Genomic DNA, 57,671 nt, shown 5'->3' on the forward strand with positions numbered 1-57,671 from the left:
GATGACGCCGTCGACGATGTCGCCGTCGTTGAAGTACTTGATCGTCTCGTCGATCGCGGCGAGGAAGGCTTCCTCGTTACCGATGTCGTTGACCGACACCTGCGGGCTGAGCGCGGACGACGGCCGCAGCTGAACTGCCGCACCCGACGCGGTCAGGAGGTGGCGAGGTGCTGCCGCGGGCGGGGGCGCGAAGTCCGAGGGTCTCGCGCTATCCGCTGGTGTGGTGCGTTCGTACCGTGCGGCCGGGCGCGGGGAGGCGGTTTGCCGGTCCTTGCCGATCTTCTCCGCCAGCCGCTGACACACCTGGTACGACGCCTGCACCAGGTGGGCGACGGGGTGGTCTTTCCCGACCAGTGCCGTCACGTTCTGCCACTGCAGATGCAGGTCCTGGAGGACGTCCGCGGTACGTGTCCGGTCGTAGTCGACGCGTGCGCACTCCAGGCGGGCGACGGCGAGGTTGCCGACCGCGGCGAGCGCCTGCGGGTGGCGGGCGCCGACGTGCCGGTTCAGCCGCTTGCAGATGAACGCCAGGTGGGTCGTGGCCTTGACCAGACGCAGGGGCGACCGGGCGGCACGGGCGCATTCGACGTGGACGGCGGCAAGTTTGCCCTGCACCACGAGGGCCCGAGGGTGGTCGGCCCCGAGCATGGCGGAGAGCCGCTGGCTGGCTGCCTCCAAGACGTTAGCCGCCTGTTCGAGGCGGGCGTTGGCCCGTGCGTCGCGTGCGTTCTCGATGACGGCCAGTGCGAGCTGCGCCACGATCAGGTACCCCTGCGGGTCCCGAGGATCCAGTGCCTCGATCGCGGCCAGGGAAGCGCTGCCGAACTCGGCCATCGCTCCCTGGCCCACCGGGCCGGGTGCCTGCCTGCGGGCGAGCAACACCTTTACTCCGGCCAGCAGTTGACTGACCTCGACGGGGGGTGTGCCGACGGCTTCCGCCACTAGGAGGTCGGCCTGCGCCAGCCAGCGTGCCGCCTGTTGTGGCTGCTCGGTGCCGACGCTTATGGCGGCCAGGTTGGCCGCCGCACGCACGGCGGCCCAGTCCTGTCGATCGGAGACATTCCGATTCGTGCTGCCGGCGACCGGGGCGGAGCCGTCCGCCGTCCCGTCCGCGGCGGATGCGCCGCCGGGCTCCTCTTCCGTCATGGTCGCGTCGACTTGTGTCGCTTGACGACTGGTCAGCAGACGGTGCGCCTCATTGGGATGGCCGAGACACGTGAGCAGCACCGCACAGCGGTTGGGGTCCCCACCCGGAGGGTAGCCAGGAGGAGGATCGGTGACCAGACGCTGGACCAGGGAGTGCGAGGAGGTGTGCAGACCCATCTGGTAGAGGAGCCACGCGAGTCTCAGCACGGTCGCGAGGTTCGTACCGGATACGGGTACTTCTCCGGCGGCGCATCGGTCGGTGAACGCCTTGAGCGAGTCGGGCACGGCCGTACGGTGGGTCTCACGCAGGACTTCTTCCGCGCAGGCTACGGCGTCTTCGTATGAATTGATCACGCTTCACCTCCCTTGTCCTCAGCGGCCGATCGAAGTGTGCGCAGCGCGTCCGTGAGGTCGTCCACCGACCGTACGCCGAAGGCGGTCAGGTCGAGCGGGTCGACCAGTTTCGTTTCACCCAGGTAGGCGAGAAAGCGCAGGTAGTCCTCTGTTTGTGCGCAGAGCGCGTTCAGTACCGGATCCCTGATCTCTTGCGGTGACCATGCGGGGAGGTCTGCCGTGGGTGATATGTCCAGCATCGAGGTGCTGAAATCCCCTTGGCCGTGTTCCGGCGGGGATTGAAGGTGTGCACCGGCGTGCACGGACGCTTCGGGCGCCCTTCCTTCTTGCGCCAGCGCCGGCACTTCGGTGGCGTGCACCGGTACCGTCGCGGTGTCGTGTGCGCAGGACTGGCGTTCTCCCGCGAGCAGGCTGGTCGCCAGTCCCAAAGCCGAAAGGCCGGGGAAGGCTTCCATCGCGCTGTCTATGGATGTGGCGATCATGCTGTGGGGAGGGCTGGGGGAGAACCGCGGGAAGTCGGGCGACATCAATACGCCGACCAGCGGGCTTTCCTCTGCTTCCTCGGTGATGCGTTCCACCGGCCCGCCACCGAAAGTGGCGTGGTTCCTGACCGGGCTGTCGGTGGCGAGATGGATGGCGACGCGGCACGGACTGTGCGGTGAGTGATCGTGGACGACGTCGTCGACGGTGCCCTGCAACGGCCGTCTCACGCGTGGGGGCGTGTAGGGGGCGCGCCAATCGTCCCCTTTGGTCGCGTGATCCATACGGGGCGTGGGAAGAACCTGGCTGGGCCGGGCTATGACGGATATCAGCGCCAGACCGGCGTCCACCTGCACGTCGACAACTTCACCGTGGACGTCGTCGCTGCGTTCGTCGACCATCCTCAAGGTGACGCGGGCACCCGGCTCCAGGTCTGCGACGCAGTCGGTGAGAGTCATCGCGTAGTAGCGGGTGACGAAGAAGGCAGCCCCCAGCAGGTCGTCGTCCCCGTACAGGTCCACCCAGTACTCGTCGTCGCTCTCACTCATCCGTACCTCTGGTCGGTTCGGGTGCCGGTCACAGCCCGAGAAGCTCAACTGTGCGTCCACCAGCTTTCCGTAGGCGCCCCGTGTGCATGGAACTCACAACGCTGCCGTGTTCCGGCGTGATTTCGCTGCTCGGGAGAGAGAAAAAGTGAGGCGCACGGCAGCAGATGCGGCGCACAACGGAGCGTCTGACATCTCGCGCGCGCCCCTTGTCACCCACGCCCGAGTGCGCGGCTGGCTCCTGAGATGACCGCGGTGGCGAGCAGCCACCCCGACACGATCAGGAAGACGGCCACCGCCTTGTCCGCGCCGACGGGGTCGAACGCCGAACGGTAACCCAGGGAGATGACCGGTATCAGGAGGTCAATGCAGTACAGCACCGGGTCGAAGGCGCGCTGGCCCGACCCTTTCACGGGTGCGGGCGCATGCACGGAGAACCAGCTGGAACCGGCTGCCACCAGCGCCAGCAACCACAGCAACGCCCGCCGCGGGGCGTAGCCGTAGCCGAACAGCACGTCCTGCACCGCTCCCCAGACGCGACCGGTGAGCCTGTCCGCACGGCGCAGATGTCGCTCGCGTGCGTGCCGCACGGTCCGGACCGCCCGCTCGTCGCCCGCCGCCTGATAGGAAGCAGCCAACTGCTCGAACACGCTCACTCCGGCGTCCCGGTCCAAGGCGAGCCAGGCCAGCCGGTCCTTGACCGAAAGCGGGGTGAGGGAGCCCAGGCGTTTGTACACGAGCCCCTCGATGTCCAGACGGCCGGCCGCCGGCCATGTGGCGGAGTCGTCGACCAGTGCCCCGACCTGGGCGTCCCGCAGCACGATGCGACCTGGCGGAGAGGCACGCAGGTCGAGCCGCAGCCGCGGAGTCGTCAGCCTGCTCAGGATCAGCTCCCCGTGCTGCCCGGCCAGGGTGGCGTCGTGAAACGTGACCACCGATTCCACGACGGCTCCCCGCAGCAAGACCTGCCCGCGGGACCGAAAGCCCCAGTCGGCGTAGAACCCCCGACCGCACGAGAGTCCGGTGGCGTCGATGCCCCCGACCTGTGCTTGGTGGAAGTACACGGCGTGCGCGACCCTGGCGTCGCGCAAGTACACCGCGCCGTCGGCCTGGAGCGCCCTCCCCTGCACCGCGCCGTCGACCCTCAACCGCGGGGCGAACAGGGACCACAGGCCGCTGGAGTGGACACGCAGTCGCTCCGCGGCGAGACTGCCCGAGATCCGGGCGTCCGCGAGGCGCAGTGGCGCCTCCGTGGACGGCTCGGCCACCCTGCGGGGGCCCTGTACGCCGTCACGTACAGTAGCGGTCTCCGAGCCCAGGGACATGGACTGTCCGGGTGCCGTACCGATGACACAGCCCGACATCGTGACGTCGCCGTCCACGGACAGGCCGTCGGCGAGGACCGCGGGTGCACGCGAGTCGCTCAGATCGAGCGACGTCGCCTGCAGACCACGCAGATCGATCGGACCGAGGAAAACGCACCGGACGAACTCCAGCCCGAACTCCAGCTGCCGGTGTGAGAGCTCCACCGGTCCCAGCACCCGAGCGCCCTCGACTCGGCAGGGCCCGGACCCCGGGACATGCTCGGCCACGGCCTCCTGAAGGAAACGCCCGTTGACGGGCCTGCCTCGTGCGATCGCGCGCTGCACACGGCGCATCGCCCCCGTCCACGCCATCCCCGGCTCCCCCTGCTGCTCACCTTCCGCAGGCATATCACCACAACCGGCATCCGTATGGACGCGGTTCGGACAGACTGATGCCATGAGCGGGTTGACGTACTTCGGCGCTGAGGCGGACGCACAACTGCAGCGGTGGCAGAACAGCCGACGCAGTCTGGCGTTCGCCGAAGAGCTTCCCGACGGCGGCAGCGGAGCACGCCTCGCTTTCGTCTACCACGAAGGAGACGCCGACCACCGCCAGCAGAAGCTGCTGCTCAAACTCTGCGCCGACGAAGAAGGGGCCACCACCGAACCCAACGACCTGGAAGCGGCGTGGAGTTCGGGTCCCGCGTTCCACCAGGGTGGGCCCACCTTCGACTTTCCTCGTCGCCGCTTGATCCGCCAGGTCTATCCGCCCATCCCCGTCGGCAACACCTGGCTGATGTTCCTCCAAGTCGCCCTGGACGAGCGGGCGCGCCACCCCTTGCAGCCGTTGAGCGTGGTTGAACCCCGGGCGGCGAAGGCCAAGGTGGCTGCCGCCGTCATCCACGCCGTCCTCGCGGAGTGGAATCCCGACCCGCGCGCCGACCACGAGATGGCGGCCTCGACGTTCCTCCAGAAGGCGCTGGGCCACCGAGCCGATCCAGAAAGTCGACTTTCCCGCGCCGCCGAACAGCTTCTCGGCCCCGACCGGCACAGTCCCATGATCACATTGCCGGGGCGGCCGGACCCTGTGCCCAACCCGACGCCGTTCTGCTACCCGCATGCCCTCGACGGTCTGAAGCCACCCACCGTGGCGCTGGGCCGCGCGCACTACGACCTGCACCCCGGGAACATCATGGTGGCCACACAGCCGTCGCTGAGGCCCGACTCCTTTCGACTCGTCGACCTGTCCCGCTTCCAGGAGACGGGCCTGCTCCTGCGTGACCCCGTGCACCTGATGCTCTGCCTGGTGTGCGACTACCTTCCCGGGCTGGACGAGCAGGCGAGCAGGGAACTGGCGCACATCCTGCTGGTTCAGGACGAGGACAGCGTGGACCCGAACGAGAGCCTTCTGCCGGGCGGGCTGCTGGCCACCGTCCGGCTCCTGCGCACCGCCTCCGACCCATGGCGCCAGGAGCGCGATTACGCCCATTCCGACTGGCACCCCCAGTACCTGCTCGCTCTGCAGGCCTGCGCGCTGATGTTCGTGACGCGCCGCACCCTGGCACGGGAACAGCTGTGGTTCCTCGGCCTGGCGGCCGACGCCTGCGCGGCCTTCCATTCCGTCGCCCGCCCCCTCTCCCGGAGCGTCCCCGCACACGAACCAGCCCGGGACATGAGCGCGGCCGGGCCTGCCGTCCTCGGCGACCCGGCAGCAGGGCTTCCCCCGGAACTGCAAGCCGAACTGGTTCGCCACGAGCGGCAATTGCGGCACCTGCGGGCGCGCTGCGGCGACCCGCGGTTCGACAGCGTGTTGACCGACAACCTGCGCATCGTTGTCAACCGGTGTGCCAGGCTGGCGGATCTGGCGGACGACGGTCCTCCGACCGAAGCCGCGCTGACCCTCCAACGGCAGGCCTCGGACGTACTCGAAGCCGCCGACGCCTTGGCGGCGGAGCGAACGGGCCGAGTAGACCGAACGAACCGAGCAGGCCGAACGGACCGAGCAGATGGGCCAGACCGGACGGGGCGAGGGAGTCATGACGGCCCCGCCCACGCCGACGGCGCCGGGACGGCGCGTGACGCCTTCGTCGCCGCTTTGACAGATCTCCTCGAACATCCCGGCCGTATCGCTCAAAGCCCCCCGTACGGCGCCCCCGACATCGCGCGTCCACCCCGCCCGACTCCGGCCGAGCCGCCCACCGCCAAGGTGCTCCGGCTCCCCCTCGCACAGTGGCGGGGCACCGGTGCGGCTGCCGAACTGGCCGCGCTCCTCAAAGACATCGACCGTCTCCCCACCGATGCGAGCGGCCCCCGGACGGCTTACCTGGCCCGGCGGCTGTGCGACAGAGCCGCCCGGCTTGCGAACGTCGTGACCGGCCTGGACGCCACCTTGCTGCGCAACCAGCTCGTGGAGAGCGGGGAACTGATGCTCCGGTTCGACTCCACCACCGCGCCCGAGGAGACCCTTGAAATGCTGCGACGGGCCGGGCGGCGCTTGCGCGCCTACGGTCACGAGCTCTGGCCCCACGAGATCGACTGACCCGCTGCCCAGGCCGCGCAGTGAGCAGAGAGAGCGTCGCGTTCGCAGGGTTTCTCCAGGCGTGGCAGGCAGACGTGGACAAGAACCTGGACGCCTCGCAGAGCGCGATGAGGGCGAAGAGCTACGACGAGCAGCTCCAGAGGGTGCAGGCCGCCGCCCAGAACCTCCACGAGCTGTGCGCAAATCTGGAGCAGAGCCTACGGAAGGCCATCCGGTCCGGAACGATCGGCACCGACCTCCGTGACCTCCACCAGAGATGCAAGGGCGCCAGAGGCGAGCTGGATCACCTCCTGGCAGCCGTGGCCGAGGCGCAGGACGGTCGCATGGCGGTCACCGGAGAACAGCGGGCCAATGCCAACCTGCGCCAGATCCGCGCGGAGATCGTCACGCTCAAAGGGCAGATCGAGAACGGCACGGAAGAACTCCTCGACTTCGTCGAAGACGTCCGACGGGATCTGTGCGCGGAAGGCAACAGCCGTCCCTCGGCCTCGATCCGCCGGGCCGAGGTACACCTGCAACTACCCGAGAGCGACTCCTGGAACGACCGTGGGGCTTCCGCTTGATCCGGCGGAACCGCTGTCCGCCGTGATGCCGCTCGGCAGCGTCATGCAACAACAGCAGTGCACCGCGGAGCAAGCCTTCGACCTGCTGCGCCGACTGTCCCAGCCGACCAACCTCAAGCTCCGTGACGTCTGCACCCGCCTGCTCACCGACATCGCCGGCCGGCCCCCCGTTCCCAGCCCGCCCCTGCGGCCCCAGCCGTGACGTCCCGGGCCGGGTGACGGGTGTCTGTTGGACGCGGCTGTCGGGGCAGGGGCCGACGGTATGTGCCGGGCGGATAGCCGATGTTGCGGTCCGGCCGCGACCTGTCCCGGGACGTTGCCTGTGCGGCCGGCCCCGAGTTGGACCGCGTATGAAAGACGCCTTCGCAGCACTGGACGGCGCGTACCGAACGCACCCCGACCCGCTGCCCTGCCCGTACTGCGCCAGTCTCCTTGCCGCCCACCGCAGAGGTGATGCCCCGCCCGGCGCGGGGGAGGAGGACGACGGCAGCACCTTCGTGGCCTGGCTGAGCGTGTGCATGGCGCTCGTCGCAGGGGTGAGCGTGTTGCTGACGTTGGCCGGAGCGTTGGCCGGGTGACTCCCTCGCGCGGGACGGTCGCGAGGGGCTGCCTGGTCGCCGCGGCCAGCCCCCACAGGCTGTCGAACGCCAGCGCCATGAGGTTGAAGACCAGGCCCAGCAGCAGCATCTGCGCCCTGGTGCTCCCGCCCTCGCGTTCGGCGAACTGGGGTAGTACGGCAGCGAAGAAGACGATGGTCTTGGGGTTGGACACCCCGACGAGGAACCCCTCCCGGAGCGTGCGCAGCACGCCGCCCGAAGAGCTGTCCGCGACGAACGAAGCACGCAGGGACCGTCGTTCGCTCAGGGCCTTGACCCCCAGGGACACCAGGTAGGCGGCACCGGCCAGCCTCAGCGACAGGAAGACCACCGCCGACCGCTCCACGACCGAACCGATTCCGCACGCCACCGCCACCACCAGGACGTACGCGCCGACGGTATTGCCCACCACGGTGGTCAGCGCGGCACGGCGGCCCTGCTCAGGGCGCGCCCGATCACGAACAGCACGCTTGGCCCGGGCATCACGATCAGCAGGAACGACATGGCCGCGAAGGCGAGGAGACGGTCGGTGGGAACCATGCGCACACGGGAGCACACCTGCCCCGTTCTGCTCAATCCCCGGGGTGAGATCGAGTAGCGGTTACTCGGCCGCGCCTTCAGGTGGGCCGCCGGGGAGCGGGGAGCTGAACGGCGCGCCACGAGACCGGTGACATTGCCGGTCCGCACTCGGGGGCCGGTCCCCGACAGTGGCTGGGCCAGCCCAACGGCGGTGCCCCACCGCGCCACGCGGCCGACTCCCCATGTCCCGCATGCCCGCGGCCAACGGGCCACCCGCCACGACAGAGAGGACGACTCGTCGTGCGACTCCCTCCCCACAGCGACTCCCGCACCCATGCCTGCGCTGCTCCCCGGCGCCGGACCGGACGACTGGCCGGCGCCGCCGCGGCACTGGCCGCGGTCGTCGGCCTGGGCACCCTGGGCAGCCCGGGCGCCCGGGCGGCGGACAACCCCTACGAACGCGGCCCGGCCCCCACCACGGCCGGCATCGAGGCGCCGCGCGGCCCGTACGCCGTGTCGCAGACGTCCGTCTCCTCGCTGTCCGTCACCGGGTTCGGAGGCGGCACCATCCACTACCCGACGAGCACCAGCGACGGCACCTTCGGCGCCGTGGCCGTCTCGCCCGGCTACACCGCCTACGAGTCCTCGATCGCCTGGCTGGGACCGCGTCTGGCCTCGCACGGATTCGTGGTGTTCACCATCGACACGCTCACCACACTCGACCAACCCGACTCCCGCGGACGCCAGTTGCTGGCCGCCCTGGACCACCTCACCCAGCGCAGCTCCGTGCGCGGCCGCGTCGACGCCGGTCGCCTCGGCGTCATGGGCCACTCGATGGGCGGCGGCGGCAGCCTGGAGGCAGCCAAGTCGCGACCCGCCCTCCAGGCGGCGATCCCGATGACCCCGTGGAACCTCGACAAGTCCTGGCCCGACATCAGCACACCGACGCTCATCTTCGGAGCCGACGGCGACACCATCGCCCCGGTCTCCTCCCACGCCGAACCGTTCTACTCCAGCCTGCCCGCCGCATTGGACCGGGGCTACCTGGAACTGAACTCGGCGACCCACTTCACGCCCAACTCGTCGAACACGACGATCGCCAAGTACAGCATTTCCTGGCTCAAGCGGTTCATCGACAACGACACCCGCTACGAGCAGTTCCTGTGCCCGTTGCCCCGGCCGAGCCTGACCATCGAGGAGTACCGCGGCAACTGCCCGCACACGTCCTGACGCCACCCGCCGCACCTGCACCGGCAGCCGGGACAGCTGGGGCATCCGGGGCAGTCGGAAGAACCGAGGAACTCGTGGGAACGGTGGCGGACGCGTGCCGTGCGTCCGCCGCCGACGCCCGAGCGGCAGCCCCGACGCCGGCGTCAGGACACCCGGACGTCAGCCTTCCACTCGGCGATACGCGCAAGTAACGTCCCGGGAATGACCGGAGACACGAGCGGTGTTCCGGCGGTTCCCCCGTCAGGGAGCCGGCGGACAGGAGACAGTGCCGGCTCCGATCCCGTCAGCCGCGGTCTCGCCGAACTCGCTCGGGGCAGTCGGCAGTTGGCGGACGGGCCGGTGGGTGACGCCCGCGCGTCCCTGCTGCTGGCCGCGTCCCTGCTGGCCGCCGAGGCGCCGGATCGGGCCGAGGCCGCCTGCCTCCTCGCCGTGGACGCCGCCTGGGCGGCGGGAGACGTCACGGCCTGCCTGAGCATCCTCGACGGCACGGACCACGAGGGGCGTCACGGGGGTGACGCCGGACCGGACACCGGCGCGGGCAGCGACGCCACTGGAGACACGGCACGCACCCCCGCAGCCGTACCGAACGGCGACCGCACACCACCGCCCGAGTCCTGCGACCGTCCGCAACAGCCTCCGGTCCGCCCCGCGTACGTACGGGACTACCGTGACGGAATGCGGGCCTTGCTGGCCCGGCAGCCGGACCGTGCCGCCGGGCCGCTGCGGCGGATCCTGGAGCACGCCCGCGCCGACGACCGGCCGGATCACCTGCTCCGCGCGGCTGCGGCCGCCCTGCTGCTGGGAGACGTCCACGCGGCCCGTACCACGGGGGCCCGCGCGCTCGCGGCCGCCCGCACCGCCCACTGCGCCGCTTTCGAGGCCCGGGCCCTCGAGTACCTGGCCTACGGCGAACTGCGCGCCGGCCGGCACGCGCAGGCGCGCGCCCACGCCGAGCAGGGCGTCCGGGCCGCGCGGGTGGCCGGACACCGCAATACGGCGGCGAGCCACCATGCGATGCTCGCCCTCTCGGCCTCGATCGAAGGAGACACCACCGCGGTCGCCGGGTACGCCTCGGCGGCGCTGACAACCGCCCGCCGCCACGGCCTGACCCAAGCGGCGACGCTCGCCGAATGGGCCATCGCCCGCGCCGACCTGGCACGCGGCCGCCCTCTGGAAGCCGCCGACCGGCTCCGTCCACTCGTCGGGTCCGGCACCCGGCGCGGCCACTTCGCCGTCTGGATGCTCGCCGTGCCCTGCTTCGTGGAGGCCGTGGCACTCGCCGGGCGCCCGCAGGACGCACGGCCGGTCGTCACCGACCTCGCCGTGTGGGCCGCCTTCGGCGCCGACCCGCACGCGCCCGCCCAACTCGCCCGCTGCCAAGCCCTGCTCGCTCCCGGGGACCTGGCCGACGACCTCTATCTGCGGGCGCTGGCCCTGCACGACGAGTACGACGGCGGCGACTTCGAACGCGCCCGCACGGAGCTGCTGTACGGGCGGTGGCTGCGTCGGCGCCGCCGGCTGCGGGAGGCCCGCAGCCGGCTCGGCGCCGCTCTGGTCGGGTTCGAACGCTGCGGAGCCGGGGCCTGGGCCGACCAGACACGCGGCGAGCTGCGGGCCAACGGAGCCGCCGCGTCCGGGAAGGAGGCGAGCGCAGGACTGTCGGCGCTGACCCCGCAGCAGCTGCGCATCGCACGGTACGTGGCCGAGGGCGCCACCAACCGGGAGGTGGCGCAGCGGCTGGCCGTCAGCACCCGTACGGTCGACTACCACCTGCGCAACGTCTTCGCCGCCCTCGGCGTGCGCTCCCGCGTCGAACTGGCCCGCATGGTCGACCAAGAGGGCCGCTGATCCGCGCGGGCGAGCGCCGGGGCCGTGACGGTGTGTGACGGCTGGCGAGAGCCCGCCGTTACGGCCCGCGAAAGCCCACCGTGACGGCCGGCCGGAGCCCGCCGTGAGCAGGGCGATCACCCGGCAGGGGGATCCGAGCCCCCCGCAGGCATAGACCTCTGCGCTCGGGGCACTTGCAGATCCGCTCGACGCCGCCCGGTGCCGAGCAGCGGTGCGAGGGGGGGCAGGCCCAGGCCCCGTCCCTGCGCGCACCGACCCACTCGCGAGCCGTGCCCCGAGAGAGGAACCGCCATGCTCCTTCCGGCTGAGAAGCAACTGCGCGCCGGGTTGGCCCAGTACGCCCAGGCGTGCATCGAACACGATGTGCTGCCCAGCGGTCGCACCAGCCGCGCCCTGGAGGACGCCACCCGCACGCTCTGCGCCATGACCGGGGCCGCCGACGCCGCGCAGGCTCTGCTCGCCGCGGACGCGCTGCTGGACCGGTACCGCGCCGACCGTCGGAGCACTCCGAGAAGAGGAGGGGCACTGGCCGCATAGCAGCCCGGCGGCGGGAGCCGCGACCCGCCCCGTCCGGCTCGTGAAGCACGGGTGAAAACCCTGTGGAAGCGGTGTCGGTGGGGCCGTTTATGCTGCACCCGAAGATCACGCGGGACCAGGGGAGGGCGCGGCATGTTCGGCAAGCTGTTCGGCAGGGGTGCGGAGAGACCGGTGGCGGATCCGCACGCCCTTCCCGTCCCGCGCAGACAGAAGCACGGGATGTACACGCTGCGTGCGCTCGGGGACACCCGGGTGCTCGCGCTGGTGGAAGCGGCCGACGCGGGTGACTGGGAGGCGGTCAAGGCGGCGCTGGCCCCCTTCGATCCGGGCCGCGACCACCAGGTCCTGGGCGAACTCGCCGACCTGGACGGGGTGCAGGACTGGATCGGCAAGGCCGTCGACGAGGACAAGGAGCACCGGGCGACAGCGCTGCTGATATCCGGTGCGCGCCACATCAGCTGGGGCTGGGAGGCACGCACCGCCGAGCGTGCCGTGAACGTCACGCAGGAGCAGTGGCGGATCTTCCACGAGCGCCTCCACATCGCCGAGGAGCACCTGCTCGAAGCCGCCGAGCTGCGACCGGAGTGGGTCACGCCGTGGCGCCGTCTCCTCACGTCGGGCCGCGGCATGTCCCTGGGCTCCGCGATCAACGAGACCCGGCGCGACGCCGCCCTGCGCCGCGATCCGCTCGACCTGGAGACGCACCTCGAGTGGGTGTCGCAGCTGCAGCCCCGGTGGGGCGGAAAGCCGGGGCAGGCCCTGGCGTTCGCGCAGCAGTCGTTCGCCCGCGCCCCCGAGGGACACCGCCTCGGCTGCGTGATCGCCATGGCGTACATCGAGGAGTGGGTGGAGTCGGACCGCGGGGACTACCTCGCGACCGACGAGATCCGGGCGCAGTTGCGGGAGGCGGCGGACCACAGCATCCTCCACCCCGCCTACGTGTGGCGTCCTGGCTGGCAGCAGGACTTCAACGTGTTCGCCATGGCACTGTCCCTGGCGGATGAGCGCCACACGGTCCGGCGCGTCTTCCAGACGCTGGACGGCGCCTACACCACCTGGCCCTGGACCTACTTCGCGGAGCCGGAGAAGCAGTTCGCGCGCCACCATCGCCGCGCCTGAGCGGACGCGATCTCCGCCGCGCCCGAGCGGACGGGATCTCCGCAGCACCTGAGCGCGCGCCACCATCGCCGCGCCCAACCAACCTGCCACCACCACCGCCGTGCGCGAGCGCGCTCCACCGTCACCGCGCCCGAGCACGCGCCGAACCGCCGGGCCCGCCCCGCGCCCCGATCCTCACCCGCCGCCCTTCCCACCCCGGACTGCCCGATGACACTGCCCCACACCGCCGCCAACCCGCCCGGTACCGACCGCACCTTCCAGGTGGATCTGCGCGGCCTCGTCGATCTCCTCTCCCACCACCTCTACTCCAGCCCCCGCGTCTACCTGCGCGAACTGATGCAGAACGCGGTGGACGCGCTGACCGCCCGGCACGGCCTCGAACCGTCCGCCCCCGCCGACGCCTTCGGCGTCCGCCTGTACGCCGACGGTTCGGTGGTACGCGTCGAGGACGACGGCGTCGGTCTCACCGAGGCCGACGTGCACACCTTCCTCGCCACCATCGGCCGCAGCAGCAAGCGCGCCGACCGCATCGCCGAACAACGTGCCGACTTCATCGGCCAGTTCGGCATCGGCCTGCTCTCCTGCTTCCTGGTCGCCGACGAGATCCACGTGGTGAGCCGCTCCGCCCGCACCCCTGACGCGCCCGCCGTGGAATGGCGGGGCCGCGGCGACGGCAGTTACACCGTCCGGACCCTGCACGCCTCCGCCCGCCCCCGTCCCGGCACCACCGTCACGCTGACGCCGCGCGCCGACGCGGGGGAGTGGACCCGCCCGGCGCAGGTGCACGCGCTGTCCCGCCACTTCGGCTCCCTGCTGCGCCACCCCGTGACCTTCGACGACGGAACGGGCGGCAAGGACGGCCCCGGCGGGCCGGGCGTCCGCGTCAACCCCGAGCCCGCCCCCTGGGAGCGCACCTACCCCACGCCCGGCGCCCGTTCCCGCGCACTGGCCGCGTACGGCGAGGAGGTCTTCGGCTTCACGCCGCTGGACACCATCGAGCTGGACCTGCCGGCCGTCGGTCTGAAGGGCATCGCCTGCGTGCTGCCCGAGGCCGTGCCGGCCGGGCGCCGCCACGGCCACCGCGTGCACGTCAAGGGCATGCTGCTGTCCGAGCAGGCCGAGGAGATCCTGCCCGACTGGGCGTTCTTCGTCCGCTGCGTCGTCGACGCCGAGAGCCTGCGCCCGACCGCGTCCCGCGAATCCCTGTACGAGGACGACACCCTCGCCGCCGTCCGCGAAGCCCTCGCCGAGCGGCTGCGCGCCTGGATCGCCCGAGCCGCCGCCAGCGACCCGGACCTGCTCCACCGCTTCCTCCAGGCCCACCACCTGGCCGTGAAGTCGCTCGCGGTGCACGACGACGAGATCCTGCGGATGCTGCTGCCCTGGCTGCCGTTCGAGACCACCGACGGGCACACCACCCTCGACGAGTTCTCCCGCACCCACCGCACGGTGCTCGTGACGTCGAGCGTGGAGGAGTTCCGGCAGGTCGCGGCGATCGCCTCGGCCGCCGGTCTCGGCGTCGTCAACGGCGGCTACACCTACGACCGCGAACTGGTCCACCGGCTGCCCGAGATCCGGCCCGAGGCCACCGTCGCCGACCTCGACCCGGCCACCCTCACCGCCCACCTCGACCCCGTCGACCGGGAGACGGAACTCGCCGCCGCGGCCTACCTCGCCCAAGCCCGCGACGCCCTCGCCGTCTTCGACTGCGACGTCGCGCTGCGCACCTTCCACCCGGCCTCCGCCCCCGCCCTCCTCGTCGACAGCCGCGAGGCCCGGCACGAACGCACCCGCTCCCAGCTCGCCCGTGAGCAGGAAGGCGGCCTGTGGGGCGACATCCTCGGCGCCCTTCGTCAGGAGGCCCCGCGCGCCCAGCTGATCCTCAACCAGCTCAACCCGCTCGTCCGCACCGCCGTCACCATCGACGAGCCCGAGCTGGCCCGCACCAGCGCCGAAGCCCTCTACGGGCAGGCCGCGATGCTGTCCCGGCGCCCGCTCAGGCCCGCCGAGTCGAGCCTGATCAACCGCTCCTTCCTCGACCTTCTCGCCCACGCCCTCCGCAAGGACAGCTGACGATGCCCACCACACCCCATCCCCAGAACACGGACGAGCTGTACCAGGCGCTCCAGGAGAACGACCGGCGCCCCTACGGCCGCACCCGCACCGTCATCGCCGAGGAACTCGTCGAGGCCGCCGAGCAGTTCGCCGAACCCGTCCCGCTCGTCCGCGCCCTCCTGGAACTGCAGGAGGCGTACACCTACGGCTCGGAGCCGCGGAAGTCACCCGTCGTCTTCGCCCGGCTGCTCACCCTCTTCGACGAGCAGCCCGACGTCTTCGACGACGGCCTGCGCCACATGCTGTTCTGGCGGTTCAAGTGGGTGGCCAACGCCCTGCGCCACCTGCCCGAGATACCGCTGCCCAGCCTGCGCCAGTGGCTGACGGAGATGCGCGACCGGTACGAGAAGGCCGGCCTCGGGCTGCAGCCCTACTACGGGCAGGCCTACCAGCTCGCCGCCCACGTGGGCGAGGACACCACCCTCGCCTACGAGCTGTGGGCGGGCCGCACGCGCACCCGGCTCAGCGACTGCGAGGCCTGCGAGATCTGCGAGCGCGCCCTGTACCACCTCGCGGCGGGCGACGACGAGCGGGCGCTGCGCGCCTGGGACCCCGTCCTGAACGGCAAGGAGTCCTGCCAGGAGGAGCCCGCCCGCTCCGTCTCGTACGCCCTGCTGCCGCTGCTGCGCACCGGCCGCACCGACCAGGCCCGCGCACTGCACCTCACCGGCTACCGCGGCTGCCGCCGCAACCCCTCGATGGCCGGCGAGGTCGGCCGGCACCTGGAGTTCTGCGCGCTCACCGGGAACGAGGCACGCGGCCTGGAACTGCTCGCAGAGAACCGGAACCTGTTCGACGAGGTGGACTCACCGCTGGACCAGTCGGACTTCCTCACCGGTGTGGAGGTGCTGCTGCAGCGCGTCGAGCTGCTCGGCCACGGCGACCTGCCCGCCGCCGGATACGCGGGCCGCACCTGGACGGTGACCGCCCTGCGCGCCGAGGTGCGGGGCCGCGCCGACGACCTGGCCGCCCGCTTCGACGCCCGCAACGGAACCACGGCCCACACCGACCGCCGCAGGGCCCGCCTCGACCGTGCCCCGCTCCTGGACGCCCTGGAACTGACCCTGCGCACCCGCAGCCTCGACGAGGTGGCCCCGGCCGCCCCCCTCGCCGCGCCCGCTCCCCGCGCCTCGGCCGACACCGCCGAGGCGCTGCCCGAACTCATCCTCCGGGCAAGGGCGTTGGAGGAGCAGGGACATCCGGAGGCGCAGGCCTGCTGGGCCCGGCTGCGTACGCTCGCCGGCGCCGGCGACTACACCCACCCCGACGACCCGGCCGTGGGCCCGCTCGGCCGGCTGCGCGCGGACCTGCTGGCCGACGAGGCGAGCCGGGCCGGAGAGAAGGACGACCACGCCACCGCCGCCGACCTCCACGAGGAGGCCGCGGGCCTGTACGACGACGCCGGGCTGCCCGGGCACGCCGCGGTCGCCCGCGGCTGCGCCCTGCTCGCCACCGCCGAGATGCCCGCGGAGGACGCCGACGAAGCCGAGGCGAAGGTCGCCGCGCTGACCGCCGCCCACGCCCGTCTGGTCCGGCTGCACGAGGAGACCCCCGGCCTCGCCCCGTACCAGGAGGCTCGTCTGCTGCGCCTGCGGGCGACCGCGCTCGGCCTGCGCCTGCAGACCTCCGGCGACGAGGAGCACGTCGCGCCCGTCTTCGCCGAAGTGGAACTGCTGCACGCGTTCGCCACGCGCCACGACGTCGCCGGGCAGATCTCCGGGGCGCTGCTGCTGCGGGCCAGCACGCACGCCATCTCCGGCGATCTGCCCGCCGCGGTCGCCGAGATCGACGCGCTCCTCGACCGGCTGAAGGCGCACGGCCCCGCCTGGCACCTGCCCCGCACCCTCGGACTGCGCGGCCGGCTCCAGCTCGGGCTGCGGGACGCGCAGGCCGCGCACGCGGACCTGGCCGAGGGGCTGCGCCTGGCCGCCGACTGGCAGGGCGAGACGGTCGACACCGCCCGTCTGCACGGTGACCTGGCCGAGGCCTGCATGCACCTGGGCCGCACCGACGAGGCACTGCGGCATCTGACGCGCTCGGCGGAGCTGGAGCTGCGCCGCGGCAGCCGGACGGACGCGTTCTGCACCTACAGCAACGCCGCCCAGCTCACCCTCGACCTGGGCCGCGTGGAGGACTGCATCGCCCTGCTCGACTCGCTGCTGGCCGAGCCGGACGTCACCGCCGGTGAGCTGGACGACCGGCTCGTCGCCCAACTGCGCCTGACCCGCGCCCGCGCCCTGTACGCGGGCGAGGACCTCAAGGCCGCCACGGCGGAGTTCGTCACCCTCGCGGCCGAATCGGCCGGCTGGGACGACGACCCCGGCAGCCACGCCATGATCGCCGCCGAGACCGCCGTACTCCTCGGCGAGTCCGGCGAGTTCGACCGGGCCCGTGAGGCCGCGGACCAGGCGATCGCCGCCCACGCCCGGGCCCCGCGCTACGAGCAGCTCAGCAACTGCCTGCGCGAACTCGCCCGTCTGCAGACCCAGCGGCAGGGCCCCGACGGCCTGCCGGACGCCCTCGCCTACCTCGCCGACGCCGGCCGGATCGCCGACGAGGCCCGCGCCGCCGCGTACGAGGCTCACGGCCGCTCCCTGGACACCGCCCTGGCCTACGAGCACGGGCGGGTCAACGCCTACGCGGGCGAGTACGAGGACGCACTGGCCGCCCTGGAGAAGGCCCTGGCCCTGCTCGGCGAGCCGGGACCGGAGGACGGGCACGCCGGCGAGTGGGCCGAGTGCGTCCGCCTCGCGGGCGCAGTCGAGGGCCTCTACCTGGAACGCCCCGCCCCCGCCCTCACCCGCCTGGACGCGGCGGCCTCCCGCCTGTCCGCCCTCGGCCACACCGAGGCGACCGAAGCGCTCACCTCGTTGGCGGCCCGCCTGCGCGACGAGGAGTGACCCGGCGGACGACGGCGGTCCACCCCTTGCGGGTGTGACCGCCTCGCCGAACGGGGGACGGCCGTACGGGCCGGTGTCGGAAGTCCGAGGACGTAGGGGGAGGTTCACGGGGCATCCGGACCGGTAGCGGCCGCAGAGCAAGGAGCGTTGACGCCATGGGTACTGCCGTCCACGTCCCGCAGACCCGGGACATGATCGGGGACGAGCTCTCCGGAGACGAGGCGCTCGGCGCGTTGCGTCACTACGGGGGGTTGCGGCTGCTGGTCGATTCCTTCACCCGGTTCCGGTACGCGGACGGCTTCACCAACGCGCGGGCGCTCGCCTTCCAGGTGGTGCTCGGGCTGGTTCCGTGCACCGTGGCGTTGGTGGGGCTGGCGACCTCGGTGCACACGGAAGCCGTGGGCCGGATCATCGAGCTCACGCTGGGCCGGATCGTGCCCGGCGCCAGCGCCGATATCGTCCAGGACGCGTTCGAGGGGACGCGGCGCACCGCTCACGGCGACGTGTGGAGCACGCTCGCGCTGTGGCTCGGTCTGGGGTTCGCGCTGGTGAACCTCGCCTCGGCCATGGGGCAGATCGAGCGCGGCGCCAACCGCATCTACGGCATCGAGCGCGACCGGCCCTTCCCGCGCAAATACGCACGGGCGGGCGTCCTCGCGCTCGCCGCCGGTCTGCCCCTGGTGCTGGGGTTCGTGGTGCTCGTCGCCGGAGAGGCCGTGGGCGACGCGGTGGCGCGGACCGTCGGCCAGGAGAGCGGGGGCCCGCAGTGGTGGGCCGTGCTCGACCTCCCGGTGGGGCTCGCGCTGGCCTGGGTCGCCTCCGCCGTGATCTTCCGTTGGTCACCCCGCCGGGTGCAGCCCGGTTACACGTGGCTGGCCTTCGGCTCGGCCGTGCACCTGCTGCTGTGGGTGTCGGCCACCTGGCTGCTGGCGCTGTACGTCGAGCACAGCGGGGCCTTCGGCGCCGTGTACGGGCCGCTCACCGCCTTCATCGCCCTGCTGCTGTGGGCCAATCTCACCGCCGTCGCACTCTTCCTCGGCATCGCCTTCGCCGCCCAGCTGGAGGCGGCCCGCGCAGGCATCGAATCAGCCGTCCAGCCGGACCCCGGACCAGGCGCGTAGACGGTCGCGGCCGGCGCACTTCGTGCGATGCGATGCAATGCAATGCAATGCGGTGTGATGCGGTGCGCTGTGGTGCGGGCGACGGTTTCAGGGGGCGGGCCTGGGGTCGATCCACAGCGCTTCGGAAAGGGCGCACACGTCACCGTCCGCCGTGGCGAGCGCCACCCCCATCGTGTGCTTGCGGCCGGACTCCGACAGCAGCCACGCGTAGGAGACGTACGGCTCACCCGCGACGACCGGCCGCAGGATCGTGCCCGTCAGGGATGCCGTGACCGCCCCCGGTTGCTGGGCGCCGAGGAAGCGGCCCGCCCAGTGCCCCGGGCAGTCGAGAGCACCCCAGACCAGCGGGGTCGGGAGCAGGCCGTCCTGACCGGCGAAGACCCGGGACGGGACCCAGGCGGAGGCCACCAGAGCGCGATCCGGCACCGGGGTGCCGTGCACGCGAAGACCGCGGTCAGCCGCACGCAGACCGCAGCCGAAGCAGTCGGCCACACCCGATGGCGGCGCCGCCCGGAACCTCTCGGCCGCCGCGTAAGCCTCCTCCCAGGAGGGCGCGGCCGGCGGGTCGAGCCGCAGTTCGGCCGGGCGCGCCGCGGTGAGGCGCCGCTCGGCCTCACCCAACTCAGCACCGCCGTTCGCCGTTGCGGCGATCCGTACGGGGACGTCGAGCGGCACCGGCCCGCGGAAGTCCACCCGCACCGTCGGTGCCCCCACCCTCTGCGCCAGCAGGCCGGCGACATAGCCGCCGAAGGCCACCCGCGGGTAGCCGGCGTACAGCTCCGGCACCACGATCGTGTCGCTCGTCGTCATGATCACCAGTTCACCACACCCGGGAATCGCGCTCACCCCGATCGGGCGGTACGCCCGCCGTCCGCTCCGCGGGAGACGGAGGCGACGCCCACGGGGCCGAGGGCTTCGGCGCGGCGGCCTCAGCCGGCGGGCGGCATGTCCGTGGGTTCGGAGTCGAGTCCGGGGCGTCTGCCGGCCCAGGCGCCGCGGGTGAAGTCCGGGATCTCGACCGGGCGGCCCTGCCTCGCCAGCGACGCGGCGCTCAGCGGGACCGCCGCGCACCACGCCGCCGAGTCGTACACGTCGATGTCCGGTACCAGACCGGCGCGCATCAGCTGGACGGTGCGCCACTGCAGGACGTAGTCCATGCCGCCGTGGCCGCCGTTGTTCGCGGCGTCGTCGCCGACCTTCCGCCACAGCCAGTGGTCGAACTCCTTGCGGTAGTCGGCGAAGTCACGCCAGGTGTGGCCGCCGTGGTCGGGTTCGAGGTAGACGCGCGCGCCGGTCGGGGCGGGCCCCACGTAGTCCTCGACGATCCCGCGGCTGCCGGCGACGGTGTTGATCCTGCTGTACGGCCGCGGTGAACTGACGTCGTGCTCGGCCCGGATGACCCTGCCCCTCTCCGTCTCGATCAGGCAGGTCACCAGGTCGCCGTTGATGTACGTCTCCGTCCAGGACGGGTGGTCCCGGGGGACGAAGCGCTCGCGGTAGTCGGCCAGTCCCCTGGGCGCGGTCGCGGTGGCGCGCAGGGTGGTCATCCGGTCGCCGCGGTTGATGTCCATGGTTGCCGCGATCGGAGCGAGACCGTGCATCGGGTAGAGGGACGCGGTGCTGCGGGTGTGCCACAGCCGCCGCCAGGAGTCGGTGTAGTACGTGTCGGAGAAGAGGAGTTCACGCAGGTCGTGCAGATAGCCGCCGTGCCCGTGGGTGATGTCTCCGAACAGCCCGGCGTGCGCCATGCGCAGCATGGCCAGTTCGTTGCGGCCGTAGCTGCAGTTCTCCGCGAGGAGCAGGTGCCTGCGGGTGCGCTCGGAGGTGTCCACCAGGTCCCACAGCTGGCGCAGTTCGGTGGCGACGGGAAGTTCCACCACGGCGTGCCTGCCACTGTGCAGCGCGGCTCGGCCGTGTTCGTAGTGGAACTCCCAGGGAGTGGCGACGTACACGAGGTCGATGTCGTCGCGTCGGAGCATCCGGGCGTAGGAGTCCGCTGAACCGCCGTATTCGGCGGGGCGGGGCTCACCCTTGCTCACCAGCCGGTCGGCGGCGCGTCGCGCACGGTCGGCGCGGATGTCGCAGACGGCGGTCACGGTGCAGCCCGGTACGGCCGCCCAGCCCGTGATCATGCCTGCGCCGCGGTTGCCCAGCCCGATGACACCGACGCGGACCGTTTCGTGCGCCTCGAACGGCACGCCGATCATCGGCTTCTGTCCGGGACGCCTGCGCGGAGTCTGTCCGGTCGCGGCGGCCGCGGCCGGGGCCGAGGAGGCGGCCATCCCGGCCGCGAGCGCACCGCCGGCGACGGCTCCGCCCAGGAGCAGTCGGCGGGAGACAGCGGGTGTTTCGGACATGACGGCAACACTCCTCGTGGGGTGGTTCGCATCACTGCCGGGGCACTGTCGGGACGTTCGGGCATGACTCTGCGGGCTTCGACGGGGGCATGTCAATACGTGCTCGATGGAAAGCAGTTTCGAGCATGAACGAGCATCAGGAACAGCCGACGGCCGTGCGGAGCCGGCTTCTCCGGCGGAGGACGACCACGAGCTTTTCGACAACAGGTGCAGAACGCGGAACGGGGGTACCCGCGCACCCATGACTTCGCAAACCGATCACGCCGAATCCGTACGAGGCCTGCGCCAACTGCGCCGGATCCGTGTGTTCTACGCCGGGGGCGCCGTCCTGTGGGCGGTTTCTGCCGCATCGGCTTGGTGGGAGGAGCCCGGGAGCCGACCGATGTGGGTGTCGGTGCTGTTCCTGGTGGTCTTCCTAGGTCTGCTGTCCCTCACGTCCCTGTGGCTGTCCCAGCGGCAGGGCGCCCGCACGGGTACCCCCGTGCACCGTGCCGCGCCGCGCGGGATGGCCTGGCGCCACCACGCCGACGCCTGACTGCGGGGCCCAAGCGCCCGTTGCCCGCTGTCACCTGCAGCCCACGTCCCCGTCCGGGGCGTGGGCTGCAGGGGCGTGGGCTGCAGGTGGTCGGCAGCGGTCACCGGCCGAACCGGCGCGCCAGGCACCGCCGTCGGGTATCCGGCACAGCGGCCTCCACCATCCGATCCGGCCGTGCCTCCGGGGGCGACCCGAGCGCGCCCATGGGCACCGGGCCTCTTTCGCGCCCTGCTCGGGGCAACGATCGGGCCGGTTCGGCGGTCGTAGGCGGTGACGCACTTGTGTCACCCGCGCTCGCCACCAACCGCCGCCGCTCGCAGGGCGATCGGCGGCGGGCCTGTCATCCATGGGAGGAACCATGAGCAGGTTCGCTGCTCCGCTCGGCGACAGGCGAAGGGACGGGCGGCCCCTCGCCCCGTCCGTCACCGCCACACGTGCCCGTCGACCCGAGCCCCCGGGCGGCGCGACGAGCCGCGGTGTCGTGACGGGGGTGGCCGTCGTGCTGCTGGCGTGGGCCGGCACCTCGGCCGATGCCGCATCCGTCACCTCGCCCGGCACCCCTTTGGTCAGCGGTGCCACCGTCAACCTGGGACGGGACGTCATCGTGGGTGTCACGAACGACGTGGTGTTGCCGGTCACCGTCGCCGGATCGGATGACTCCGGCCTGTCCCACGTCGATGTGGACCTGAAGGGGCCGAGCGGCGGTTTCTCCACCACCGACGCGTTCTGCGAGAGCGCGACCACCTGCACGACGGTGTTCACCGTCAACGCCCACCCGGCCCCGGGCAGCGACGATCCGGTGGACCTGGCCAACGCGAACGCGGGCACATGGTCGGTCGACGCCTCGGTCGAAGCCGACGACGGCGATTCCGCCTTCGCCCCGGGCGTGGGCTCGTTCGGTCTCAAGCGTGCCGCGCGCCTCGCGGTCGACGCGTCACCCGAGCCGGTGGCCAAGGGCGCTTTCATCATCGTCACCGGCAGGCTCGTACGGGCCGACTGGGACACCTACCGGTATGCGGGATACGCGGGCCGGGCCGTGAGGCTGCAGTTCCGCCCGAAGGACAGCGGCACCTACACCACGGTCGCCACGGTGAGCACCAGCGCCACCGGCACCCTGCGCACCGCGGTCAGGGCGGTGCAGGACGGCTACTGGCGTTGGAACTTCACCGGCACCACCACCACCGGCCCGGCCAAGGCATCCGGCGACTACGTGGACGTGCGCCCCTGAGCCGCAGGACACCGTCACCGCGGCCGCGTTCACGCGTCCACGCCCGAGCCCCGCCGAGCCACGAGGTCGGCCGCCGCCGGGAGCGCGTGCTGTGTCAGTGCGGTGCGCTTCACTGTCCACCATGGACACGCAATCGAGCGTCGACGACCTGCTGACCCGACTCGGCCCCGGGAGCGGCTGCACGTACCTGTCCGCCGACCTGGACCCGCAGGACCTGACCGAACTGCTCGAAGGCAGATACGGCGCACCGCGCACCCTGGTCCTCGACGGCGTCACCGATCCGACGGTGGACGAGTCGAGCGGCGCGGCCCTTCTCGCCCCCTTCGACGACCGGGCCGTGACCATATGGGCGTGGGCCTACGGGAATCAGTGGGTCGGTACGGGTACGGCGCGTGACACCGCAGGAACCGAGCGGCCGGTGCTCGTGGTCGCGCGCAGAGAGGTGCCGCAACCCGCGGCGCTCGCTCAGGGCGAGGGCCTCGACTGGATGGAGCGGCTCAGGGGCATCACCGGCTGGACCGGTCCCGACCGGCGGCCGGACATCGACTGGACCGGGACGCAGGCACGGCTGGGCACCGCGCTGCCGAGCCAGTACAAACGCATGGTCGAGACGTTCGGCGAGGGCGCCTTCGACGGTTTCCTGAGCTTGCACCAGGAGCCGTGGACCCATCTCCGGGAGGAGGGCCTGCTCGTCTGGGCGGGCACCGAGCGCAAGAACCTGTACTGCTGGAGGGTCGACGACCACCCCGATCGCTGGCCCGTCGTCGTCCGGTCCTTCGACGGCGAGGACGTCTCCTTCGACTGCCGGACCGCGGAGTTCGTCTGCCGCGTCCTCACCGACCCGCACCACCCGTTCACGATGGCCCGCTACTTCGACACGCACTGGTTCATGAACTACCGGGGGACCGACTGACCGAACAGGGCGGGAACGCCTTGTGAGCGGATCGCCGGAGAAGCGCCGGCCGACGGCGCTACGCTGCTGTGCCGTGCAGCAGACGCGCCTCGACACTGCTCGGATCCGGGCGGCCCGCCGGGTGATCGACCCGATGTTCCTCGACACCCCGCTGTACCGCTGCGAGGCGCTGGAGCCCGTCCTCGGGTGCACGGTGAGCGTCAAACTCGAAACGGCCAACCCGGTCCGCAGCTTCAAGGCCCGCGGGACCGAGGTGGTCGCGAGCCTGCTCGCCGAGCAGGGGCCGTCGGCCGTGGTGTGCGCCAGCGCGGGCAACCTCGGTCAGGCCCTCGCCTGGTCCGGTCGCGGCCGGGGGCTCGACGTCACCGTCGTGGCATCCCGCTTCGCGACCGCGGCGAAGCTCGATCGCATCCGTGCGTTGGAGGCCAGGCTGGAACTGGTCGACGGCGACCACGAGTCGGCCCGGGAGCGGGCGGCGGCCATCGCGCGGCACCACGGCATCAGGCTGCTCGAAGACAGCCTGGACATCGAGACCTGCGAGGGCGCGGCGACCATCGGCCTGGAACTGGTGGAGACGGTGCCGTCGTTCGACGCCGTCCTCGTCGCTCTCGGCGGCGGGGCGCTGGCCACCGGTGTGGGTCATGTGGTGAAAGCCATGGCGCCCGCAGTGGAGGTGATCTGCGTCCAGCCGCTCGGCGCACCGGCGATGACACACTCGTGGCACAGGCGCCGCGTCGTCACCACCGACTCGGCCGACACCATCGCCGACGGCGTAGCCGGCCGGTACCCCATCCCGGCCGTCCTGGACGACCTCCTCCTGGTCGCCGACGATGCCGTCCTGGTCCGGGAGGCGTCGATCACCGCCGGTATGCGGATGCTCCTCGAACACGCCGGCCTCGTCGTCGAACCGTCGGCCGCGCTCGGCGTCGCGGCGGTCCTCGAAGACCGCGACCGCTTCGCCGGCCGCCACGTGGTCACCATCGTGTGTGGCAGCAACGTCGACGTGGACGCCTATCACCGCTGGGTCGGCGCGGCACCCCAGCACGGGGCGTGACGCAGCGGTCCTCGTGACCGAAGGGAGCCTCTGAGAGCCCCCTGCTCCACCTGCCCGGTTCCCCGGGCGAGGCCACGGGGTCGCGACGGCGGTCGAGCTGCGCGTCCCTCTGGCGTGTTCCCCGCGGACGCGGCGAGCGATCCGCGAGTCGCCGATCAGGAGACGGTGCCCGGAAGGAACGGCGCCCACGCCTGCCGGGTGCCACGGTTCGCCGCCTGAGCCGGCTGTGGCCGGCCCGCGCTCGTTCGACCGCCGTCCGCGCTCGTTCGACCGCCGTCCGCGCTCATTCGACCGCCGTCGGCGACGGGCACCGCGGTGCTTCCGAGTCCGGACCGCGCTTCCTGGCGGCCCCCGGTACCGCGACGCCGGTGCCGCGACGCCGGTGCCGGGGAGTGACGACCGCGTACCCGCAGCTCCGTCTCCGGGACACCGGGATCGCAACCCCGCACGGCTGCGTCCCGTTGTCGGTGCGAGACCCGAAGGGCTCAGGAAGACTCGGGAACAGACCGGCGGGCGCCGCACAGTCAGGAGACAGACGATGGACTACTACGACCTCGGCACCTACAGCCGCCCCGTGACCACGTCCTCCGACCGGGCCCAACTCTGGTTCGACCGCGGACTGAGGTGGACGTACGCCTTCAACCACGAGGAAGCCGTCGCCTGCTTCGAGGCCGCCGCCGCGGCCGACCCCGACTGCGCGATGGCCCACTGGGGCATCGCCTACGCCCTCGGCCCCAACTACAACAAACCGTGGGAGTTCTTCGACGAGCAGGACCTCGCCCGCACCGTCGACCGCACCCATGCCGCCGTGGAGCTGGCCCACGAGCAGGCCGCGACTGCCACCCCCGTCGAGCGGGCGCTGATCGGCGCACTGCGCGCCCGCTACCCGCACGCCGAGGCCGTCGAGGACTGCTCGATCTGGAACGTCTCCTACGCCGACAGCATGCGCGCGGTCTACGAGCTCGCTCCCGACGACCCGGACGTCGCCACCCTGTACGCCGACGCCCTGATGAACCTCACCCCCTGGCAGCTGTGGGATCTCACAAGCGGCGAACCGGCCGAAGGCGCCCGCACGGCCGAGGCCAGGGCGGTCCTCGAACGGGCCCTCGCCACCGACGCGGGGAGCCACCACGCGGGCATCGTGCACCTGTACATCCACCTGATGGAGATGTCCCCGACACCCGAGACGGCGCTGGCCGTCGCCGACCGGCTGCGCGGTCTGATGCCCGATGCCGGGCACCTGCTGCACATGCCCTCCCACCTGGAGGTGCTCTGCGGCGACTACCGGCGGGTGGTCTCGGACAACACGTCGGCGATCGCGGCCGACGAGAAGTACCACGCGCGGGCCGGGGCGATGAACTTCTACACCCTGTACCGCTCGCACAACTACCACTTCAAGATCTACGGTGCGATGTTCCTCGGCCAGTCCGAGGTCGCTCTGCGGACCGCCGCCGAGCTGGAGGCGTCGATCCCCGAAGAGCTGCTGCGGGTGCCGAGCCCGCCCATGGCCGACTGGCTGGAGGCCTTCGTGGCCATGCGGGTCCATGTACTGATCCGCTTCGGCCGCTGGGACGACATCCTGGCCCTGCCGCTGCCCGCCGACCCCGAGCTGTACTGCATGACGACCGCGATGATCCACTACGCCCGCGGCGTCGCGTTCTCCGCCACGCACCGCGTCCCGGAGGCCGAGGCGGAACGCGGGCTCTTCCAGGAGGCCCGCGCCCGTGTCCCCGAGACCCGCATGCTGTTCAACAACACGTGCGCCGACATCCTCGCGATCGCCTCGGCGATGCTCGACGGCGAGCTGGAATACCGCAAGGGCGACCATGACGCCGCCTTCGCCGCGCTGGAACGCTCCATCGAACTCGACGACAACCTGCCCTACGACGAACCGTGGGGCTGGATGCAGCCCGCCCGGCACGCCTATGGCGCGCTGCTCCTCGAACAAGGACGCGTCTCGGAGGCCGAGGCCGTCTACCGCGCCGACCTGGGCCTGGACGGCACGCTCCCGCGAGCCCTGCAGCACCCCGGCAACGTCTGGTCGCTGCACGGTCTCCACGAGTGCCTGACGCGGCTGGGCAGGATCGGCGAGGCTCAGATGGTGTCCCAGCAGCTGCGGCTGGCCGTCGCGCTGGCGGACGTACCGATCGACGCGTCCTGCTTCTGCCGGCTCGACACCCACCACGGTGCCGCCGCCGAGAGCGGCTGCTGCGCCGACTGACCCTCGGGGTGCGGCGCGCTTCGGGCCGGCCCGTGCCCGCCCGGAGCGCGGCCTCAGGCCCGCCCGTGCGCCTCCTGCGAACGGCGTGACAGCGCGTCGATCACGACGGCGGCGAAGAGCACACCGCCCGTGATCATGAACTGGACGGCGGTGGGCGTGTCCGTGATCACCATGCCCGAGGCGATCGACTGGATCACCAGCATGCCGAGCACCGCGGACCACGTCGTCCCGCGTCCCCCGAAGAGGCTGGTGCCTCCGATGACGGCCGCCGCGATGGCGTTGAGCAGCAGGATCCCCGAGCCCGCGCCCTGGCTCACCGAGGTGATGCGCGAGGCCAGGAACAGTCCGCCGAGCGCGGCCATGGTGCCGGAGACGGCGAGCACCGCCGTCTGCACCCGCGTCACGCTGAGGCTGGCACGGCGGGCCGCCTCGATGCTGCCGCCGAGCGCGTAGACCTGCCGCCCGTAGTGCGTGCGGCGCAGGACGACGTCCAGACCGGCCACCACCACGAGGAAGATCAGCAGGGCGAGCGGCAGCCCCTGGAACCGATTGAGCAGGTAGGCGGCGATGAACGAGACCGCCGCGAGCACGGCCGTGCGCACGATGATCCCGCGCAGCGAGCGGTGCCGCATGCCCATGGCGTGGCGGCGCCGCCGCTCCTGCCAGGACACGAGGAAGACCAGTCCGGTGCCGACGGCCGCCACGGTGTACGCGGCGGCGTCATGGGTGAAGTAGTGGCTCGTCAGCTTGGCGACCAAGCCGTTCTCGTCCAGGTTGATGGTGCCGCTGGTGCCCAGGATGTAGAGCATCAGGCCGTTGAAGGTCAGCAGCCCCGCCAGGGTGACGACGAAGGCAGGCACCCGCGTCTTGGCGACCGAGTACCCCTGGACGGTGCCCGCCACGGTGCCCGCGAGCACCGCCACCACGAGGGCGAGCCACTCCGGCACGCCGTTGTTCACGTTCAGTACGGCGAAGACGGCGGCGGCGAGACCGCTGATCGACCCGACCGACAGGTCCAGCTCGCCGAGGAGCAGCACGAAGACGATGCCGACCGCGATCAGTCCGGTGCCCACGATGTCCACGCTGAGGTTGGACAGGTTCCGCGGCGACAGGAAGCTGTCGTTGAGGGACTGGAAGGTGATCCAGACCGCGGCGAGGACGAGGACGACCGGGAGTGAGCCCAGTTCGCCGGCGCTCAGCTTGCGCCGCAGGACGGCGACGCCGCTCTCCGCCAGCCGGGCGACGGACGGTCTGCGGGCAGGCCTCCGGGGGACCTCGGGGGCGGGCTCCTCGAGGGCCGTCCGCGTGCTGTCGTCGCTGCCGTGCATCCCCTTCACCACCCTGCCTCCCGGTGGGCCATCCGGCGGGGCACGTTCTCCGTGGCGCCGGTGATGGACGCGATGATCTGCTCCTGCGACGCGGTGTTCACGTCGAAGAAGCCGTTGTTGCGGCCGAGCCGCAGCACCGCGGCCCGGTCCGCGAGGGCTTTGACATCGCCCATGTTGTGGCTGATGAGCATCACCCCGAGGCCCCGGTCGCGCAGCTGGTCGACGAGGTCCAGGACCTCGCTGGTCTGCTCGAAGCCCAGGGCCGCGGTCGGTTCGTCCAGCAGGAGGATCCTGGGGTCGCCGAGGAGGGAGCGGGCGATGGCGACCGTCTGGCGCTGGCCGCTGGACAGGGAGACGAGGGGCGCGCGCAGATCGGGGATCCCCCGCGTCAGCCGTTCCAGCAGCCGGCCGGTGCGGCGCTCCATCTCGACCTCGTCCAGGAAGCCGTACCTGCGCAGCTCCCGGCCGAGGAAGAGGTTGCCGACGACGTCGAGGTTCCCGCACAGTGCGAGGTCCTGGTAGACGGTGGCGATGCCGAGGTCCCGGGCGTCGTGGGGACGCCTGATCTGGACCGCCCGGCCCTCCCACTCGATCAGGCCCCGGTCCGCGGGGGCCACCCCGGAGATCACCTTGATCAGGGTGGACTTGCCGGCCCCGTTGTCGCCCAGCAACGCGACGACCTCGCCCGCGCGGATCTCCAGCTCGATGTCGGTGAGGACCTCGACCGCACCGAAGCGCTTGCACACGCCGCGCAGCCTCAGCAAGGGGGGACTCGGCACGAAGGACCACTCCTTCCCATGACCGGGACCGGCCCGCCGCGGAGCCGGCCCCTCAGGTGAGTCCGGCCTTGTCGCAGGCGGCGGCGAGTTGCGGGGCGCAGATCTCCTGGACGGTGTACACGCCGTCCTTCACCAGGGTGTCCCCGATGGTCTCGGCGGTCACGGAGAACGGGGTGAGCAGGACGGCGGGAACCGTCCGCCCGCTGTCGGTGCGCACGGTGTCCTTGGCGACCCGGTCCAGGTCCTCGCCGCGGGCCGCGGCCACGGCCAGTGCGGCACCGGCGGAGGTCTCCGGCCGGAAGGGCTTGTACACGGTCATGTACTGTTCACCGGCCACGATGCGCCGCAGCGCCGCCAGTTCGGCGTCCTGCCCGGTGATGGGAGGCAGCGGAACGACCTTGTTGGCCTTCAGCGCGGCGATGCTGCCGGCGGCGAGGCCGTCGTTGGCGGCGTAGACCCCGTCTATGCTGTCGGCGCCCAGCGCGGAGATGGCGCCGGACATGTTCATGTGGGCGACCTCCGGCCTCCACTGGCGGGTCTCGTACGTCTTGGCGATCTCGACCTTTCCCTCCAGCACCGACAGCGCGCCCTTCCGGAACGACACCGCGTTGGGATCGGTGGGGTCGCCGTTCATCATGACGATCCGGCCAGGGGGCTCCCGGTCTCCCATGGCCTCCAGCAGCGCCCTGCCCTGGAGCCGGCCCACCTCCTCGCCGTCGAAGGAGGCGTAACCCGAGATCGGGCCCTGGGCGAGGCGGTCGTAGGCGATCACGGGAATGCCCGCCTCGTCCGCCTTCTCGACCGAGGGGCGCATCGATCTGGAGTCGACGGCCACGAGCAGGATGGCATCGACCTCCTCGGCGATCATGGAGTCCATCTGGGCCTGCTGGATGGCGACGTCGTTCTTGGCGTTGGCGTGCTCCACCCGGCACTCGGCGCACATCTCCTCGATGTGCCGGTCGAGCAGCGGTCTGTCGCGGGTCTCCCAGCGGGCCGTGGTGGAGTCCGGCAGCAGCACGCCGATCCTCGGCTCGTTCACCCCGTCGGAGCCGGTCGACCCGTCCTCGCCGCAGGCCGCGAGTGCCGCGGCCGTGGCGGCCGCGGCCACAGCAGCGACCGCCCCCCGTACGCGGGCCTTCATGCGCGAGACCTCCCAACGGGCACGAGGTCTGGGTGTCGGCGCCGGGCGTCCCGCCTGGGATCAACTGGCTGAAAGGCGCCAAGACGGTTATGTCGTAAGTGTGACACCGGCCGAAGTGAACTGCGAACGCGGCCGGGGGAGGGCCCGGCGGCGGGCCAGAGTGGGTGATATGTACGGATCTGTCCACTTCGTTCTCATGTGAGACGCTGGTAGCTGAGCGCCCCGATCTCAAGCCGACGGCACCTGTGGCCCGGGCGGGAGGAAGGTGCGGACATGCCTCATGACGGCGGTGCCCGGGCCGGCGTCTCACAGCTGCGGGCATCTCAGCCCGGGGCCGCGAGCACCGGTGCAGCGCCTCCGGCGCGTGAGGCCGTACCGGGGGAGCGGGCCCTCACGTTCGCCGGAGCGGCGCTTGCGGCTGTCTACGCGCCCGGTGCGGGGCAGGACGAACTCCTGTTGCTGGAGACGGCCGGAGACGGCACCGACCGCTACCGCCTGCCGGAGCGCCTGCCCCTGGCCGGTGGCTCGGCCGCCGCGCGGGCCTTCAGCGGCGGACGCCCGCTGTGGCTCACCCCGGCGGCCCTCGCCTCCTACGAAGGCGGACCGACGCCGTCAGGAGCACAGACCTCGCTCTCCGCACTGCCCCTGACGGCCGAGGGCAGGACCCTGGGCTGCCTCGTCGTGGTAGGGGCCTCGGCCGACGGATTCGAGGCCGGGCAACGACGCTTCCTGACGCGGTACGCCGACGCGGTCGCCGACCTGCTCCGGGCCCGGGCCGACCGACCCGCGGCACCGTCGCTGCTGGGCCCCGCCCTGCGCGCGCTGAGTGTCGGCTCCTTCGTCCTGGTGCCGGACTCCGGAGTGATCGAGGCCGACGAGACACTGCTCGACCTGGTCGGCCTCACACCCGACGAGTTCGACGGCAAGGCGGACAGCCTGATCGCCAACGCCCTCCCGGAGGACATGCACGCGCTCATGTCGGTCCTGGAACCGGCCACTCCCGCCTTCGCCCGGCGGGAGCTGGAGTTCAGGGTCCGCTGCCCCACCGGTGAGATGCGCTGGCTGAGCCTGAGCTGCCGGGTGCCGGCCGGCTCCGGCGACCGGCCGCAGCAGGTCCTCGGGGTGGTGACGCCGACCTCGGTCCAGCGCCGCGGCGCCGACGACGTCTCCCGCATCCAGTGGCTCACCGCCGCACTCGACGACGCCACGACCGTCCACGACGTCGCCCGCGTGGCCGTCACCGCGCTGCGCGAGCCGCTCTGCGCCGACCGCGTGGCCCTCGCCGAGCTGCGGGAGGACCGGCTGATCGTCATCGTGCTCGATCCGCCGCAGCCCGCCGCCTGGCCGGAGACCTGGCGCTCCGAATGGCGCTCGGAGTGGCCCGACGCCCCGGTCCGCGCCCTGCCCACCCTCCAGCTGGCCCTGCGGGACGGGCGTATGGACCTGTGGCCCGCCGGCACGCCCCTGGAACCGCAGCTCGCCGGCATCGGCGCCGGCGGCCTGGCCGTCATGCCGCTGCCTGCCAAGGGCGGGGTGGTCGGTGTGTGCCTGGTCGGCTGGGACCAGCCGCACGAATTCGCCACCGAGGAACGGTCCGTGCTGACCGCGACCGCGGCACTGATCGGGCAGGCCCTGGAACGCGCGCACGCCTATGACGCCGAACAGGAACTGGCGACGCTGCTCCAGCGCAGCCTGCTGCCCCGGCGCCTGCCCGAACTGCCCGGCGGGACGGCCGTCGCCCGCTATCTGCCCGCCCGGCGCGGACTCCAGGTGGGCGGTGACTGGTACGACGTCATCGTCATCTCCGAGGACCGGGTGGCGCTCGTCATCGGGGACGTGCAGGGGCACAGCGCCGGAGCCGCGACGATCATGGGCCAGATGCGCACCGCGGTCCGTGCCTACGCGGTGGAGGGCCACCCGCCGGACGTCGTCGTCTCGCACGCCAACCGGCTGCTCGTCGGCATGGAGACCGACCTCTTCGCCACCTGCTGCTACGTCGAGCTGGATCTGGAGGAGGGCAACGCCCTCTTCGTGCGGGCCGGACACCTCGCCCCGCTGCTGCGCCAGCCCGACGGCACGACCGAGGAGGTGGAGGTCGAGGGAGGGCTTCCGCTGGGTGTGCTCGCCGAGGCGGAGTTCCCCATGACCGCCGCCGCGCTGACCCCGGGCACGGTGCTCGCCCTGGTCACCGACGGCCTGGTCGAGGCGGCCGACCTGCCCCTGGACGAGGGGATGGACCGCACCCGCGCGGCGCTCGCCGCGGCCGACCCCGCCGACGCCGGGCGGATGGCCGACGAACTGCTCGGCGACGCCGGCCGCCGGGAGGACGACGTGGCGCTGCTGCTGCTGCGCTACGACGGTATGACGGTCAGGCCGATCCGGTCCGGCTGGGTGGTGTGGCGGCTGCCCGACGCCGTCATGCACGCCCGCCGTTTCACCGCGCGCACCCTGCGCCGCTGGAAGGTCGCGGAAGTGGCCGACGGTGTCCTGCTGGTCGTGTCGGAACTGGTCACCAACGCGCTCGTGCACACCCAGGGGCCGGTCCGACTCGACCTGATCCTGCGCGGCGACCTGGTACGGGTGTGCGTCAGCGACGCCTCGCCGCGCGCACCGGCCAAACCGGTGATCGTCGACTGGGAGTCGACCGGCGGCCGTGGCCTGCTGCTGGTCGAGGCGATGTCGGAGTCCTTCGGTTCGGTGCCGGTCGCCGGCGGCAAGCAGGTCTGGAGCGAGATCCGGGTGCCGCGCCGCGAGCCGTCTCTCATGGGCTCGGCGCCCCGAGAGGAAGGCGGGGGTCCGCCATGAACACCCGGATCCGTGTCCGGCACCTCGTCGCCGCGTTCGTCGCGGCCCTCATGACCGTGTCACTGACGGCCTGTTCGGAAGACGACGGCGGGCCGGACGCCTTCGCGGTGGGCCTGCTGCTTCCGAGCCGGGCCGTGCCCCGCTGGGAGAACTCCGACAAGCCGCTGATCGAGCAGCGGATCGACGCGCTGTGCCCCCGCTGCACCGTGCAGTACGCCAACGCCGAGAACGACGTCTCCCGGCAGCGGGAACAGATCACCTCCATGATCACCAAAGGGGTCCGGGTCCTGATCCTGGACGCCGTGGACAACAAGGCTCTGCGCTCCTCGATCCAGGAGGCGCGCCGGGCGGACGTGCCCGTCGTCGCCTACGACCGGCTCGCCCAGGGCCCGATCTCGGGCTACGTCAGCTTCGACGGGGGGCAGGTCGGCCGACTCCAGGGCAAGGCGCTGCTGAAGGGGATGGGGGAGAAGGAGACCAAGGGCAGCGTCGTCATGATGAACGGCGATCCGTCCAGCCCCAACGCGGCCTGGTACCGCGAGGGCGCGCTGTCCGTCCTGCGCGGCAAGGTCAGGATCGGCAGGTCGTACGACACGCTCGGCTGGAGCACGGACAACGCCCACGCCAACATGGCCGCCGCCATCGCCGCCCTGGGTCCGGACCGGATCGGCGGCGTCCTGGCGGCCAACGATGCCATGGCCGCGGGCGTCATCGCGGCGCTGAAGAACGCCGGTGTCGGACGCATGCCTCCGATCACCGGCCAGGACGCGGACCTTGAGGCCGTACGGCGCATCGTCAAGGGCGAGCAGTACATGACGGTGTACAAGCCGTTCAAAACGCAGGCCTCCGCGGCCGCCGCCATGGCCATGGCCCTGGGACGCGGCGAGGACATCCGGGACGTCGCCAGGATGACGGTCGACAGCCCCACCACCGAGGACGTCCCCGCCGTCCTGCTCGCCCCGCGCACCGTGACGGTCGACAACATCCGGCAGACCGTCGTCAGGGACGGCGTGTACACCATCGCGCAGATCTGCACGCCGCCGCTGCGGCCCGCCTGTGTGCAGGCCGGGCTCCTGTCGTGACGGACGCCCACGCGTAAGGCCGACACCACGTCAAGCGCCGCGCTCCGTGCAACCCTTCGGCCTCGACAGCAGTCTCCTGTGCGGGGGACACGTGTTCTCCCGCAGTTCATGCGTACGTCACTGCCGTTCAATCAGAGGATCCCATGCCCCGACCCGCCACCGGCCGCCGCGTGTTCCGACAGACCGCGGGCGTGATCGGCGCCGCCGCCATGGTCTCGCTGGGCGCCACGCCCGCCTTCGCCGAGGACCCCGCGCCCACACTGGTACTGGGCGAGATCGGCCCGTACCAGTCAGTGAAGCCGGGCACCACCCTCAAGGTCCCCGCCGCGTTCACCAACACGGGCACCCAGGCCCTCGACAAGGTGTGGATCACCTACGTCGTCAGCCACGGACTGAGCCAGGGCGAACTGCCCTCCAACTGCACGGCCTGGAAGATCTGGGGATTCGACGAGATCCCGGTCAGCACCCAGGCGGTCTGCGCGTTCGACCAGACGGTGAAGCCCGGCGTCGTCTACGCCCCCGAGGGGGGCCTGCGGGTCGACGTACTGGACAGCGCGCTGCACGACGCCCTCACGGTGATGGTGACCGAGCACGACAACCCCCCGTCGGACGAGGCCTCTTCGGGGCCCGTCAAGGGCACCGGCCCGGCCCTGAAGCTGGCGGAGCAGCCCGACGCCACCACGGCCGACCTCGGCACCGCGGCCGAGGACCCGAACGTTCGCCGGGTGCCGGTTACCGCCGCGAACACCGCCGACTTCAAGGTCGCGGGAGACCGGCTGAAGGGCCGCGTCGGAGACACCGTGGACCTGACGGTCGAGTTCACCAACGCCGGGCCGGCCTGGTACCGGGGTACGGCTGGCACACCGGCCACCCGCGTCCTGATCAAGATGCCCGCCGGCACGAAGGTGACCAAGGAACACGCCTTCTGCAAGAAGGTGTCGTCCGGCACCTACGAATGCGGCACCAGCCAGGCTTGGATCAACGAGGGCGACAGCCAGACGTACACCTTCAAGCTGAGGATCGACAAGGCCGTGCCGGGCGCCAAGGGCTCGGTGGCGCTGGAGTCGGAGCCCCGGCCGTTCGACAAGAACAAGGGCAACGACAGGGCCGACATCACGCTCGACGTCGCCGGCACCGGCTCCACGGGCGGCAGCGGCTCGACGACCTCCGGCTCGGGCTCCGGTTCCTCGTCCACCGGGGGCTCCGGTTCCACCGGCGGTTCCGGGTCCACGGGTGGCGGTTCGGCCGCCGGCGGAGGTTCCGCCGACGGTGGCACGTCGACGACCGGCGCCACCGACTCGACCGCCGTCTCCGGCGACCTGGCGAGCACCGGTTCCGGCTCCGCGCTGCCGCTCGCGGGTGCCGCCGCCGCGGCCGTCGGCGTCGGCACGGGCGCGGTGCTGCTCGTACGCCGCCGCCGCGCGGCACGTCAGTAGCGACCGGCCGGGCAGGCGGGCGGCGGACCATGTCCGCCGCCCGCTCGGCCCGCCGGTCAGGGCAGTTCGACCCGCGCGGGGCCCTCGTCGAGGAAGCCGCCCGACTGGTGCTGCCACAGCTTGGCGTACGCGCCGTCCAGCGCGAGGAGCTCCTCATGGGTGCCCTGCTCGACGATCCGGCCGCTGTCCAGGACGACGAGCCGGTCCATGGTGGCGACGGTGCTCAGCCGGTGCGCCACCACCAGCGCCGTCCGGCCGTCCATGAGCCGCCACAGCGCCTCCTGCACCAGGAGCTCGCTCTCGGAGTCCAGGGCGCTCGTCGCCTCGTCGAGCAGCAGGATCGGCGCGTCCCGCAGGATCGCCCGGGCGAGGGCGACCCGCTGGCGCTGGCCACCGGAAAGCTTGACGCCACGCTCGCCCACCATGGTGTCGAAGCCGTTCGGCAGCGTGTCGGCGAACTCCGTGACATGCGCCGCCTCGGCCGCGCGGCGGATCTCGGCGTCGGTGGCGTCCGGCCGGGCGAAGGCGATGTTGTCCCGCAGGGTGCGGTGGAACATCGCCGGGTCCTGGGGTACGTACGCCATCAGTGCGCGCAGGTCGGCCTGGCGCAGTGTGCTGATGTCCTGACCGCCGATCAGGATCCGGCCGGCATCGATGTCCGTCATCCGCAGCAGCAGCCGGGTCAGCGTGGTCTTGCCGCCGCCGGACCGGCCGACGAGACCGATCTTCGCCCCGGCGGGCACGTTCAGGTCCAGTCCCTCGAACAGTGGCCGGCCGCCGGAGTGCGCGAAGCTCACCCGCTCGAAACGGACATCCGTGGCGCCGGGCGGCAGCGGCTGCGGCGACGGCGGATCGAGCACGGTCGGCGGAGTCAGCAGCAGCTCGGTGAACTGGGCGGCCTCCGTCATCGAGCTCTCCAGCCGACGGTAGATCTGGTTGAACTCGAACATGATCCGCGTCGCGTTGGTGTAGTACGTGAAGGCCACCACGACCGCCTCCACGCCGTGCTCGCCCCCGCTCAGAGTGACCGCGAGCAGCAGCCCCAGGGCGTTGGTCAGCACGGACATCGGCGCGACGAACGTGTCGATGCGCAGATTGCCGTAGTCCCAGGACCGCAGGGTCAGCCGCCGCGACGTCGCGACCCGGGAGCGGTGCTCGGCGGCCTCGCGCCCCTCGGCGGCGAACGCCCGCACCGTGTCCATGTTCATCAGGCTGTCGGCGACATGGCCCGACACCCGGGCGATCGCCTCCTCCCGCTCGTCGACGAGCGCCTGTCGGCGCCGGATCAGGGGCACCACGCACACCGCCGTCAGCGTGATCATCACCAGCAGTCCGACCACGAGCAGCGGTTCGTAGCGCCACAGCACCACCGCACCGAAGGCCAACGGCACGAAGCTGCCCACGATCTGGAACGTCAGCGTGTCGACGAACTGCTCGAAACGCGAGGCGAAGCTCAGCACGCGCTTGGTCAGCGATCCGGCGAAGTTGTCGTGGAAGAACGCGGCGTCCTTGGCGAACAACTCGTCCATCCCGATCACGTACAGATGCTCGATGCCCAAGGCGTCGAGACGGTTGAGGCAGTGCAGGGCGATGCGCCACAGTGCCTCCGAGAACAGCAGCACACCGGCGAACCCGAGGACGTACGGCAGTGTCGAGGCGACCGTGACGTCCTCGTCGCCGGCCAGGTCACCCACGAGCTTGGCGACGATGAGCGGCGCGATGTAGTTGATTCCGATGTTGCCCAGCGCCGAGAGCGACATCGCGGGTACCGTCAGCCGGCGGAGCCGGGCCAACTCCCGTCCGTAGTAGCGAAGTGCGAGCAGCACCGAGCGTTTGCCCGGCTGAACCCTGCGAGATTCGGACGTTCCCATCCCACCCCTGGTTTTGTCCGGCGGCGGAAGCCGGCCACGCGCTACCGCGGGCAGGGGCCATCGCCGCGACGGTCGTGTGGATTTCGGTTCGAGTCCGGCAGTGTCCCGCGCCGACGCGGGCCGCGTCCAAGCGTTTTCCGGCCGCTCCGGCACGGTGCGCAGGGATCCACCGGGCCACGCAACTCCCCCGTACCGAACAGGACTTCGCGCGACTCCTGCCCCACGCGCGCTGGTTGGATCACGGCCGTGTTTCGGGCCCCTGCGAGCCACCGGTGCCGCGCCGACGCGGAGGATCCGGAGACGTCGGCCTCGGCCACCGCGCGCCCGTCCGCGGCGACCGGCGGACCAGCGCCACGGCGGCCATGATCCGGCCGGGCCGGCACGGCCACACTGCGCCACGTCGTGGTCGAGGGCCGCAGAGCCACGCCCCTCGCATCGGGTGCGGCCCCGCGCCCACCGTTGCCGGCACCCGGTGACGCGCCCACCGTCCCCGGCCGCCCCGTGGCGCGCCGTCGTCCAAGCCGCTGCCGTGAGGCGCCCTCCGGCTACGGCCAGTTGCCCCGGGCAGGGCTCACGCTCCCGGTGCCGCCGCTGCGGGACGTCACGGCAGGACGGCCTCCCAGGTGTCGACGGCGAAATGCACCGCCATGCCATGGCGGGCGTAGAGAGCCGGAGCGCCGGTGGCGTTGGAGGTGTCCACCCCGAGTCCCACCGTGTCCCGCCCGCGAGCGGCGAAGGCCGCGAACGCGTTCCGCAGCAGCAGCCCACCCAGACCCAGCCCACGAGCCTCACGCACGACGCCGAGGCTCCTGATCCAGCCCATCGCCTCACGGTCGTTACGGGCGAGCAGGAAGCCGACGTCCCCGAGCTCCTCGGTAGCGGCGATCCACACCAGCGACCAGTCGAGCACATCGGCGTCGACGTCCTGCAGCCACTGCTCGTAGCCGCGGGGCTGGAAGTCGAAGTGCTCGGCGAAGCTCGACTGGTACAGGGCATGGACGCGCGACCGGTCCGCCTCCTCGACGCACGACCGCAGCCGAACACCGGACGGCACCTCCGGCACGAGGTCCACCGCGGGATCCACCGGCCGTCGCAGCACGTGATAGCGGCGTACGACGGACCAGCCGCGCTTCTCGATGAGGCCCGTGTCGAGGGTGGGCTCGGTGTTCAGGTGCAGATGCACCACCGCCCTGGCCGCCCCGTTGCTCCGGGCCCTGTCCAGGGCGCGGACCTCCATCGCGTCCAGCAGGAGCTGCCCGGCGTGCTGGTGCTCGGGCAGCACGTAGTGGTCGATGTCGACGCGTTCGCCCGCCGACTCGTCCCACAGCAGCCCGTAGGCCACCAGCCGGCCGTCGTGGAAGGCGAGCCAGGAGTCGCGCTCCAGATCGACGTCGGGCCGTTTCAGATCTGCCTCGACGGTGTGCAGATCGGTCTCGGGCCGGCCTATCTCGATCCGGTCGACCTCGTTGAGCAGGTCGGTGATGGCGGCCGCGTCGGTGAGGCCGGCCGGGCGAAGGGTGTAGTGCATGGGCACAGCGTCCGGGGCGAGAAAGGCGGTCGCAACGCATTTTCCGCGCGGGCCCGGCAACCGAGGGCGGCGCAGAACCGTCCTCGATCACATCATGGTCACCACAAGCGTCACGGGCCCCATGGCCTCATCGGTTCGTCAACTGCTCGACTTCGCGTGGACACAGACCCGGGCGTGCGCGTTCGCCATCGCCCTGCTGTCCGGCGTGGCGGCGTCCGCACTGCTGCCCGGCCTGCCCATAGCCCGGTACGACCTGCTCGTCGCCTACGGTGTGCTGCTCACCCTGCTGTTCTGGCTGCGCGGCTGGGAGAACGGCCGGGACGTGGCGGTGATCGCGATCTGCCATGTCATCGGCCTGGCGTTCGAGTTGGTGAAGGTGTCCCTCGGGTCCTGGAGCTACCCGGAGCCGGCCGTCCTGAAGTTCGCGGGCGTCCCGTTGTACGGAGGGTTCCTCTACGCGGCCGTCGGCAGCTACGTCTGCCGTGCCTGGCGCCTGTTCGACCTGGAGCTGGTGCGCTACCGCCCGCGCTCGACGGCCCTGGTCGCGGCGGCCGTCTACGTCAACTTCTTCAGCCACCACTGGCTGCCCGACGCACGGTGGCTCCTGGCCGGCCTGCTCCTCGCCGCCACCGCGGGCACCTCGGCGCGCTTCACGGTGCGCGGCGCGTCCCGGCGGATGCCGCTCGCCCTCGCCTTCTTCCTGATCGGCTTCTTCCTGTGGGTCGCGGAGAACCTCGCCACCTACCTGGGCGCCTGGCGCTACCCCTACCAACTCGACGGCTGGCAGCCCGTCGGCGTGGACAAGATCGTCGCCTGGTCACTGCTGATCAGCGTCACCGTCGTCCTGGTGGCGTGCAGCCGACCGCACCGCGGGGCCAAGGGCCGGGCCCTGTCGCCGAGTTCAGGGCGCTAGGAGCGTGTCTCGGCACCGGCTACCCACCTCGGAGTGCACCCGGACGCACCCAGTCACGTACAGCTGATTTCAGCTCCGCCGTCTGTACGTGCCGGGGGCCGTCCCGTACGTGCGCTTGAACGCGTTGGCGAAGGCGAACTCGGAGGCGTAGCCCACCTGGGCGGCGACGGATTTCAATGGTGCGTCCGATGTCCGCAGCAGGCGCGCGGCCGTGGTCATCCGCCACCAGGTCAGGTAGCCGAGGGGCGGTTGGCCGATCAGTGTGGCGAAGCGCCTCGCGAACGGTGCGCGGGAGAGCCCCGCTTCCGCGGCGAGTTTCGCCACCGTCCACGGCGCCGCCGGGGCCCGGTGGATGGCGTGGAGGGCGGCGGTGACCGGTGGGTCGTTGAGCGCGGCGGCCCAGCCGGTGGTGTCGCCCCGGGCGGGCTGTTCGTCGAACCAGATGCGCAGGATGTACAGCAGCAAGGTGTCCAGGAGCGCAGGGACGGCCGCGTCCGTGCCGAGGCGCGGGTGCTCCAGTTCGGCGGCCAGTAGCCCCACGGCCGAGCGCAGTTCCGGGTGGCGATCCGGGTGCGCGGGGAGGTGGATCCGGTCAGGCAGGTCACGCAGCAGCGGGTGGGTGCGGGACGGGTCGAGCCGGTAGGTCCCGCAGAGCACGACGGTGACCGGACCGCGGTCTCCGGTCCGGTCGACGCTGTCGGACGCGTAGGGCTCGGACCATCGGGGGTCGTCAGGGTCGCAGGCGGGGGCCGTCGCCGAGGTTTCGGGGCTGTCGGCCAGGGTGTGCCCACTGCCGTGGGGCAGGAACACCACGTCGCCCACGCCCAGCCGGACGGGCTCTGCGTCCGGAGGGAGTAGCCAGCAGGAGCCGTGCAGGATCACCTGAAAGCCCGCCGACCCCGGTACGGAGGCGAACTCCTGCCCCCACGGGGCATGCCACCGCACATGCGCCGACCGAGGCCGCCCGGTCCGCATCACCGCGATGACGTCACTGAGCACATCCATGCGGTGAGACTACGCGCGCGAGACGTACGCGTATGAACTGGGGACTTTGCCGCATGGATCGTCTCCGAGCGCGCCCGTAGATTCGCGGCATGAAGATGAAGAGCGCACGTATCCACGACTACGGTGACGCGTCCGTGATCCGCTACGACGACGTTCCGCGCCCTGAGCCTGCGTCAGGTGAAGTGCTCATCCGTGTCGCCGCAACCTCGTTCAACCCCACCGAGGCCGCGTTGCGGGGCGGACTGCTGCGGGCGTTCCTTCCCCTGGACCTGCCCTACACGCTCGGATGGGACCTCGCCGGCACGGTCGCCGAGATCGGCGCGGGTGCGGAGGGGTTCACCGTCGGCGACCGGGTCATCGGGCGGCTCGACAGCGCGGGTGCGGCCGCCGAGTACGTACGGGCGCCCGTGGCCACGCTGGTCACGGCTCCCGACTCCGTCCCTCTCGCGCACGCTGCGGCCCTTCCCGTGGCCGGACTCACGGCGTGGCAGGCGGTGTTCGAGCACGGGAAGGTGGCCGCCGGTCAGCGGGTACTGGTCAACGGTGCGGGCGGAGGCGTCGGTGGCTTCGTGACGCAGCTCGCCAAGTACGCGGGAGCCGAGGTGATCGCCACGGCCGGCGCCCGCAGCGCCGAGGCGGTCCGGCGGCAAGGGGCGGACCAGGTGATCGACTACACCGCCACGCCGGTGATGGCCGCGCTCGACGGCCCGGTGGACACGCTGCTCAACCTTGTCCCGCTGAGCCCGCCGGACACCGCGGCTCTGGCGCCGCTGGTGCGGCCCGGCGGGCGGATCGTCTCGATCGCCACGCCGATCGAGCCGCCTGCCGACGCCGGGGTGACCGCGATGCACATGGTCGCCCGCAATGATGTGGAGCATCTGGCGGCGCTGGTGGAGCTCATCGACGCGGGTGTGATCACCATCGACATCAGCGAGTCACGCCCACTCACCGACCTCGCCGTCATCCACCGCCTCAGCGAGGCCGGCCGGATCCGAGGCAAAGTCATCATCGTTCCTTGAGCCGCCGACGGCCGGGCCTTGCCTTCAGTCTCCACGCCCCCTGCCCTGTGGGCGGCTTTGTGGATCCCATCGATCACGGTCAGCCGGCCGCTTGCCCGTTTCCGGCCCACGCTCCCAGCCACGAAGGGTCGCCGATGCCCACCGAACACCCCACGAAGAAAAGGGCGTTGGCCGCTGTGGGAGGGGAGGGGAGGGGCGAAGCCGCGCTACCGGTCCGGTCGGCGAATACGCACCGTGCCTTTGTCCAGGTCCACCTGGAAAGGCGGGTCCTGCGCAGGCCTGACGTTCTTGCGCACGCGCTCCTGCTCCATCGCCCGCTTGACGGCCTGGGACCCTGGAGCGATCTCCTGCGCGATGTCGGCTCCGATGGAGGACAGGGTCTTGGTCCTGCGCCAGTAGACCCAGCCGCGAGCCTCCAGCGCGAGCAGCGCCCGGTCCGCCAGAAACGCGGCGACGCCCAGCGCGACGACGCCCGCGCCGACGAACAGCAAGGCCCGCATGGTCAGCGCCTCGCCCTCGGAGCGAAGGTGATCGGAAAGGGTAAGGGAGCGTCCATGGAGCCGACCCTACCGGTCGCCCGCGAAACCCGACGAGGCCGGCCCGGCCCGTCGACCGGTCGGCCCCACCGGGCCCGCAGCGAAAGCGTCAGCCGTTCTTCGGTGCCGCCTGCTGGACGACCTCGAAGGACCACAGGGTGGATCCGCTCGCCGCCGGCTTCGGCCGGTCCGCGCTGTCCGCCCCGCCGCCCTGGTGGGCGGCCTTCATGGGGCCCTCCATCCAGGCCTGGAAGGACTCCTCGTCACGCCAGCGCGTGTACACGAGGTAGGTGTCGGTGCCCTCGACGGGACGCAGGAGTTCGAACCACTCGAACCCGTCGGAGCTCTCCACGGCATGCGCACGGGAAGCGAACCGCTTCTCGAGCGTCTCGCGCTGCTCGGCCGGGACGGTGAGTACGTTGATCTTGACTACGCTCATGGATCTCATCCTGCCGTACGGCTGCCGTAGGCAGGGCAGCGGCTCGGGCTTGTGGCCGGCGGGCCGGACGAAGAAGCCGTTTCCTTCGTCCGGCCCCCGGGTCAGGCCGTGTGCAGCCGCAGCCCGTACCGCGCGAGGATCTCGTTGACGGGCTGGAACCACGTCTGGCCGCCGCCCGAGCAGTTGCCCCAGCCGCCCGACGTGACCCCCTGTGCCTGGTCGCCGCTGATGAACGAGCCCCCGGAGTCGCCGGGTTCCGCGCAGACGCTGGTCTTCGTCATCTGGTGCACCGCGCCCTGGCTGTAGTTGACCGTCTCGTTCTTGGCCAGCACGGTGCCGCAGTGCCAGCGCGTCGTGGAACCGGACCGGCACACGGAGGTCCCGACGGGGGCCTCGGCCGAGCCGCGCACGAGACGGTCGGGGACGGTGCCCCAGCCGAGGACCACCGGCACCGTCCACCAGCCGCTGCCGACGCTCACCCAGGCATAGTCGTTGTCCGGGAACGAGGAGCCCTGGAAGGTCCCGATGTGGGAACCGTCCCAGCCCCTGACGGACGCTCCCTGCCGACCGCAGTGCCCCGCGGTGACGAAACCGCCGTGCACCGAGAAGCCTATGGAGCAGCGGACGTTGCCGGTGTAGTACGGGTCGCCGCCCACCGTGCCCGCCGCGAAGGTGCGCGGCGCCGCGGCCACGGTGCCGACGGTGACGGGGCCGGCTTCGAGGGCGCGCGCCACGAACCGCCGGACATCGTTGTCCGCCCGCCGGTCCCGGACGACGTTCACGACGACCGTGTTGGCCACCGGATCCACGTGCCAGCCGCTCACGCCCGACGGGGCGGAGAGCCGGTCGATGCGGGCCCGGGTCGCGTCGAGTTCCCGCGCGCTGTGCGTGACGGTGCGCACGGTCGCTCCGGTGGCGCGTACCTGCCGTACGGTCGCGGGCGGCGCTTTCGAGGTGACGGCCACGGTGAGCCGCTCGCTCCGCGCGTCGAACCACGAGCCGCCATAGGCGGATCCGGCCGCCTCGCGTGCCTTCGCCGCGATGTCGAGGGCGACGCGTTCCGCGGCCAGTCGGGCCTCGGCCCGTTCCTTCGACAGGCCGAGGTCCCGCTGCATGGCCTGCAGCATCCCGGCGGAGACGGACGCGGATCCGGCGGTCGTCGCCGCGGAGTCGTTCGCGGAGGCCGGTCCGGCTCCGCCGGTGGTCCAGCCGCCGAACGCGAGCAGCGCGGCGAGGCCGGCGTACGTGAGTCTGGTGCGTCTCATGGGAGTTGCCCTTCGTCGTTCCAACGAGGTGGGGTGGAACAACCGCAGTCTGAGAGCGCTCTCACTCAGTTCGGGGCAGAGCTTATCGCCGTGCACCTGTCAGGTCCATACCAACAGCACGGTTGAACGGCGGACCGCTGAGGCTGCGTCGGCCGGTCGCCGACACGTTCCACGGCGGTGGCGATCCGTCCCTCAGCGGATCCGGTGCTGCTTCCAGAACCCGCTCAGATCCTGGTCCGTCACCGACTGCGCGGCCTTCTTGAAGTCGGCCGTCGTCGACACGCCGTACCAGTGGTCACGGGCGTACTGACGCAGGAGCCCGGCCATCGTGTCGGCACCGAGCGTGCGCTCCAGGTCCGCGAGGGCGCAGGGGCCGGCCGAGTAGATCAGGTGGTAGTCGCCCGGGTTCTCGGCCCAATACGCCATCGAACTGGTCAGCGCGGTACGGCTGCTGGGCCACTGGACGTCCGACCAGCAGTCACCGGTCTCCCAGCCGTAGAACCGCGCGGTGGCGTACTGCGCGAAACTCTCGTCCAGCCAGGGCGCCCGGTACTCGTCGTTGCCGACGATCCCGTACCACCACTGGTGGGCGACCTCGTGGACGACCGCGCTGCCCTCGTCGGTCGTGCCGAGGAGGACCAGGCCGGGATACTCCATGCCGCCGCCGAACCGGCTCGTCATCACGAGGTCGATCTCACCGTACGGGTAGCGGCCGAACTCCTCGCCGAAGCGGTCGACGGCCGTGGCGCCCTCCTCGCGGCTGAGGCGCACCCCCTCGGCGGAAGTGCCGGGAGCCCAGAACGACCGCACCCGCACACCGCCGGGTGTGGTCTCCTCGGCGGTGCGGAACGGGCCGGCGGCCCAGGCGAAGTCCCGTACCCGGTGGGCGATGCTCAGCGTGAGGCTGCGCCCGTGCTCGCCGGTACGGGTCCAGGTGCGGCCGGTCGCCGGAATCTTCAGGGCGGAGGGGTGGTCGAGCGCCACCCGGAAGTCGCCGGCCAGGGCGTAGAAGCTCTCCCCGGTGGACACGTACGGGTCCAGGTGCCATCCCGTGGCGTCGCGCACGGCGAGTACGGGCAGCGCGTTGCCCAGGAAACGGAAGGCGCCCTCGCGGCCGAAGCGGTCGTTGCGCTCAGGCACGGTGACGGACACGTCGAAGGAGACGGCGGTGCGCTCGCCGCGCGTGAGCGGCTTCGGCAGCGCGATACGCAGTGCCGTGCAGCCCACACTGAGCCGGCCTGCGACGCCCCCGCGGACCCCGGTCACCCGGACCGGAGAGGGCCCGCCGGGCCTGCCGCACCCGTCCACGCCGTTGCCCCACAGCCGTACGTACACCTCACGCAGCGGCCGGTCGGAGGCGTTGCGGAACGACACCCGCTGCCGTCCCGTCCAGCGCGAGCCGTCCGCGTCGGCGCGCAGCGCCACGTCGTAGCGCGGCCGGTCGGGGGTGGCGGCGCCGGTGCTCCGCGCCCCGGCCGCGGAGGCCGGGGCGGCCCCGGCCCGGGTGCCGCCCTGCGCCACGAGCAGCACCAGCAGGACACTCGCCAGCAGCGCAACTCGCCAGCGGACGACGGGACTTGACGAGTACGCGGATAACGAGGACATGACAGCGGATGATGTCACACGGCCGTCGTACCGCGACCGGGATTTTGGCACCCGCCCGTTCAGTTCCGCGGCGGCGTCAGGGTGGCGGGCACGGGTCCGTCGGGGCGGACGGTGAGGCCGAACCGGGCCTTCGTGGGCGTGGCGGCGAGGACCGGGGTGTGGACCGGCAGCAGGTGCTCCAGCAGGACGGTCGACTCCTGGAGCGCGAACTGCAGGCCGAGGCAGGCGCGTGGACCGATACCGAAGGGGAAGTAGGCGCCCGGGTGGCCGGGCCGCCCGCCCGGTGCGGTGAAGCGCCGGGGGTCGAAGTGCTCCGGATCGGGCCACAGTTCGGGGTCGCGGTGGGTCAGGTACGGGCAGACCAGGACGTCGGTGCCCGCCTCGACGGTGTATCCGGCGAGGAGGTCGTCCTCGGCGGCGTGGCGGGGAAGCAGCCACGCCGAGGGGTAGAGCCGGAGTGCCTCGTGGACCAGGGCCCGTACGGCCTCGCGGCGTTCCGCCGAGCCTTCCTCGCCCGCGTCGAGGGCTTGTTCGCGGGCGGCCGGGTGCCTGTCGAGGAGAAGGTGGAGCCAGGTCAGGGTGGTGGCGGTGGTCTCGTGCCCGGCCGCGAGCAGCGTGACCAGTTCGTCGCGGATCAGCCGGTCGGTGTACTCGGGGCGTTCACCGGCGGCGTCGACCAGGACGTGCAGCAGGCCCGGACCGTCCGGTCCGGCCGTCCCGCGGCGGGCGGCCTCGATGGCGCGCCGCGCGACCGCGTCGATCCGCGCGAGGTCGGCGGCGACGGCGGCCTCGGCGTCCGTGACGTCCGCGGGCAGCGTGGGGAGCGCGGCGCCCACCGCCGAGACGGCTTCCAGCTCGCGCTCGGTCCCGTCATCCAGCGCGTGACCGGTCAGGGAGCGCCAGATTGCGTCCAGGGCGAAGCGGCGCATCTCCTCCCCGACGTCGAAGGTCTGTCCGGTACGGGCGTACGACTCCCAGCGCTCGGCGGCGGTCCGGGCCGCCTCCGTGATCCGCCGCTCGTAGCGGCGCATCCCGGTACCCGTGAACTGGGACTGCAGCAAACGCCGTTGCCGCTTCCACGCCTCACCGGTCGCGGACAGGACACCGTCGCCGACCAGGAGGCGGGCGCGGTGCGAGCGCTTGACGTAGCGGTCCGGGTGCCGGGCGAGCACGTGCTGGACGGCGTCGGGATCGGTGACGAGCACGGTGGGGTTCGGCCCGAGGCGGAAGGCGGCGACGCCGCCGACCTCCTGGCGCACCTGCGCCAGCAACTCGACCAGTTGACCTCCCCCGGCCTGCCACGACCGTACGAGCCCGGCCTCGGCTTCGGGGACCGGACGCTCCGTCGCGGGAGAGTGCGGGAGGGAGCCGAGGCCGGCTTCGGTGTCCATAAGTCGTCTCCTGGTGGGGGCGGGCTCACCGCCGGGTCTGCCGCGCGGAACACTGCTGCCACGGACTGGCGGAACACTGCTGCCACGGACTGTACGGGAGCGGACACGTCCGGTGTCACGCCGTGCGGCCCGCCGTGACGCGCCGCCCGACGGTCCCTCAACGCCCGCCGCCCACACAGCGGTTCAGCCACCGGGACCGGGTGGCCCGTGCGGCCTCAGTGGCTTCACCTGAAGGCATGACGGGCGCGGCCGTACCGGACGTGCGCGACCCGGTGCGACCGACGCCGCCGCGACGGCTGTGAGGACCCGGGGAGTAGACAGCGGTTGCTGCGCGGCCCTCCGCGTCACGCGGAGAGTTCGCCGGTCAGAGCGGGTACGGGGGGTGCGAGAGGTGTCGGTGCCGGCGGCTAAGCTCCCGCCCATGAGTGAGGGTGACAGAGGTCCCGGCAGACGCGTCGTCGACGGGCGCTTCGAGTTGGAGGGCCGCCTCGGGGGCGGCGGGATGGGGACGGTCTGGCGGGCCAGGGATCTGGCGTTGCACAGGCTGGTGGCGGTCAAGGAGGTCCGCCCGCCCGACGTGGACCTCGCCGAGTACGATCCCGACGGCGCGCGGATGCTGCGCGAGCGGGTGCTGCGCGAGGCGAGGGCCCTGGCCCGGATCGACCACCCGAACGTCGTCACCGTCCACCACATCGTCGACGGCGGCGAAGGCACCTACCCGTGGATCGTGATGGAGCTGGTCAGCGGCGGCTCGCTGGCCGACCGGCTGGCTCAGGGGCCGATGCCCCCGGCCGAGGCGGCACGGATCGGCAGGGGAGTGCTGGCCGCCCTGACCGCCGCGCACGACGCCGGCATCCAGCACCGGGACGTCAAGCCCGCCAACGTCCTGCTGCGGCCCGACGGGCGCCCCGTCCTCACGGACTTCGGCATCGCCGCGATCCGTGAGTCGACCAGCCTCACCGCCACCGGCTCCATCATCGGCACGGCCGACTTCATGGCACCCGAGCGCATCTCGGGGCAGGAGGGCGGATCCGCCTCCGACCTGTGGTCGCTGGCGATGATGCTGTACACCGCCGTGGAGGGCAGCCACCCGCTGCGCCGGGGCACCACCCTGGCCACGCTCGCCGCGGTGCTCCACGAGGACGTACCGCCGCCGACGCGTGCCGGCGTCCTCGGCGACGTCCTGATGAGCGTGCTCGTACGGGACGCGTCGGCGCGGCCGTCCGCCGCCGAACTGGACCGGAGACTGGCCGAGATCGAGTCGGCGCCGTCCGGTGGCCAGGTCCGCGAGGAGCCGACCTCCTTCCCGCTGATGCCGCCGTCCGGCACGGCCCCTTCGGCCACGTCGTCGCCGCCGGCAGCCGCCTCGCCGACCACGTTCGGGCCGTACGGCGGTGTCACGTCCCCCGGGTTCGGCGCAGCCGCCGCCCCCGGGGTCCCCGACCCACGGCAAACGGCCGCCCCCGTCGGCTTCGGGCCGCCGCCGGTCTACCCAGGACCCGGACAGGTACCGCCCCAGCCGATGACCACGCCGGTGCGACCGGCAGGCCGGGGCGGCCGCCGCCCGGCCGTCGTGCTGGGCGTCTCGGGGACCGCGCTCGCCGGCGCCGCGGCCCTGCTGTGGTGGTGGCTGCCCCTCGGGGGCGACGCGGGTGGCTCGAACAAGGGCGCCACATCGCCCTCGAAGACCTCCTCCGCCCGCAAGCCGACCGATTCGCCGACCACCCCCGTGCCGACCACCCCCGTGCCGACCACCCCTGTGCCGGCCGCCCAGCAGCCGGAGAAGGCGGACACCGCCAGCATGCTCACGCCGGACCGCATCCGCGCCGCCATCGAGGCGCTGAAGAAGGAGACCGGCCGGGACAGGTTCGGGGACTTCACCGTCTACGACGACTACGTGTCCGCCGAGGTGATGGTGAAGGGCAGCGACACCAAGCACGACTCCTACACGTACCGTCCCGGATCGGGCGTGGAGAAGGGCATCATCAGCGGCACCCTGTTCCCTGGCGATAAGCCGGTCACCCTCGACGAGTTCGACTGGGACAGGGTTCCGGCGCTCCTCGAAGAGGCGAAGAAGAAGCTCAACGTCGACAAGCCGAACCTGCGCTACGTGACGGTGAGACTGCCCGACGACCTCTCCGGCCCGGCGGGAATGGCCGTCTACCTGACCGACGAGTACTCGACCGGCTTCCTGGAGACCGACACCAAGGGCAAGGTGACCCGCGTCGTGCCCGCCGAGGACTGAGCCGGCCCGGCCCTGTCAGCACCTGCGGCCGGCGCTCAGTTCCAGTCGCTCGCCCTCGAACCGCCGCCGGAACCCGCGGTCGTGCGAGACCGCGACGACCGCCCCGGGGTAGCCGGCGAGTGCCGCTTCCAGGTCCTCGACCAGGTCGAGCGCGATGTGGTTCGTCGGCTCGTCGAGGACGAGGAGATCAGCGGGCCGGGCCACCAGGCGCGCGATCTGCAGGCGCCGCTGCTGTCCGGCGGACAGCGCCGCGACCGGGACGTGCAGATCCTCCTCGCGGAACAGGCCCATCGCCAGGAGCGCTTCGGCATGCTCCTCCGGCGCTCCGGGCCGCCCGGCCGCGAACGCGTCGAGCAGCGGCAGCGGGGTGGAGCGCGCGGGCAGCTCCTGCGCCAGGTACCCGATCCGGGCGGGGCGGGACACCGTGCCCGCATCGGGTTCCAGGTCGCCCGCCAGGACCCGGAGCAGGGTCGTCTTGCCCGCCCCGTTCCCGCCCGTCACCAGCAGCCGCTGCCCGAACGCGATCCTCAACGGCCCGTCCAGACGCAGCCGTTCGCCCACCACGACGTCGTCCAGCTCGGCGAGCGGGCGCTCGGCGGGATGTTCGCCGCCCGCAGCGGTCGGTGCCGCCGTGAACCGCAGTGGTCGCGGCGGCGCCGCCACCGGGTTGCGCCGCAGCTGGGCCAGCCGCTCGCGAACCGCCCGCACCTGTCCGCCGAGCTTCGCCTCGTGCGAGCGGCGGTGCTTGCCGAAGCCCTGCTGCGGATCCTTGCCGGTGCCGGCCAGCCGGCTTCCGGCGGCCTCCAGCAACTCCTCGGTACGGGCCAGGTCCTCGACCCAGTCCGTGTACTCCCGTTCCGCGCGGCGTCGGGCGGCGGCCTTCGCGGTGCGGTAACCGGTCCAGCCGTCTCCGTAGCGGTGCACCGTGCGCGCGTCCCGGTCCACCTCCAGGATCGTGGTGGCGATGTGCTCCAGGAAGCCGCGATCGTGGGTGACCGCGACGACGGTGCCGCGGTGCGCGCGCAGATGCTCCTCCAGCCAGCGCACGGCCGCCCCGTCGAGGTGGTTCGTCGGCTCGTCGAGAAGCAGCAGCTCGGGGGCGGCGGCCAGGACGCAGGCCAGGGCCAGTCGCGACTGCTCGCCGCCGGAGAGCGAGCCCAGAACGCGGTCGCGGGTGATCCCGGCCAGCCCGAGTCCGTGCAGGGCGGCGTCGACGCGGGCGTCCGCCTCGTACCCACCGCGCTCCTCGTAGGCCAGCAACAGCTCGCCGTAGGCCGCGAGTTCGTCCTCGGACGCCGCACCGAGCGACTGTTCCGCCGCCCGCAGACGGCGCTCCATGTCACGCAGGTCCGCGAGAGCGAGGTCGACCGCATCCTGCACGGTGCGGTCCGGGTCGAGGTCGAGGGTCTGGGTGAGATGGCCGACACCGCCGGGGAAGCCGACGGTGATCTCCCCGGCATCCGGCGCATCGAGGGCGGCGAGCAGCCGGAGCAGGGTGGACTTTCCGGATCCGTTCTCGCCGATCACGGCGGCCCTGTCGCCCGGGCGGACGGTGAAGGAGACCTGGTCGAGAACCGTCCGGGTGCCGTAGGACTTGCTGACGTCCTTGACCGACAGCTGCGCCACGGCGGCGGGCGTGGCGAAATGAGCGCGTTCGCGCATGTGACTTTCCCTGGGGATGAGAGGTGTCGACGGGCAGCGGAACGGCGGCGTCCGCCGTGCCCGGACTCAGAGAAAGCAGAAGAAGACCATGCGCCCACTCTAACAAGACGAACCGTATCGTTTCAAGCGGGTCGGCTGACATCCCGAGGGCATCCAGGCCGTCTCCTGACCTGGAGCACCCTACGGGGGCCCTGTCGCCGCGTTCCAGGGCCGCCGACCGAGCACCTCGTACGGCCTCCGCATGGACCCCGTCGGCGTGCGACCCGGTGCGAGGTGTGTGACAACGGGCCTAAGCCCCGGCAGATCAGGAGTCCTCCGTGCCCTTCGTACCTTGCATCAGTGTGTCCGACACGGCCGCCAGCCTGGCCTTCTACGGCAAGCTGGGCTTCGACGCCGACTCCAGCACCGCGCGCCCGGGGGACGACATCCACATGCTCCTCCACAAAGGGGAGTTCGCGGCGATGATCTACCGCAACGCCGACCTCAAGCAGTGGCTCCCCGTTCTGCGGGACCAGCCTCTCGGGTTCGCCGGCATGTTCTACTTCGCCGTCGACGACCTCGACGCCTTCCACGCCCAGGCTTCCAAGCACGCCGAGGTGGTCAAGGAGATGACCACCGACGAGACCGGTCAGCGCATGTTCTACATCCGTGACCCGGACGGTTATGTCATCGGCTTCAACGACAAGGCCGCACTGCGGTCCAGCGAGGTCGGGGCCAAGTACGCCGAGTAGACCGGCGGCACGCCTGCGGGCAGGTGGCCGTCCCAGGGAGACCGGACCGAGGGCAGAACAAGGGCCGCCCGCGTGCGGCCGGCGCCCGCTCAAGCGGCGGCGACGGCCGGCCGATGGCAGGGGCATGGAAAAACGTTCTTCCCTCGCCGCGCCCCGTCTCGTACCCCGCCGGCCGTTCCTGGCCGCCGCGGGGATCCTCTGCGCCCGGTGGGCACTGCCACCGTGCGTGCCGGGCCTGACGGACGTCCCGGACCAGGCTGACTCCCGGGATCAGGCTGACCTCCGGGATCGGGCTGATTTCCGGGATCGGGCTGGCGCCCTGGACCGGGCTGACGTCCCGGACCGAGCTGACGTCCCGGACCGAGCTGACGTCCCGGACCGAGCTGACTCACCGCGCCGGGCGGTGGCCGCGGGTGAGGAGGGCCTGCGGGCGCTGTTCGGATCGGAGAACCGCCGGGTTCGCACCCAGGACCGGATCGCCGCCGTGACCTTCAACGCCGCCTGGAACGACGCCGGCCTGGACCACACCCTCGGTGAACTCACCCGCCGACGCACCCCGGCCACGTTCTTCCCGACCGGCGACTTCGCCGACCGGCACCCCGCGGCGATCAGGAGGATCGCGGCGGCGGGGCACGGCCTGGGCAACCACTCCTACAGCCACCCCCGTTTCCGGGACCTGACCGCGGCCGCGCGGCAGCGCGAGGTACGGTCAGCCGACCAGGCCCTGCGCGCGGCCGGGGCCGGACGGGCCCTGACCCCGTTCTTCCGGTTCCCCTACGGCGAGACCGGTCCCGACGAGATCAGGGAGGTCAACGCCCTGGGGTTCGCGGACATCGAGTTCACCACTGACACCAACGGGTGGATGGGCACCGAGGGCGGCATGACCGTGGACCGGGCGGTGCGCAGGGCGCTGGACGCTTTGCGCCCAGGAGCGATCCTGCAGATGCACGTCGGCGCGTCCGAGGGTCGCGCCGACGTGATCGACGCTCAGGCACTGCCCCGGATCCTCGACGGCGTCGCGTCCCGCGGCTACCGCGTCATCGACCTCCGCAGCCTCCTCGCCTCCCCGGCCCACCCCGCTCGCTCGCCGAGGTGACCCCGCCGCCACGATCCGGTCGGCGGCTCACGGCGCGGCGCCCCCGGCCGGGCGCACCGTGAACAAGCGGTCCCGACCGACCAGGGACAGGGCGCGCAGCAGATTCGGCGGTACGCGCTCCAGGACGACGTCGGCCTCGGCTGCCAGGGCGTGCCGGCGGGCGGCGAGCAGGGCGGTGATGCCGCAGGAGCCGAACCCCGGCCACCGGCCGCGCAACTCGTCGCTGGGCAGGACCCATTGACGCGCCGTCGACTTCAGTGGTTCAGTGGCTCATCCACTGAGCCACTGAACCACTGAGTCGCTGAACCACTGGGCCACTGAAGGAACGGGGAGAGCCGAGATGCCCGCACTGCCACGCGAAAGCATCGTCGATGTCCTGGAACAACGCCTGCGCGAGCAGATCCTCGCCGGGCAGCACCCGGCCGGCGCCTACCTGCCTCCGGAACGCGAACTCGCCGACGAGTTCGGGGTCAACCGCACCACCCTCAAGCATGCCTTCGGCCGGCTGGTGCACGCGGGACTTCTGGAGACACGGCACGGAGTGGGGACCCGCGTACGGGACTTCCTGCGCCTCGGCGGAGCGGATCTGCTGCCCATGCTGGTCCGCCACAGCCCCGACTGGATCGGCGAGATCTTCGAAGTGCGCCGCAGCATCGGAGCGTTGATCGCGGAGCGCGCCGCCGCCCGCGCCACCGCCGCCCAGGTCACCGAACTGCGGCTGCTGACGGCGGCCGTGCGGGACGCGGCCGGTGGCGAGGACGTGCAACTGGCGGACGCCGAGGTGCACCGGGCCCTGGCCCGTGCCACCGGCAACCGGGTGTACGTCCTGCTGACCAACACCCTGTTCAACGCCTACCTGCCGGTGCGCGCGGCGCTGGTCACGCCCTTCATGGACGCGCGGGCCGCATACGACCGTCTGGCACCGGTCGTCGAGGCCGTGGCCGCCGGTGACCAGGAAGCGGCGCGCGTCGCCGCGGGCGCCTACCTCTCGGCGACCGAGCGCATCATGCTCGAAGGGCTGGCAGGCCCCCGCGGACACCGGGACGGTGCCTCGTGACCGCACGCACGACGGTCTTCCGGGAGACACTGCTGGGCCGGGTGCGCATGGCCGACGAGGAGCACGAGCGCCCGGTACGACTGGACCTCGTGGCCCGGGCCGACGCCGTGCCGCTGCCCCATCGCACGACGCGGGCGCGACTGACGGGGCGGATACGGGTGGCGGGGCGGGCGGACGACGCCGAAGCCCAGGGGGAGGTGGAGATCTCGCCGCTGGCCCGCCGCAGGATCCGCTACCGGATCACCTTCACCCTGGAGGGCAGGCGCCTGGAACTGGACGGCTGGAAGTCCGTCAGGCCCGCGCGTCCGGTCGCGTCGATGACCGTCCTGCCGTACACCCTGTACGAGGACGGCGACCGGGTGGGCGAGGGCACGCTGCGCTTCCCGCTCGCCACCGGCCTGCTGCCCTTCCTCGCGAGCTTCCGCTTCCCGCGCCCGACCGCACCGGACGCCGATCGGCACCTCATGGCGCGCTGGGACGGGAAACCCGGGCGGACGGAGGTCTGGTACACGACCCTGACCGATCCGGCGACCGGGAGCGGAGTCTGGCTGCACCACGAAGTGGTCGCGCCCTCGGACGGTTCCGGGGCCGAGGCGCACGGCTGGATCGCCGTCTTCCCCAAGGACGGCCCCGTCGAACACGCCCGCTTCGGGCCCGTGCCGTTCACAGCGGGACCCCAGGGCTTCGACATCGACGGCGTCGAGGTCGGTCCCGGTCGACTCACCGGATCAGCCGGGAAGTTCAGCTGGTCGCTCACCGAACATCCCGAGGGCGCCCCGCTGCACACCTTCCCCCGCTGGTCCTGGCGCCGCCCCTGGTTGCCGGCCAGCCACATGCTGCCGTACGCCCGTTGCCGCTACGACGGACTCGTCCGGTACGGCGACGAAGAGCTGCGGCTCGACGGGGCCGTCGGCGCCGGCGCCCGTATCTACGGGCACGGCAACGCGCGGCGCTGGGCCTGGCTGCACGCGGACCTGGGCGGCGGTGACGTCCTGGAGATCGTCGCCGCCGTGTCCATGCGGCCCGGCCTGGACAGACTGCCCCCGCTGGTGTTCCTACGGCTGCTGCGTGACGGACGCGTCTGGCCCGCGCGCGCGGAGCGCACCGCCGTGGGCTGGGCGGGCGCCGGCCGGTTCCGGGCGGACATCGCACTACCCGAGTGGCGTGTGGCGGGCCGCGTGGGCAGGCGTCGCATCCGGGTGCGGGTGACCCAGCCGCCGGAGCGGACGCTGGCGCTCGACTACACCGACCCCGACGGTTCCCGCGCGGTGTGCCGCAACAGCGAGACCGCGGACGCGGTGGTCAGCCTGGAGCGCTGGTGGGGCAGGTGGCGGCAGGAGGCCGAATGGCGGCTCCCGGGCACCGCGCACGCGGAGGTCGGCGACCGATGACCCCCGCGCCTGCCTCCCCCCTCGCCGCACTCGCAGCGGCCCTGCTCGCCGACGACGGCTCGGCCGAGTGGATGCGAGCCGTGCCGCGCCGCCTCGAAACCCTCCTGGCGGCCATGCCCGCCCCGGTACGTACAGCCGTACGCGGCGCGACGACGGCGATCGACGGCTACGCCGTGGCCCGCACGGGCCGTCGGCTGAGCTCGCTCGGCGCCGCCGAACGGGACCGCCTCCTGGCCCGACTCGCCTCCCACCGCGCCCTGCTGCCCCTCCTGGACGCGGTCAAGGTGCCGGTGCTGCTGGCGGCCGGCACCGAACGGACGCTGCGGCACGGCCCCCCGCCCTCGTCCGCCGCCCCCGACGACCCGCCGCTCGACTGCACCCCCTCGCAGGCCTGGCCGACACGTTCCACCGCCGACGCCGTCGTCGTCGGATCGGGGGCCGGCGGCGCCATGGCCGCCCGCACCCTGGCGCGCGCCGGGATGCGCGTCGTCATCGTCGAGGAGGGAGAGCACCACACCACCGCGTCGTTCGGGCGCAGAACCCCGCTCGACCGCTTCACCGACCTCTACCGGGACGGCGGAGCCACCCTCGCCCTCGGCAGCCCTCCGCTGGTCCTGCCCGTCGGCCGCGCGGTCGGCGGCACCACCGTCGTCAACTCCGGAACCTGCTACCGCACCCCGGACCACGTCCTGTCCCGCTGGACGGGCCGCCACGGATTCGCCGCCGCCGAAGACCTCGACGCACACCTCGACGAGGTGGAACGCACCTTGCGGGTGGCGACGCAGCCACTGGACGTCCTCGGCGACAACGGGCTGCTGGCACTCGCCGGCGCGAGAAAGCTCGGCTGGGCCGCGGCCCCACTGCGCCGCAACGCCCCGGGCTGCCGAGGCTCCTGCCAGTGCGTCGTCGGCTGCCCCACCGGCGCGAAACAGAGCGTCCAGCTGTCCGTGCTGCCGCAGGCGTGCGCGTCCGGCGCCCGTATCGTGACCGGCGCCCGGGTACGCAGGATCCTCACCGATCCCGACCGGCCCGGCGGGCCACGCGCCGCCGGAGTGGCCGTGAGCCGCCCCGACGGCAGCGAACTGGAGATCCTCAGCCCCCTCGTCGTGGTCGCCGCCGGCGCTCTGCAGACCCCGCCGCTGCTGCGCCGCTCCGGCCTCGGCAGCCACCCCCTGACCGGCCGGAACCTCAGCGTGCACCCGGCCATCAGCGTGGCGGGCCGATTCAGCCGCCCGGTCACCGGCTGGGAAGGCGTGCTGCAGAGCGTGGGCGTGGAGCAACTGAGGGCCGACGGCATCCTGATCGAGGCCACCGCGGCGCCCCCGGGCATGAGTTCGTTCGTGCTGCCGGGCGTCGGACGCGAACTGCGCCGCGAACTGGAGGACACCGAGCGGCTGGCGACGCTGGGCGCCATGGTCGCCGACCGGCCCTCGGGCCGAGTCCTCGGCCGGGACCGTACGCTGCTGCGCTACGACCTGGCACCGCGCGACGCCGGCCGTCTCCTTCGCGCCCAACGAGCCATGGGCCGCCTGCTGTTCGCCGCCGGAGCCGAAGAGGTCCTCACCGGCGTCCCCCACGCTCCACGCACCCGCACCCAGGCCCAACTGGACGCCGTACTGTCAGCTGTGACGGCACGTCAGCTGCATGTCTCCGCGTTTCACCCCACGGGTACGGCCGCCGCCGGCGCCGACCCCGAGCGGTTCCCGGCCGACCCGGAAGGGCGTTTGCGCGGTGTGCGCGGCGTCCTGATCGCCGACGGATCCGTGCTGCCCAGCTGCCCGCAGGTGAATCCGCAGCTGAGCATCATGGCGGCGGCCCTGGCCGTCGCGGACCGCTGGGTGACGAGCCCGTGAGGCCCGGTGCCGACACGCCCTGCGGGCCGGCGGCCGGCTCGGCCGTCACGCGTCGTCCCGGTCGCGGGTGACGGGCAGGTCAGGTCGTGGGAACTGCGGCCCCGGAGGCCACTCACCAATCCCGCCCTGCGGGGGGCGTCGCGCGGCCACCCCGGGACGGCCGGATTCGCCGCGCGGCCGGCCTACGGGATGTCGTACTTCTGCATCGCCATCGTGTCGGGTTGCTGCGAGTGCAGAACCCGCTGCAGGGGAGGCGGTCAGGTTGCGCA

The 57,671-nt window shown here is 72.2% G+C and carries 44 protein-coding genes and 2 pseudogenes; 27 read left to right on the plus strand and 19 right to left on the minus strand.

Annotation, left to right across the window (positions count from 1 at the left end; translation table 11 throughout):
* From ACFYNL_RS34900 to ACFYNL_RS34910, 3 genes are all read right to left on the minus strand, one after another.
* A partial coding sequence (locus ACFYNL_RS34900) for a hypothetical protein (RefSeq protein ID WP_388810894.1) occupies positions 1-1,500 on the minus strand: 1,500 nt, incomplete at its 3' end.
* On the minus strand, positions 1,497-2,528 hold the full coding sequence (locus tag ACFYNL_RS34905) for a hypothetical protein (protein ID WP_388810897.1): 1,032 nt from the start codon (positions 2,526-2,528) through the stop codon (positions 1,497-1,499). The genes ACFYNL_RS34905 and ACFYNL_RS34900, both read right to left, overlap by 4 nt.
* 209 nt (positions 2,529-2,737) lie before the next feature.
* Positions 2,738-4,054: a hypothetical protein gene (locus ACFYNL_RS34910; RefSeq protein WP_388810900.1), complete on the minus strand. Its 1,317-nt coding sequence runs from the start codon at positions 4,052-4,054 to the stop codon at positions 2,738-2,740.
* 232 nt (positions 4,055-4,286) lie between these two features.
* Here ACFYNL_RS34910 and ACFYNL_RS34915 point away from each other — a divergent pair, with 232 nt between their 5' ends.
* The 4 genes from ACFYNL_RS34915 to ACFYNL_RS34930 all read left to right on the plus strand — a co-directional run bounded on the left by ACFYNL_RS34915 (position 4,287) and on the right by ACFYNL_RS34930 (position 7,509).
* On the plus strand, positions 4,287-6,368 hold the full coding sequence (locus tag ACFYNL_RS34915) for a hypothetical protein (RefSeq protein ID WP_388810903.1): 2,082 nt from the start codon (positions 4,287-4,289) through the stop codon (positions 6,366-6,368).
* Positions 6,369-6,442: 74 nt separating this feature from the next.
* The gene (locus tag ACFYNL_RS34920) at positions 6,443-6,931 is read left to right on the plus strand and encodes a hypothetical protein (RefSeq protein WP_388810906.1); all 489 of its coding nucleotides are present in this window, start codon (positions 6,443-6,445) and stop codon (positions 6,929-6,931) included.
* Positions 6,915-7,133: an ANTAR domain-containing protein gene (locus tag ACFYNL_RS34925; protein WP_388810907.1), complete on the plus strand. Its 219-nt coding sequence runs from the start codon at positions 6,915-6,917 to the stop codon at positions 7,131-7,133. The genes ACFYNL_RS34920 and ACFYNL_RS34925 overlap by 17 nt, the downstream gene beginning before the upstream one ends.
* 148 nt (positions 7,134-7,281) lie before the next feature.
* Positions 7,282-7,509: a hypothetical protein gene (locus ACFYNL_RS34930; protein ID WP_388810909.1), complete on the plus strand. Its 228-nt coding sequence runs from the start codon at positions 7,282-7,284 to the stop codon at positions 7,507-7,509.
* A gap of 7 nt (positions 7,510-7,516) precedes the next feature.
* Here the strand turns inward: ACFYNL_RS34930 and ACFYNL_RS34935 are convergent.
* A pseudogene (locus ACFYNL_RS34935) lies at positions 7,517-8,067 on the minus strand (LysE family translocator); the annotation flags it as partial.
* A 279-nt stretch (positions 8,068-8,346) separates the two neighbouring features.
* On the opposite strand from ACFYNL_RS34935, the gene ACFYNL_RS34940 reads away from it, so the two are divergent.
* The 7 genes and pseudogenes from ACFYNL_RS34940 (at position 8,347) to ACFYNL_RS34970 (ending at position 18,916) form a co-directional block, all read left to right on the plus strand.
* Entirely contained in the window at positions 8,347-9,276 is a 930-nt protein-coding gene (locus tag ACFYNL_RS34940; RefSeq protein ID WP_388810911.1) for an alpha/beta hydrolase, read from the plus strand.
* Positions 9,277-9,564: 288 nt separating this feature from the next.
* A pseudogene (locus ACFYNL_RS34945) lies at positions 9,565-11,124 on the plus strand (LuxR C-terminal-related transcriptional regulator); the annotation flags it as partial.
* A 291-nt stretch (positions 11,125-11,415) separates the two neighbouring features.
* Positions 11,416-11,661, plus strand: a complete 246-nt coding sequence (locus ACFYNL_RS34950) for a DUF5133 domain-containing protein (protein ID WP_388810914.1) — start codon at positions 11,416-11,418, stop codon at positions 11,659-11,661.
* A gap of 132 nt (positions 11,662-11,793) precedes the next feature.
* A complete protein-coding gene (locus ACFYNL_RS34955) occupies positions 11,794-12,780 on the plus strand; it encodes a hypothetical protein (protein WP_388810916.1) in 987 nt (328 codons plus the stop codon).
* Between the two features lie 207 nt (positions 12,781-12,987).
* On the plus strand, positions 12,988-14,853 hold the full coding sequence (locus ACFYNL_RS34960; RefSeq protein ID WP_388810919.1) for an HSP90 family protein: 1,866 nt from the start codon (positions 12,988-12,990) through the stop codon (positions 14,851-14,853).
* 2 nt (positions 14,854-14,855) lie between these two features.
* Positions 14,856-17,795 carry a hypothetical protein gene (locus tag ACFYNL_RS34965; RefSeq protein WP_388810922.1) on the plus strand — a complete coding sequence of 980 codons (2,940 nt, stop codon included), beginning with the start codon at positions 14,856-14,858 and terminating at the stop codon, positions 17,793-17,795.
* 155 nt (positions 17,796-17,950) lie between these two features.
* A complete protein-coding gene (locus ACFYNL_RS34970) occupies positions 17,951-18,916 on the plus strand; it encodes a YihY/virulence factor BrkB family protein (RefSeq protein WP_388810924.1) in 966 nt (321 codons plus the stop codon).
* Positions 18,917-19,003: 87 nt separating this feature from the next.
* Here ACFYNL_RS34970 and ACFYNL_RS34975 read toward each other — a convergent pair whose 3' ends face one another.
* Both ACFYNL_RS34975 and ACFYNL_RS34980 read right to left on the minus strand, forming a co-directional pair.
* Positions 19,004-19,726, minus strand: a complete 723-nt coding sequence (locus ACFYNL_RS34975; RefSeq protein ID WP_388810927.1) for a hypothetical protein — start codon at positions 19,724-19,726, stop codon at positions 19,004-19,006.
* A 119-nt stretch (positions 19,727-19,845) separates the two neighbouring features.
* Positions 19,846-21,273, minus strand: a complete 1,428-nt coding sequence (locus tag ACFYNL_RS34980) for a Gfo/Idh/MocA family protein (RefSeq protein ID WP_388810930.1) — start codon at positions 21,271-21,273, stop codon at positions 19,846-19,848.
* A 241-nt stretch (positions 21,274-21,514) separates the two neighbouring features.
* Between ACFYNL_RS34980 and ACFYNL_RS34985 the strand changes: the two genes are divergently transcribed.
* From ACFYNL_RS34985 to ACFYNL_RS35005, 5 genes are all read left to right on the plus strand, one after another.
* The gene (locus ACFYNL_RS34985) at positions 21,515-21,808 is read left to right on the plus strand and encodes a hypothetical protein (protein ID WP_388810932.1); all 294 of its coding nucleotides are present in this window, start codon (positions 21,515-21,517) and stop codon (positions 21,806-21,808) included.
* A gap of 358 nt (positions 21,809-22,166) precedes the next feature.
* On the plus strand, positions 22,167-23,036 hold the full coding sequence (locus ACFYNL_RS34990; RefSeq protein WP_388810935.1) for a calcium-binding protein: 870 nt from the start codon (positions 22,167-22,169) through the stop codon (positions 23,034-23,036).
* 121 nt (positions 23,037-23,157) lie between these two features.
* Complete coding sequence (locus ACFYNL_RS34995) at positions 23,158-23,949, plus strand: hypothetical protein (RefSeq protein ID WP_388810937.1); 792 nt, start codon at positions 23,158-23,160, stop codon at positions 23,947-23,949.
* A gap of 133 nt (positions 23,950-24,082) precedes the next feature.
* Positions 24,083-25,003: a threonine/serine dehydratase gene (locus ACFYNL_RS35000; protein WP_388811679.1), complete on the plus strand. Its 921-nt coding sequence runs from the start codon at positions 24,083-24,085 to the stop codon at positions 25,001-25,003.
* Positions 25,004-25,541: 538 nt separating this feature from the next.
* Complete coding sequence (locus ACFYNL_RS35005; RefSeq protein WP_388810940.1) at positions 25,542-27,224, plus strand: hypothetical protein; 1,683 nt, start codon at positions 25,542-25,544, stop codon at positions 27,222-27,224.
* A 53-nt stretch (positions 27,225-27,277) separates the two neighbouring features.
* Here the strand turns inward: ACFYNL_RS35005 and ACFYNL_RS35010 are convergent, their stop codons facing one another.
* From ACFYNL_RS35010 to ACFYNL_RS35020, 3 genes are read right to left on the minus strand one after another with little or no spacing between them, the layout of a single operon-like run.
* Entirely contained in the window at positions 27,278-28,552 is a 1,275-nt protein-coding gene (locus ACFYNL_RS35010) for a sugar ABC transporter permease (RefSeq protein ID WP_388810943.1), read from the minus strand.
* A 5-nt stretch (positions 28,553-28,557) separates the two neighbouring features.
* On the minus strand, positions 28,558-29,331 hold the full coding sequence (locus ACFYNL_RS35015; RefSeq protein WP_388810946.1) for an ATP-binding cassette domain-containing protein: 774 nt from the start codon (positions 29,329-29,331) through the stop codon (positions 28,558-28,560).
* Between the two features lie 52 nt (positions 29,332-29,383).
* On the minus strand, positions 29,384-30,472 hold the full coding sequence (locus ACFYNL_RS35020) for a sugar ABC transporter substrate-binding protein (RefSeq protein WP_388810948.1): 1,089 nt from the start codon (positions 30,470-30,472) through the stop codon (positions 29,384-29,386).
* Positions 30,473-30,745: 273 nt separating this feature from the next.
* Between ACFYNL_RS35020 and ACFYNL_RS35025 the strand changes: the two genes are divergently transcribed.
* From ACFYNL_RS35025 to ACFYNL_RS35035, 3 genes are all read left to right on the plus strand, one after another.
* Positions 30,746-33,277, plus strand: coding sequence for a SpoIIE family protein phosphatase (locus ACFYNL_RS35025; RefSeq protein ID WP_388810950.1), 2,532 nt, complete (start codon positions 30,746-30,748; stop codon positions 33,275-33,277).
* Positions 33,274-34,359, plus strand: a complete 1,086-nt coding sequence (locus ACFYNL_RS35030; RefSeq protein ID WP_388810952.1) for a substrate-binding domain-containing protein — start codon at positions 33,274-33,276, stop codon at positions 34,357-34,359. Before ACFYNL_RS35025 ends, ACFYNL_RS35030 begins: the two co-directional genes overlap by 4 nt.
* Before the next feature lie 143 nt (positions 34,360-34,502).
* Complete coding sequence (locus ACFYNL_RS35035) at positions 34,503-35,795, plus strand: hypothetical protein (RefSeq protein WP_388810955.1); 1,293 nt, start codon at positions 34,503-34,505, stop codon at positions 35,793-35,795.
* Between the two features lie 56 nt (positions 35,796-35,851).
* Here ACFYNL_RS35035 and ACFYNL_RS35040 read toward each other — a convergent pair whose 3' ends face one another.
* The gene (locus ACFYNL_RS35040) at positions 35,852-37,666 is read right to left on the minus strand and encodes an ABC transporter ATP-binding protein (protein ID WP_388810958.1); all 1,815 of its coding nucleotides are present in this window, start codon (positions 37,664-37,666) and stop codon (positions 35,852-35,854) included.
* 601 nt (positions 37,667-38,267) lie between these two features.
* On the minus strand, positions 38,268-39,194 hold the full coding sequence (locus ACFYNL_RS35045) for a GNAT family N-acetyltransferase (RefSeq protein WP_388810961.1): 927 nt from the start codon (positions 39,192-39,194) through the stop codon (positions 38,268-38,270).
* A gap of 94 nt (positions 39,195-39,288) precedes the next feature.
* On the opposite strand from ACFYNL_RS35045, the gene ACFYNL_RS35050 reads away from it, so the two are divergent.
* On the plus strand, positions 39,289-40,107 hold the full coding sequence (locus ACFYNL_RS35050; protein ID WP_388810964.1) for a DUF817 domain-containing protein: 819 nt from the start codon (positions 39,289-39,291) through the stop codon (positions 40,105-40,107).
* A 69-nt stretch (positions 40,108-40,176) separates the two neighbouring features.
* Here ACFYNL_RS35050 and ACFYNL_RS35055 read toward each other — a convergent pair whose 3' ends face one another.
* Complete coding sequence (locus ACFYNL_RS35055; protein ID WP_388810966.1) at positions 40,177-41,112, minus strand: AraC family transcriptional regulator; 936 nt, start codon at positions 41,110-41,112, stop codon at positions 40,177-40,179.
* Between the two features lie 89 nt (positions 41,113-41,201).
* On the opposite strand from ACFYNL_RS35055, the gene ACFYNL_RS35060 reads away from it, so the two are divergent.
* Positions 41,202-42,131, plus strand: coding sequence for an NADP-dependent oxidoreductase (locus tag ACFYNL_RS35060; protein WP_388810969.1), 930 nt, complete (start codon positions 41,202-41,204; stop codon positions 42,129-42,131).
* A 206-nt stretch (positions 42,132-42,337) separates the two neighbouring features.
* Here the strand turns inward: ACFYNL_RS35060 and ACFYNL_RS35065 are convergent, their stop codons facing one another.
* The 5 genes from ACFYNL_RS35065 to ACFYNL_RS35085 form a co-directional block, all read right to left on the minus strand.
* Positions 42,338-42,622 (minus strand): hypothetical protein, encoded by a 285-nt coding sequence (locus ACFYNL_RS35065; RefSeq protein ID WP_388810971.1) that lies wholly within the window; start codon positions 42,620-42,622, stop codon positions 42,338-42,340.
* A gap of 154 nt (positions 42,623-42,776) precedes the next feature.
* On the minus strand, positions 42,777-43,106 hold the full coding sequence (locus ACFYNL_RS35070; RefSeq protein ID WP_388810973.1) for an antibiotic biosynthesis monooxygenase family protein: 330 nt from the start codon (positions 43,104-43,106) through the stop codon (positions 42,777-42,779).
* A gap of 101 nt (positions 43,107-43,207) precedes the next feature.
* Positions 43,208-44,371, minus strand: coding sequence for a S1 family peptidase (locus tag ACFYNL_RS35075; protein WP_388810976.1), 1,164 nt, complete (start codon positions 44,369-44,371; stop codon positions 43,208-43,210).
* A 192-nt stretch (positions 44,372-44,563) separates the two neighbouring features.
* Positions 44,564-45,976 (minus strand): M1 family metallopeptidase, encoded by a 1,413-nt coding sequence (locus tag ACFYNL_RS35080; RefSeq protein ID WP_388810979.1) that lies wholly within the window; start codon positions 45,974-45,976, stop codon positions 44,564-44,566.
* A 59-nt stretch (positions 45,977-46,035) separates the two neighbouring features.
* On the minus strand, positions 46,036-47,367 hold the full coding sequence (locus ACFYNL_RS35085; protein ID WP_388810982.1) for a cytochrome P450: 1,332 nt from the start codon (positions 47,365-47,367) through the stop codon (positions 46,036-46,038).
* Between the two features lie 421 nt (positions 47,368-47,788).
* Here ACFYNL_RS35085 and ACFYNL_RS35090 point away from each other — a divergent pair, with 421 nt between their 5' ends.
* A complete protein-coding gene (locus ACFYNL_RS35090; RefSeq protein WP_388810985.1) occupies positions 47,789-49,612 on the plus strand; it encodes a serine/threonine-protein kinase in 1,824 nt (607 codons plus the stop codon).
* A 15-nt stretch (positions 49,613-49,627) separates the two neighbouring features.
* Here the strand turns inward: ACFYNL_RS35090 and abc-f are convergent, their stop codons facing one another.
* Positions 49,628-51,274: a ribosomal protection-like ABC-F family protein gene (gene abc-f, locus ACFYNL_RS35095; protein WP_388810987.1), complete on the minus strand. Its 1,647-nt coding sequence runs from the start codon at positions 51,272-51,274 to the stop codon at positions 49,628-49,630.
* Positions 51,275-51,591: 317 nt separating this feature from the next.
* Between abc-f and ACFYNL_RS35100 the strand changes: the two genes are divergently transcribed.
* Both ACFYNL_RS35100 and ACFYNL_RS35105 read left to right on the plus strand, forming a co-directional pair.
* Entirely contained in the window at positions 51,592-52,005 is a 414-nt protein-coding gene (locus tag ACFYNL_RS35100; RefSeq protein ID WP_388810989.1) for a VOC family protein, read from the plus strand.
* A gap of 403 nt (positions 52,006-52,408) precedes the next feature.
* Complete coding sequence (locus tag ACFYNL_RS35105) at positions 52,409-53,101, plus strand: polysaccharide deacetylase family protein (RefSeq protein WP_388810990.1); 693 nt, start codon at positions 52,409-52,411, stop codon at positions 53,099-53,101.
* A 27-nt stretch (positions 53,102-53,128) separates the two neighbouring features.
* Here ACFYNL_RS35105 and ACFYNL_RS35110 read toward each other — a convergent pair whose 3' ends face one another.
* Complete coding sequence (locus tag ACFYNL_RS35110) at positions 53,129-53,317, minus strand: hypothetical protein (RefSeq protein ID WP_388810993.1); 189 nt, start codon at positions 53,315-53,317, stop codon at positions 53,129-53,131.
* 124 nt (positions 53,318-53,441) lie between these two features.
* Here ACFYNL_RS35110 and ACFYNL_RS35115 point away from each other — a divergent pair, with 124 nt between their 5' ends.
* From ACFYNL_RS35115 to ACFYNL_RS35125, 3 genes are read left to right on the plus strand one after another with little or no spacing between them, the layout of a single operon-like run.
* On the plus strand, positions 53,442-54,158 hold the full coding sequence (locus tag ACFYNL_RS35115) for a FadR/GntR family transcriptional regulator (RefSeq protein ID WP_388810996.1): 717 nt from the start codon (positions 53,442-53,444) through the stop codon (positions 54,156-54,158).
* Positions 54,155-55,549, plus strand: coding sequence for a hypothetical protein (locus tag ACFYNL_RS35120; protein WP_388810998.1), 1,395 nt, complete (start codon positions 54,155-54,157; stop codon positions 55,547-55,549). The genes ACFYNL_RS35115 and ACFYNL_RS35120 overlap by 4 nt, the downstream gene beginning before the upstream one ends.
* Entirely contained in the window at positions 55,546-57,402 is a 1,857-nt protein-coding gene (locus tag ACFYNL_RS35125) for a GMC family oxidoreductase N-terminal domain-containing protein (RefSeq protein WP_388811001.1), read from the plus strand. Before ACFYNL_RS35120 ends, ACFYNL_RS35125 begins: the two co-directional genes overlap by 4 nt.
* The last annotated feature ends 269 nt before the right edge of the window (positions 57,403-57,671 follow it).

The organism is Streptomyces sp. NPDC007808 (assembly GCF_042868655.1).
Taxonomy (GTDB): Bacteria; Actinomycetota; Actinomycetes; order Streptomycetales; family Streptomycetaceae; genus Streptomyces.

What these genes read in the sequence shown, in the direction of transcription:
- abc-f (WP_388810987.1), bottom strand. Translation starts at nt 51,274, where the DNA reads ATGCGCGAACGCGCTCATTTCGCCACGCCCGCCGCCGTGGCGCAGCTG.
- ACFYNL_RS35115 (WP_388810996.1), top strand. Translation starts at nt 53,442, where the DNA reads ATGCCCGCACTGCCACGCGAAAGCATCGTCGATGTCCTGGAACAACGC.
- ACFYNL_RS35030 (WP_388810952.1), top strand. Translation starts at nt 33,274, where the DNA reads ATGAACACCCGGATCCGTGTCCGGCACCTCGTCGCCGCGTTCGTCGCG.
- ACFYNL_RS34975 (WP_388810927.1), bottom strand. Translation starts at nt 19,726, where the DNA reads ATGACGACGAGCGACACGATCGTGGTGCCGGAGCTGTACGCCGGCTAC.
- ACFYNL_RS34950 (WP_388810914.1), top strand. Translation starts at nt 11,416, where the DNA reads ATGCTCCTTCCGGCTGAGAAGCAACTGCGCGCCGGGTTGGCCCAGTAC.
- ACFYNL_RS35070 (WP_388810973.1), bottom strand. Translation starts at nt 43,106, where the DNA reads ATGAGCGTAGTCAAGATCAACGTACTCACCGTCCCGGCCGAGCAGCGC.
- ACFYNL_RS34905 (WP_388810897.1), bottom strand. Translation starts at nt 2,528, where the DNA reads ATGAGTGAGAGCGACGACGAGTACTGGGTGGACCTGTACGGGGACGAC.
- ACFYNL_RS35125 (WP_388811001.1), top strand. Translation starts at nt 55,546, where the DNA reads ATGACCCCCGCGCCTGCCTCCCCCCTCGCCGCACTCGCAGCGGCCCTG.
- ACFYNL_RS35025 (WP_388810950.1), top strand. Translation starts at nt 30,746, where the DNA reads ATGCCTCATGACGGCGGTGCCCGGGCCGGCGTCTCACAGCTGCGGGCA.
- ACFYNL_RS35010 (WP_388810943.1), bottom strand. Translation starts at nt 28,552, where the DNA reads ATGCACGGCAGCGACGACAGCACGCGGACGGCCCTCGAGGAGCCCGCC.
- ACFYNL_RS35055 (WP_388810966.1), bottom strand. Translation starts at nt 41,112, where the DNA reads ATGGATGTGCTCAGTGACGTCATCGCGGTGATGCGGACCGGGCGGCCT.
- ACFYNL_RS34960 (WP_388810919.1), top strand. Translation starts at nt 12,988, where the DNA reads ATGACACTGCCCCACACCGCCGCCAACCCGCCCGGTACCGACCGCACC.
- ACFYNL_RS34955 (WP_388810916.1), top strand. Translation starts at nt 11,794, where the DNA reads ATGTTCGGCAAGCTGTTCGGCAGGGGTGCGGAGAGACCGGTGGCGGAT.
- ACFYNL_RS35000 (WP_388811679.1), top strand. Translation starts at nt 24,083, where the DNA reads ATGTTCCTCGACACCCCGCTGTACCGCTGCGAGGCGCTGGAGCCCGTC.
- ACFYNL_RS35080 (WP_388810979.1), bottom strand. Translation starts at nt 45,976, where the DNA reads ATGTCCTCGTTATCCGCGTACTCGTCAAGTCCCGTCGTCCGCTGGCGA.
- ACFYNL_RS35035 (WP_388810955.1), top strand. Translation starts at nt 34,503, where the DNA reads ATGCCCCGACCCGCCACCGGCCGCCGCGTGTTCCGACAGACCGCGGGC.
- ACFYNL_RS35090 (WP_388810985.1), top strand. Translation starts at nt 47,789, where the DNA reads ATGAGTGAGGGTGACAGAGGTCCCGGCAGACGCGTCGTCGACGGGCGC.
- ACFYNL_RS34915 (WP_388810903.1), top strand. Translation starts at nt 4,287, where the DNA reads ATGAGCGGGTTGACGTACTTCGGCGCTGAGGCGGACGCACAACTGCAG.
- ACFYNL_RS34985 (WP_388810932.1), top strand. Translation starts at nt 21,515, where the DNA reads ATGACTTCGCAAACCGATCACGCCGAATCCGTACGAGGCCTGCGCCAA.
- ACFYNL_RS34970 (WP_388810924.1), top strand. Translation starts at nt 17,951, where the DNA reads ATGGGTACTGCCGTCCACGTCCCGCAGACCCGGGACATGATCGGGGAC.
- ACFYNL_RS34980 (WP_388810930.1), bottom strand. Translation starts at nt 21,273, where the DNA reads ATGTCCGAAACACCCGCTGTCTCCCGCCGACTGCTCCTGGGCGGAGCC.
- ACFYNL_RS35020 (WP_388810948.1), bottom strand. Translation starts at nt 30,472, where the DNA reads ATGAAGGCCCGCGTACGGGGGGCGGTCGCTGCTGTGGCCGCGGCCGCC.
- ACFYNL_RS35045 (WP_388810961.1), bottom strand. Translation starts at nt 39,194, where the DNA reads ATGCACTACACCCTTCGCCCGGCCGGCCTCACCGACGCGGCCGCCATC.
- ACFYNL_RS35075 (WP_388810976.1), bottom strand. Translation starts at nt 44,371, where the DNA reads ATGAGACGCACCAGACTCACGTACGCCGGCCTCGCCGCGCTGCTCGCG.
- ACFYNL_RS35085 (WP_388810982.1), bottom strand. Translation starts at nt 47,367, where the DNA reads ATGGACACCGAAGCCGGCCTCGGCTCCCTCCCGCACTCTCCCGCGACG.
- ACFYNL_RS34965 (WP_388810922.1), top strand. Translation starts at nt 14,856, where the DNA reads ATGCCCACCACACCCCATCCCCAGAACACGGACGAGCTGTACCAGGCG.
- ACFYNL_RS35060 (WP_388810969.1), top strand. Translation starts at nt 41,202, where the DNA reads ATGAAGATGAAGAGCGCACGTATCCACGACTACGGTGACGCGTCCGTG.
- ACFYNL_RS34995 (WP_388810937.1), top strand. Translation starts at nt 23,158, where the DNA reads ATGGACACGCAATCGAGCGTCGACGACCTGCTGACCCGACTCGGCCCC.
- ACFYNL_RS35050 (WP_388810964.1), top strand. Translation starts at nt 39,289, where the DNA reads ATGGTCACCACAAGCGTCACGGGCCCCATGGCCTCATCGGTTCGTCAA.
- ACFYNL_RS35040 (WP_388810958.1), bottom strand. Translation starts at nt 37,666, where the DNA reads ATGGGAACGTCCGAATCTCGCAGGGTTCAGCCGGGCAAACGCTCGGTG.
- ACFYNL_RS34930 (WP_388810909.1), top strand. Translation starts at nt 7,282, where the DNA reads ATGAAAGACGCCTTCGCAGCACTGGACGGCGCGTACCGAACGCACCCC.
- ACFYNL_RS35005 (WP_388810940.1), top strand. Translation starts at nt 25,542, where the DNA reads ATGGACTACTACGACCTCGGCACCTACAGCCGCCCCGTGACCACGTCC.
- ACFYNL_RS34990 (WP_388810935.1), top strand. Translation starts at nt 22,167, where the DNA reads ATGAGCAGGTTCGCTGCTCCGCTCGGCGACAGGCGAAGGGACGGGCGG.